This window comes from Ruegeria sp. YTSA226 (genome assembly GCF_059609905.1).
In genome coordinates, this window is sequence record NZ_JBXWMQ010000019.1 from 1 (window position 1) to 53,343 (window position 53,343).

At 56.5% G+C, this 53,343-nt stretch carries 67 protein-coding genes and 1 tRNA gene (1 of these 68 only partly in view); 52 read left to right on the forward strand and 16 right to left on the reverse strand.

From position 1 onward, the window contains the following. Positions 1-123 precede the first annotated feature (123 nt). Positions 124-465 carry a RidA family protein gene (locus AC2FFF_RS17520; protein ID WP_142639802.1) on the reverse strand — a complete coding sequence of 114 codons (342 nt, stop codon included), beginning with the start codon at positions 463-465 and terminating at the stop codon, positions 124-126. 256 nt (positions 466-721) lie between these two features. Between AC2FFF_RS17520 and AC2FFF_RS17525 the strand changes: the two genes are divergently transcribed. The 28 genes from AC2FFF_RS17525 (at position 722) to rpmD (ending at position 15,971) form a co-directional block, all read left to right on the forward strand. After that, positions 722-1,474, forward strand: coding sequence for an FkbM family methyltransferase (locus AC2FFF_RS17525; protein WP_271951961.1), 753 nt, complete (start codon positions 722-724; stop codon positions 1,472-1,474). Positions 1,475-1,754: 280 nt separating this feature from the next. Then, positions 1,755-1,949, forward strand: coding sequence for a hypothetical protein (locus AC2FFF_RS17530; protein WP_281973758.1), 195 nt, complete (start codon positions 1,755-1,757; stop codon positions 1,947-1,949). 276 nt (positions 1,950-2,225) lie between these two features. Beyond that, complete coding sequence (gene rpsJ / locus AC2FFF_RS17535; RefSeq protein ID WP_008756422.1) at positions 2,226-2,540, forward strand: 30S ribosomal protein S10; 315 nt, start codon at positions 2,226-2,228, stop codon at positions 2,538-2,540. A gap of 18 nt (positions 2,541-2,558) precedes the next feature. Then, positions 2,559-3,284 carry a 50S ribosomal protein L3 gene (gene rplC, locus AC2FFF_RS17540; RefSeq protein ID WP_142639796.1) on the forward strand — a complete coding sequence of 242 codons (726 nt, stop codon included), beginning with the start codon at positions 2,559-2,561 and terminating at the stop codon, positions 3,282-3,284. Continuing rightward, the gene (gene rplD / locus AC2FFF_RS17545) at positions 3,281-3,898 is read left to right on the forward strand and encodes a 50S ribosomal protein L4 (RefSeq protein WP_050605826.1); all 618 of its coding nucleotides are present in this window, start codon (positions 3,281-3,283) and stop codon (positions 3,896-3,898) included. Before rplC ends, rplD begins: the two co-directional genes overlap by 4 nt. After that, positions 3,895-4,191, forward strand: a complete 297-nt coding sequence (locus tag AC2FFF_RS17550; protein ID WP_142639794.1) for a 50S ribosomal protein L23 — start codon at positions 3,895-3,897, stop codon at positions 4,189-4,191. The genes rplD and AC2FFF_RS17550 overlap by 4 nt, the downstream gene beginning before the upstream one ends. A 170-nt stretch (positions 4,192-4,361) precedes the next feature. Continuing rightward, positions 4,362-5,396: a fatty acid desaturase gene (locus AC2FFF_RS17555; protein WP_281973757.1), complete on the forward strand. Its 1,035-nt coding sequence runs from the start codon at positions 4,362-4,364 to the stop codon at positions 5,394-5,396. A gap of 80 nt (positions 5,397-5,476) precedes the next feature. Beyond that, the gene (locus AC2FFF_RS17560) at positions 5,477-5,653 is read left to right on the forward strand and encodes a hypothetical protein (RefSeq protein WP_176797675.1); all 177 of its coding nucleotides are present in this window, start codon (positions 5,477-5,479) and stop codon (positions 5,651-5,653) included. Between the two features lie 592 nt (positions 5,654-6,245). Continuing rightward, the gene (locus AC2FFF_RS17565; RefSeq protein WP_281973756.1) at positions 6,246-6,503 is read left to right on the forward strand and encodes a hypothetical protein; all 258 of its coding nucleotides are present in this window, start codon (positions 6,246-6,248) and stop codon (positions 6,501-6,503) included. 334 nt (positions 6,504-6,837) lie between these two features. After that, a complete protein-coding gene (rplB, locus tag AC2FFF_RS17570) occupies positions 6,838-7,680 on the forward strand; it encodes a 50S ribosomal protein L2 (RefSeq protein WP_008757664.1) in 843 nt (280 codons plus the stop codon). A gap of 3 nt (positions 7,681-7,683) precedes the next feature. After that, positions 7,684-7,962, forward strand: coding sequence for a 30S ribosomal protein S19 (gene rpsS / locus AC2FFF_RS17575; protein WP_005980699.1), 279 nt, complete (start codon positions 7,684-7,686; stop codon positions 7,960-7,962). Between the two features lie 3 nt (positions 7,963-7,965). Further along, positions 7,966-8,346: a 50S ribosomal protein L22 gene (gene rplV / locus AC2FFF_RS17580; protein ID WP_039538267.1), complete on the forward strand. Its 381-nt coding sequence runs from the start codon at positions 7,966-7,968 to the stop codon at positions 8,344-8,346. Then, positions 8,346-9,056: a 30S ribosomal protein S3 gene (rpsC, locus tag AC2FFF_RS17585; RefSeq protein ID WP_037311761.1), complete on the forward strand. Its 711-nt coding sequence runs from the start codon at positions 8,346-8,348 to the stop codon at positions 9,054-9,056. The genes rplV and rpsC overlap by 1 nt, the downstream gene beginning before the upstream one ends. Before the next feature lie 12 nt (positions 9,057-9,068). Beyond that, entirely contained in the window at positions 9,069-9,482 is a 414-nt protein-coding gene (rplP, locus tag AC2FFF_RS17590) for a 50S ribosomal protein L16 (protein ID WP_085823145.1), read from the forward strand. Between the two features lie 142 nt (positions 9,483-9,624). Beyond that, the gene (locus AC2FFF_RS17595) at positions 9,625-10,245 is read left to right on the forward strand and encodes a 2OG-Fe(II) oxygenase family protein (protein WP_142639790.1); all 621 of its coding nucleotides are present in this window, start codon (positions 9,625-9,627) and stop codon (positions 10,243-10,245) included. 203 nt (positions 10,246-10,448) lie between these two features. Beyond that, a complete protein-coding gene (locus AC2FFF_RS17600) occupies positions 10,449-10,655 on the forward strand; it encodes a cold-shock protein (protein ID WP_010437077.1) in 207 nt (68 codons plus the stop codon). Between the two features lie 171 nt (positions 10,656-10,826). After that, positions 10,827-11,438, forward strand: a complete 612-nt coding sequence (locus tag AC2FFF_RS17605; protein WP_142639789.1) for a hypothetical protein — start codon at positions 10,827-10,829, stop codon at positions 11,436-11,438. 244 nt (positions 11,439-11,682) lie between these two features. Further along, positions 11,683-11,889: a 50S ribosomal protein L29 gene (gene rpmC, locus AC2FFF_RS17610; RefSeq protein WP_074736205.1), complete on the forward strand. Its 207-nt coding sequence runs from the start codon at positions 11,683-11,685 to the stop codon at positions 11,887-11,889. A gap of 4 nt (positions 11,890-11,893) precedes the next feature. Continuing rightward, entirely contained in the window at positions 11,894-12,124 is a 231-nt protein-coding gene (rpsQ, locus tag AC2FFF_RS17615) for a 30S ribosomal protein S17 (RefSeq protein WP_037311742.1), read from the forward strand. A 76-nt stretch (positions 12,125-12,200) separates the two neighbouring features. Continuing rightward, positions 12,201-12,569: a 50S ribosomal protein L14 gene (gene rplN / locus AC2FFF_RS17620; protein ID WP_005621870.1), complete on the forward strand. Its 369-nt coding sequence runs from the start codon at positions 12,201-12,203 to the stop codon at positions 12,567-12,569. 2 nt (positions 12,570-12,571) lie between these two features. Further along, positions 12,572-12,883, forward strand: coding sequence for a 50S ribosomal protein L24 (gene rplX, locus AC2FFF_RS17625; protein ID WP_142639787.1), 312 nt, complete (start codon positions 12,572-12,574; stop codon positions 12,881-12,883). After that, positions 12,876-13,436: a 50S ribosomal protein L5 gene (gene rplE / locus AC2FFF_RS17630; RefSeq protein ID WP_142639786.1), complete on the forward strand. Its 561-nt coding sequence runs from the start codon at positions 12,876-12,878 to the stop codon at positions 13,434-13,436. The genes rplX and rplE overlap by 8 nt, the downstream gene beginning before the upstream one ends. A 19-nt stretch (positions 13,437-13,455) precedes the next feature. Further along, the gene (gene rpsN / locus AC2FFF_RS17635) at positions 13,456-13,761 is read left to right on the forward strand and encodes a 30S ribosomal protein S14 (RefSeq protein WP_142639784.1); all 306 of its coding nucleotides are present in this window, start codon (positions 13,456-13,458) and stop codon (positions 13,759-13,761) included. A gap of 13 nt (positions 13,762-13,774) precedes the next feature. After that, the gene (rpsH, locus tag AC2FFF_RS17640) at positions 13,775-14,167 is read left to right on the forward strand and encodes a 30S ribosomal protein S8 (protein ID WP_142639782.1); all 393 of its coding nucleotides are present in this window, start codon (positions 13,775-13,777) and stop codon (positions 14,165-14,167) included. Between the two features lie 12 nt (positions 14,168-14,179). After that, positions 14,180-14,713, forward strand: coding sequence for a 50S ribosomal protein L6 (gene rplF, locus AC2FFF_RS17645; RefSeq protein WP_058272374.1), 534 nt, complete (start codon positions 14,180-14,182; stop codon positions 14,711-14,713). A gap of 11 nt (positions 14,714-14,724) precedes the next feature. Beyond that, positions 14,725-15,084, forward strand: a complete 360-nt coding sequence (gene rplR / locus AC2FFF_RS17650; RefSeq protein WP_142639780.1) for a 50S ribosomal protein L18 — start codon at positions 14,725-14,727, stop codon at positions 15,082-15,084. Between the two features lie 116 nt (positions 15,085-15,200). Then, positions 15,201-15,770, forward strand: coding sequence for a 30S ribosomal protein S5 (gene rpsE / locus AC2FFF_RS17655; RefSeq protein ID WP_142639778.1), 570 nt, complete (start codon positions 15,201-15,203; stop codon positions 15,768-15,770). A 12-nt stretch (positions 15,771-15,782) separates the two neighbouring features. Next, positions 15,783-15,971, forward strand: coding sequence for a 50S ribosomal protein L30 (gene rpmD, locus AC2FFF_RS17660; RefSeq protein WP_008757946.1), 189 nt, complete (start codon positions 15,783-15,785; stop codon positions 15,969-15,971). A gap of 121 nt (positions 15,972-16,092) precedes the next feature. Here the strand turns inward: rpmD and AC2FFF_RS17665 are convergent, their stop codons facing one another. Beyond that, entirely contained in the window at positions 16,093-17,106 is a 1,014-nt protein-coding gene (locus AC2FFF_RS17665) for a radical SAM/SPASM domain-containing protein (protein ID WP_281973754.1), read from the reverse strand. Between the two features lie 512 nt (positions 17,107-17,618). Here AC2FFF_RS17665 and AC2FFF_RS17670 point away from each other — a divergent pair. From AC2FFF_RS17670 to rplQ, 9 genes are all read left to right on the forward strand, one after another. Then, complete coding sequence (locus tag AC2FFF_RS17670) at positions 17,619-17,831, forward strand: DUF1127 domain-containing protein (RefSeq protein ID WP_142639774.1); 213 nt, start codon at positions 17,619-17,621, stop codon at positions 17,829-17,831. Between the two features lie 177 nt (positions 17,832-18,008). Then, a complete protein-coding gene (locus AC2FFF_RS17675) occupies positions 18,009-18,836 on the forward strand; it encodes a hypothetical protein (protein WP_496691903.1) in 828 nt (275 codons plus the stop codon). A 153-nt stretch (positions 18,837-18,989) separates the two neighbouring features. Further along, entirely contained in the window at positions 18,990-19,463 is a 474-nt protein-coding gene (gene rplO / locus AC2FFF_RS17680; RefSeq protein ID WP_142639772.1) for a 50S ribosomal protein L15, read from the forward strand. A gap of 109 nt (positions 19,464-19,572) precedes the next feature. After that, positions 19,573-20,937 (forward strand): preprotein translocase subunit SecY, encoded by a 1,365-nt coding sequence (gene secY, locus AC2FFF_RS17685; RefSeq protein ID WP_142639770.1) that lies wholly within the window; start codon positions 19,573-19,575, stop codon positions 20,935-20,937. Next, on the forward strand, positions 20,934-21,578 hold the full coding sequence (locus AC2FFF_RS17690; RefSeq protein WP_142639768.1) for an adenylate kinase: 645 nt from the start codon (positions 20,934-20,936) through the stop codon (positions 21,576-21,578). The genes secY and AC2FFF_RS17690 overlap by 4 nt, the downstream gene beginning before the upstream one ends. 200 nt (positions 21,579-21,778) lie before the next feature. After that, a complete protein-coding gene (gene rpsM / locus AC2FFF_RS17695; protein WP_142639766.1) occupies positions 21,779-22,147 on the forward strand; it encodes a 30S ribosomal protein S13 in 369 nt (122 codons plus the stop codon). Positions 22,148-22,161: 14 nt separating this feature from the next. After that, positions 22,162-22,551 (forward strand): 30S ribosomal protein S11, encoded by a 390-nt coding sequence (gene rpsK, locus AC2FFF_RS17700; protein WP_037311698.1) that lies wholly within the window; start codon positions 22,162-22,164, stop codon positions 22,549-22,551. 115 nt (positions 22,552-22,666) lie between these two features. Then, entirely contained in the window at positions 22,667-23,683 is a 1,017-nt protein-coding gene (locus AC2FFF_RS17705) for a DNA-directed RNA polymerase subunit alpha (RefSeq protein WP_142639763.1), read from the forward strand. 117 nt (positions 23,684-23,800) lie between these two features. Next, the gene (gene rplQ, locus AC2FFF_RS17710; protein WP_142639761.1) at positions 23,801-24,223 is read left to right on the forward strand and encodes a 50S ribosomal protein L17; all 423 of its coding nucleotides are present in this window, start codon (positions 23,801-23,803) and stop codon (positions 24,221-24,223) included. 104 nt (positions 24,224-24,327) lie between these two features. Here rplQ and AC2FFF_RS17715 read toward each other — a convergent pair whose 3' ends face one another. Continuing rightward, positions 24,328-24,927, reverse strand: coding sequence for a TetR/AcrR family transcriptional regulator (locus tag AC2FFF_RS17715; RefSeq protein ID WP_281973752.1), 600 nt, complete (start codon positions 24,925-24,927; stop codon positions 24,328-24,330). A 657-nt stretch (positions 24,928-25,584) separates the two neighbouring features. On the opposite strand from AC2FFF_RS17715, the gene AC2FFF_RS17720 reads away from it, so the two are divergent. From AC2FFF_RS17720 to AC2FFF_RS17760, 9 genes are all read left to right on the forward strand, one after another. Then, complete coding sequence (locus AC2FFF_RS17720) at positions 25,585-26,967, forward strand: trypsin-like peptidase domain-containing protein (RefSeq protein ID WP_281973751.1); 1,383 nt, start codon at positions 25,585-25,587, stop codon at positions 26,965-26,967. 4 nt (positions 26,968-26,971) lie between these two features. Beyond that, complete coding sequence (locus AC2FFF_RS17725; protein WP_281973750.1) at positions 26,972-28,285, forward strand: replication-associated recombination protein A; 1,314 nt, start codon at positions 26,972-26,974, stop codon at positions 28,283-28,285. 109 nt (positions 28,286-28,394) lie between these two features. Continuing rightward, positions 28,395-29,438 (forward strand): RluA family pseudouridine synthase, encoded by a 1,044-nt coding sequence (locus AC2FFF_RS17730; RefSeq protein ID WP_281973760.1) that lies wholly within the window; start codon positions 28,395-28,397, stop codon positions 29,436-29,438. Further along, positions 29,435-30,106: an HAD-IA family hydrolase gene (locus tag AC2FFF_RS17735; protein WP_496883019.1), complete on the forward strand. Its 672-nt coding sequence runs from the start codon at positions 29,435-29,437 to the stop codon at positions 30,104-30,106. The genes AC2FFF_RS17730 and AC2FFF_RS17735 overlap by 4 nt, the downstream gene beginning before the upstream one ends. 4 nt (positions 30,107-30,110) lie before the next feature. Next, positions 30,111-30,818 (forward strand): ATP12 family chaperone protein, encoded by a 708-nt coding sequence (locus tag AC2FFF_RS17740; RefSeq protein WP_281973748.1) that lies wholly within the window; start codon positions 30,111-30,113, stop codon positions 30,816-30,818. Between the two features lie 206 nt (positions 30,819-31,024). Next, the gene (locus AC2FFF_RS17745) at positions 31,025-32,041 is read left to right on the forward strand and encodes an amino acid ABC transporter substrate-binding protein (RefSeq protein WP_142639749.1); all 1,017 of its coding nucleotides are present in this window, start codon (positions 31,025-31,027) and stop codon (positions 32,039-32,041) included. A 127-nt stretch (positions 32,042-32,168) separates the two neighbouring features. Beyond that, a complete protein-coding gene (locus tag AC2FFF_RS17750; protein ID WP_142639747.1) occupies positions 32,169-33,437 on the forward strand; it encodes an amino acid ABC transporter permease in 1,269 nt (422 codons plus the stop codon). Between the two features lies 1 nt (position 33,438). Then, on the forward strand, positions 33,439-34,743 hold the full coding sequence (locus AC2FFF_RS17755; RefSeq protein WP_142639745.1) for an amino acid ABC transporter permease: 1,305 nt from the start codon (positions 33,439-33,441) through the stop codon (positions 34,741-34,743). A gap of 12 nt (positions 34,744-34,755) precedes the next feature. Next, the gene (locus AC2FFF_RS17760; RefSeq protein ID WP_142639743.1) at positions 34,756-35,547 is read left to right on the forward strand and encodes an amino acid ABC transporter ATP-binding protein; all 792 of its coding nucleotides are present in this window, start codon (positions 34,756-34,758) and stop codon (positions 35,545-35,547) included. Positions 35,548-35,594: 47 nt separating this feature from the next. Here AC2FFF_RS17760 and AC2FFF_RS17765 read toward each other — a convergent pair whose 3' ends face one another. The 12 genes from AC2FFF_RS17765 to rpmH all read right to left on the reverse strand — a co-directional run bounded on the left by AC2FFF_RS17765 (position 35,595) and on the right by rpmH (position 46,093). Beyond that, positions 35,595-36,092 (reverse strand): SixA phosphatase family protein, encoded by a 498-nt coding sequence (locus AC2FFF_RS17765; protein ID WP_271951999.1) that lies wholly within the window; start codon positions 36,090-36,092, stop codon positions 35,595-35,597. After that, on the reverse strand, positions 36,089-36,763 hold the full coding sequence (locus AC2FFF_RS17770) for a ferredoxin (RefSeq protein ID WP_271952001.1): 675 nt from the start codon (positions 36,761-36,763) through the stop codon (positions 36,089-36,091). Before AC2FFF_RS17770 ends, AC2FFF_RS17765 begins: the two co-directional genes overlap by 4 nt. A gap of 20 nt (positions 36,764-36,783) precedes the next feature. Beyond that, complete coding sequence (argB, locus tag AC2FFF_RS17775) at positions 36,784-37,647, reverse strand: acetylglutamate kinase (protein ID WP_142639737.1); 864 nt, start codon at positions 37,645-37,647, stop codon at positions 36,784-36,786. A gap of 60 nt (positions 37,648-37,707) precedes the next feature. Then, positions 37,708-38,361, reverse strand: a complete 654-nt coding sequence (gene yihA, locus AC2FFF_RS17780) for a ribosome biogenesis GTP-binding protein YihA/YsxC (protein ID WP_281973747.1) — start codon at positions 38,359-38,361, stop codon at positions 37,708-37,710. Continuing rightward, positions 38,358-39,095: an MOSC domain-containing protein gene (locus tag AC2FFF_RS17785; RefSeq protein WP_281973746.1), complete on the reverse strand. Its 738-nt coding sequence runs from the start codon at positions 39,093-39,095 to the stop codon at positions 38,358-38,360. Before AC2FFF_RS17785 ends, yihA begins: the two co-directional genes overlap by 4 nt. After that, positions 39,092-40,921 carry a membrane protein insertase YidC gene (gene yidC, locus AC2FFF_RS17790; protein WP_281973745.1) on the reverse strand — a complete coding sequence of 610 codons (1,830 nt, stop codon included), beginning with the start codon at positions 40,919-40,921 and terminating at the stop codon, positions 39,092-39,094. The genes AC2FFF_RS17785 and yidC overlap by 4 nt, the downstream gene beginning before the upstream one ends. A gap of 123 nt (positions 40,922-41,044) precedes the next feature. After that, entirely contained in the window at positions 41,045-42,589 is a 1,545-nt protein-coding gene (locus AC2FFF_RS17795) for a putative bifunctional diguanylate cyclase/phosphodiesterase (protein ID WP_281973744.1), read from the reverse strand. Positions 42,590-42,662: 73 nt separating this feature from the next. Continuing rightward, on the reverse strand, positions 42,663-43,556 hold the full coding sequence (ttcA, locus tag AC2FFF_RS17800; protein ID WP_281973743.1) for a tRNA 2-thiocytidine(32) synthetase TtcA: 894 nt from the start codon (positions 43,554-43,556) through the stop codon (positions 42,663-42,665). Positions 43,557-43,600: 44 nt separating this feature from the next. After that, entirely contained in the window at positions 43,601-45,208 is a 1,608-nt protein-coding gene (locus AC2FFF_RS17805; protein WP_281973742.1) for an acyl-CoA dehydrogenase family protein, read from the reverse strand. 66 nt (positions 45,209-45,274) lie between these two features. After that, positions 45,275-45,511, reverse strand: coding sequence for a membrane protein insertion efficiency factor YidD (yidD, locus tag AC2FFF_RS17810; RefSeq protein WP_281973741.1), 237 nt, complete (start codon positions 45,509-45,511; stop codon positions 45,275-45,277). Beyond that, positions 45,508-45,933, reverse strand: coding sequence for a ribonuclease P protein component (gene rnpA / locus AC2FFF_RS17815; protein ID WP_271952015.1), 426 nt, complete (start codon positions 45,931-45,933; stop codon positions 45,508-45,510). The genes yidD and rnpA overlap by 4 nt, the downstream gene beginning before the upstream one ends. Positions 45,934-45,958: 25 nt before the next feature. Further along, complete coding sequence (gene rpmH, locus AC2FFF_RS17820) at positions 45,959-46,093, reverse strand: 50S ribosomal protein L34 (RefSeq protein ID WP_005632162.1); 135 nt, start codon at positions 46,091-46,093, stop codon at positions 45,959-45,961. A gap of 296 nt (positions 46,094-46,389) precedes the next feature. Between rpmH and AC2FFF_RS17825 the strand changes: the two genes are divergently transcribed. The 4 genes from AC2FFF_RS17825 (at position 46,390) to AC2FFF_RS17840 (ending at position 50,084) form a co-directional block, all read left to right on the forward strand. Then, on the forward strand, positions 46,390-47,121 hold the full coding sequence (locus AC2FFF_RS17825; protein ID WP_281973740.1) for a TVP38/TMEM64 family protein: 732 nt from the start codon (positions 46,390-46,392) through the stop codon (positions 47,119-47,121). A 2-nt stretch (positions 47,122-47,123) separates the two neighbouring features. Beyond that, positions 47,124-48,542 (forward strand): dihydrolipoyl dehydrogenase family protein, encoded by a 1,419-nt coding sequence (locus tag AC2FFF_RS17830; protein WP_281973739.1) that lies wholly within the window; start codon positions 47,124-47,126, stop codon positions 48,540-48,542. An 18-nt stretch (positions 48,543-48,560) separates the two neighbouring features. Continuing rightward, complete coding sequence (locus AC2FFF_RS17835) at positions 48,561-49,943, forward strand: ATP-binding protein (RefSeq protein ID WP_281973738.1); 1,383 nt, start codon at positions 48,561-48,563, stop codon at positions 49,941-49,943. A 64-nt stretch (positions 49,944-50,007) separates the two neighbouring features. Further along, positions 50,008-50,084, forward strand: a tRNA-Arg gene (locus AC2FFF_RS17840). A 766-nt stretch (positions 50,085-50,850) separates the two neighbouring features. Here AC2FFF_RS17840 and AC2FFF_RS17845 read toward each other — a convergent pair. Further along, entirely contained in the window at positions 50,851-51,738 is an 888-nt protein-coding gene (locus AC2FFF_RS17845; RefSeq protein WP_281973737.1) for a LysR family transcriptional regulator, read from the reverse strand. Positions 51,739-51,860: 122 nt separating this feature from the next. On the opposite strand from AC2FFF_RS17845, the gene cuyA reads away from it, so the two are divergent. Both cuyA and cuyB read left to right on the forward strand, forming a co-directional pair. Further along, entirely contained in the window at positions 51,861-52,874 is a 1,014-nt protein-coding gene (cuyA, locus tag AC2FFF_RS17850; protein ID WP_281973736.1) for a D-cysteate sulfo-lyase, read from the forward strand. A 3-nt stretch (positions 52,875-52,877) separates the two neighbouring features. After that, positions 52,878-53,343: the 5' portion of a cysteate racemase gene (cuyB, locus tag AC2FFF_RS17855; protein ID WP_496883020.1), read on the forward strand. It continues 236 nt past the right edge of the window; only the first 466 of its 702 coding nucleotides appear in the window; it begins with the start codon at positions 52,878-52,880; the stop codon falls past the right edge of the window.

A 53,343-nucleotide genomic window follows, 5' to 3' on the forward strand; every position in this document is an offset into this window, starting at 1 on the left:
GTTCGTCGAATAGTCTCAGACCTAACCGTCGAAACAAAAAAAGCCCGCCCCAAACGGGGGCGGGCTTTTTCTGTTTGAATTTGGTAGTTCAAGACGGGGGAATTCCTAAAGAAGCAGCATGCTTCAGTCGTATGCGGCGTCCACTATGAATTCCACCTTCAGTTCGGGCCGCGCTAGTTTTGCTTCGCCACACGCCCTCGCAGGTGCGTATCCTGCAGGAACCCAAGCATTCCAGACCTCGTTCAAACCAGCAAAGTCCTTCATATCGGCCAGCCAGATGGTCACACGCAGCATTTTTTCCCGTGATGAACCTGCGCGCTCTAGCAGGTCGTCAATTTTCCCAAGGCAAATACGCACCTGTTCCTGAATGGTATCACCTTCGGCGACTTGCCCGGTCAAATAGGCCACACCATTATGTTTAACGATTTTGGACGATCTCTCGCCGGTTTCGATGCGTTCTATCATTGGAGTGATCTCGCTGTTTCCTGTTTGATGCACGCGTTCATGGTCATAAGATGCCCCGCATGGCAAACGGAAACCGCTTGAGTAACTTTCAGAAAAGTTGAACTGGTCGGGGACGGGGCGGGTCGATAGCATTTTGCCGCGCCTAGGCTAGCTTGCCAGCGACACAGTATACCAGATTGCGCTTTTGCCGTTGAAGTGCTCTCTAGTTGGTTTCAGTGGATTGCATCGGGCGAAACCGCAAGAAGGATACTTCGACATGGACGAAACCGTAGAACGACTGTCCAAACGCCTGAAGCGGCGAGGATATCAGGTTTCGCCAATGAAGGAGACGGGTGCCTATATCGGTAATCTGGGTTTTGAGGTCGAGACAGTATTCGATGTCGGGGTGGCCTCGGGAACCGAGCATTTGTACGAGGCTTTCCCCGCAGCCAAGTTTGTGTTGGTCGAGCCCATTTCGGATTACGAAACCAAAGTACGGAAAAACTGGGGAGACAAGATCGATTTTGATTTCCATGCTTGCGGAGTTGGTGCCGAAAGCGGACAGACGACTCTTCGAATTCCAACAGTTGGCGATCGTTGGCTCGGCACACGGGCAACGATGCAGGAGTTTGACGAAGCGGCAATCCAGCACACCTCGCAAGTTGAAGAGCGACAAGTCCCGGTAAAAACACTGGATGAGATTGCGTCTTCCTACAAGGAACCTTTCGGATTGAAAATCGACACGGAAGGTTTTGAAATCGAGGTTATTAAAGGTGCATCGGAGATGCTGAAAAAATGCACCTTTGTATTGGCTGAAGTCTCTGTACGGCGTCGGTATCACGGCGGTTATAGGTTCAGCGATTTTGTCGCCGCGATGGCAGATCACGGGTTTGAGCTACACGAATTCGTCAGGCCACCGTCTGCAGAAGCGACCGATTGCGATGCCATTTTTGCCCCATTCGAAAGCTCAGTGTTCGACTATCAGGATACCAGACTGTCTCGTATGGCGGCACGGGTAGCCAAGACATAGTCTAAGGGCATCTTTCCGCATGCAACGCGAGTTGTGTTGTCCGCGAAGGCGTTGAGTCTATCGCGCTGGGAGACGCCCCGCTTTTCGCTATCCGTGAAAGTGGCCGCTCCTCAAAGGACGGCCTTTCCAGAGGTTCGGATCGAGATGAGGTTACTCTGCGCCCACAAATCTGAAAGAGGTCGTGCAAGCCTCAACCAATTTGAAGTTAGAAACATGTATCGCCTCAGTTGCACTGATGACATATCGAACGTTACGAACAAGGGCAGAGTGAAGACACACGATGGAAGCAATATTCATCCTCTTGTTTCTGGCCTTTTTGCTCTGGGCGATCTGGCAACTGTTTGCGCTAGTGGGGGATATGGCAGAGCGGCGCGGACAAGATCGATTACTTTGGCAGGTGGCAGCACTGTTTATCAACCCGTTTGGGGCAATTATCTTGCTTTGGCTTTTTGTGTCTGTCCAAGAAAATCCCTAAGCATTCAGTACAGGAATCTGGTGGACCATTTTAGATTGAGTTGATCTTGTCACGACACCCAAATTCAGAAAATCTACGCATAGGGTATGAGCCAGGTGCGCGCATTCGACTTGTTTGAACTTCCCCCCTTGCCAAACCCCTCACACCCCTGTAGATCGCGCGAGTTCTCTATAAGAACATCAAGGCGGGGTGATTCCCGCCTTTTGGGTTCGATGAGGGTTGGCGATGCGCGCTTGTCCTCCTCTCAACCTCAACGCCTGATAAAAGGCTGTTATTATGCAAAGCCAAAATATCCGTATTCGGCTGAAGGCATTTGACTATCGCGTTCTGGATGCCAGCACGCAAGAGATCGTCAACACTGCCAAGCGGACCGGCGCGAACGTGCGCGGCCCGATCCCGCTGCCGAACAAGATCGAGAAGTTCACGGTTCTCCGTGGTCCTCACGTTGACAAGAAATCCCGCGACCAGTTCGAGATCCGTACGCACAAGCGTCTGCTCGACATCGTTGATCCGACCCCCCAGACCGTTGACGCGCTGATGAAGCTCGACCTCGCTGCTGGTGTGGACGTCGAGATCAAGCTGCAGTCGTAAGATCGGAGGGTATAGATTATGCGCTCTGGTATTATCGCAAAAAAAGTCGGCATGACCCGCCTGTTCATGGAAGACGGCAAGCAGATCCCTGTGACCGTTCTTCACCTGGACAACCTGCAGGTTGTTGCACAGCGCACGGACGAGAAGGACGGCTATACTGCTGTTCAGCTGGGTGCCGGTGCTGCCAAGGCAAAACGCACCTCGAAAGCCATGCGCGGTCACTATGCCGCTGCCAAGGTTGAACCCAAGCGTAAGCTGGTCGAGTTCCGTGTCTCTGAAGATGGCCTGATCGAAGTGGGTGCCGAGATTTCGGCAGAACATTTCCTGGAAGGTCAGAAAGTTGACGTTTCGGGTACTTCGATCGGTAAAGGCTTTGCCGGTGCAATGAAGCGCTGGAACTTCGGTGGTCTTCGCGCCTCACACGGTGTTTCGATCAGCCACCGTTCGCACGGTTCAACTGGCCAGTGTCAGGATCCGGGCAAGGTTTTCAAAGGCAAAAAGATGGCCGGTCACATGGGTGCTGCCCGTGTAACCACCCAGAACCTGGAAGTCGTCAAAACCGACGCCGACCGTGGTCTGGTCTTCATCAAAGGCGCCGTTCCCGGACCGAAATCCGGTTGGGTTACCGTCAAGGACGCCGTCAAGAAGAAAGCACCGGAAGGCCTGCCTTTCCCGGCTGCTGTGAAATCGGCTGCAACCGAAGCACCTGCGGAAGAAGCTCCCGCGGAAGGTGGTGAAGCATGAAACTTGATGTAATCAAACTGGACGGCGGCAAAGCCGGCAACATCGAGCTGGATGCGGACCTGTTCGGCCTGGAGCCGCGCGCGGACATCCTGCACCGTGTGGTCCGTTGGCAGCGTAACAACGCGCAGGCTGGCACCCACAAGGTCAAGACCCGCTCGGAAGTGTCCTACTCGACCAAGAAGATCTATCGCCAAAAAGGCACCGGTGGCGCACGCCACGGCGCCCGTTCGGCACCGATCTTCCGGGGTGGTGGCGTTTACAAAGGTCCGGTCGTGCGTTCGCATGGTCATGACCTGCCGAAAAAGTTCCGTAAACTTGGTCTGCGCCACGCGCTGTCTGCCAAAATGGCAGCTGGTGAACTGGTCGTGATCGAGAACGCCGAAGCCGAAGGCAAGACCGCCGCTCTGGCCAAGCAGGTTGCAAACCTGGGTTGGAAACGCGCTCTGGTCATCGACGGGGCGACCGTGAACGAAGGGTTCCTGAAGGCGTCGCGCAACATCGAAGGTCTGGATATCCTGCCGTCGATGGGTGCAAACGTTTATGACATCCTCAAGCGTGACACTCTGGTGCTCACCAAAGCGGCTGTCGAAGCACTGGAGGCTCGACTGAAATGAGCGCGAAGGCAGAACACTACGACGTGATCCGCAAGCCGATCATCACCGAAAAGTCGACCATGGCGTCCGAAAACGGCGCGGTTGTCTTTGAGGTTGCGATTGACAGCAACAAGCCACAGATCAAAGAGGCCGTTGAGGCACTGTTTGGTGTGAAGGTCAAAGCGGTGAACACCTCTGTGACCAAAGGCAAGGTCAAGCGGTTCCGCGGCCAGTTGGGCAAGCGGAAAGACGTCAAAAAAGCATATGTGACCCTTGAAGAGGGTAACACCATCGACATTTCCACCGGTCTTTGATCGGGCCTGTCTTTGGACAAACCATTAAGACCCCCGCGAAAGCGGGGGTTTTTCTTTAGGTAGTGACACCAAAAGTTGAGCGCCATTCCCAGCGTCTCGAACAGAAAATGATTGCTATGCCGGTGGGGTCGTCTATCCGGTATGGAACAAACAAACGATATGGCAGGCGCATGACCCAATCCACTCTCTCGACCCGGGACAACCCGGATATGACTGTCGCGCGGGACTGGGTGTCGACGCTGGCCAAATATCGGGAGCCAAGCCAACCGCGTAGCTGGTTCGAGCTGGGGGTTACCTGTGTTCCCTTCATAGCGCTTTGGGCCTTGGCCTGGATGTCTTTGTCGGTCAGCTATTGGCTAGCGCTTGCGATCTCGGTTCTGAACGCGGCCTTTCTGCTGCGCCTGTTTGCCATTCAGCATGATTGCGGTCACGGGGCATTTTTTACGAACCGGACGGTCAGTGACTGGGTCGGTCGGGGGCTCGGGGTGCTGACGTTGACGCCTTACGATGTTTGGCGGCGCACACATTCCTCGCATCACAACTCATCTGGCAATCTGGATAAGCGCGGGATGGGAGACATCCATACGCTGACGGTGGCCGAATACCGGGCGCTGACGCCTTTGAACCGGTTATTTTACCGGCTCTATCGCCACCCGATCACCCTGTTTGGCTTTGGGCCCGGCTATCTGTTCCTGTTTCAAAACCGCCTCCCGCTTGGCTTGACCGGTATTCCGAAATTCTGGGTCAGCGCGATGGCGACGAACCTGGCCATTCTGGCCGCACTGGGGGCCATCTACTATTTTGGTGGCCTGATGCCGGTTCTGCTGATTTTCCTGCCCTCGACCCTGATCGCTGCAACGGCTGGCGTCTGGCTGTTCTACGTCCAGCACCAATTCGAAGAGACGCAATGGGACCCTGATCAGGACTGGCAACTGCACGAGGCCGCCCTGCACGGCAGCTCGCATTACATCCTGCCATCCGTATTGCAGTGGTTCACGGCCAATATCGGCATCCACCACGTACACCATCTGTACAGTCGCATCCCGTTCTATCGCCTGACCGAAGTGCTGCGGGATCATGACGAATTGGCCAACAGCAACCGGATGACCATACGCGAGAGCCTCGCCAACGCGCGGCTGCACCTGTGGGATGAAAAGAACCGCCGCCTGCTGTCCTTTGCCGAAGCGCGCGCGCTGTATGGGTGACGGGATCGGTCAGATGGTGTGAACGATAGCCGGAAATCCGGTCGTTGCCCCCGGCGTGTGATGCGGATACGGTCGCTCTTATGAAACATGTCCCCAAAGAAACAACAGATGAGGCCCTTATTCAGGAGTTCCTGGATAAAGGAGGCAAAGTCAGCATCGGCAAAACCAAACCTGCGCCAGCAGAGCTGGGTCTGAGCAAGAATGTCTGGAACGCCAAGCTGACCAAGGAAGAGAAGGCCGCGCGCGACAAGAAGTGATCGTGCGGGGCTTTGGGTGAGCGTTGAGGCTTCTGGTGTAACACTGGAAAATGGCATCCATTGACGTGTTCGCCAGCCTCTGGTCGGCCTCGTCTTTGGAGAGAGATATTTGGCCCCCGCGCAAGCGAGTTTTTTTGTTGTATCTATCCGCAAGCCGCGCCGGTGACTGACCGTGGGATGGCGCCGCAGCGACTGATCTGCGCGCTTTATAGTGCCAATTACATCCGAACTTATAGCGAGGCGCAATAGTCCCCAAAGCGCCAGCCCGCCGGGACGGGCAGTCGCTGGCGCGGCGGCCTTCGGCCTTGACTACGCACCTTTTGGGCGAACTGAAAGAAATTGTCAGAACAAGTATGCTTGGGAGGAAAGTGAAGCTACCGAAGTTAACCTAAGCCATCCGTCAAACGTCTAACTCAATAGGTCAGATGCGAGTGTCGAATTCCTTTAATGGCAATTCTGGCTCTCATTCAAAACTCTCTAGTATCTCGGTATACCGGCACCTTTGTCTGCGATGCATGCGTTGGCTTTGTTGGCCAGTTCATAGTGTACTGTGTTCGGTGGATCAATTGAGTACCCGGTGCGACCGCCTACAATGTATTTTGTGACTCGAAAATTTGATCCAATCCCAGCTTCCGCGGCGCATTCCAGCACAATATCCAAATCTGATTTCGCGCTGGTCTTTTGGCCTTCCGAAGCCTCCGGTAAATCTGCTGTGCTGCACGCAGAAACGAATGCTGTTCCGCAAATTGCAAAGATGGGGAATGTGGCCTTAATCATCTTTTACCTCCTAGTTGAAATGTGGGAAAAGTCAGTAGATGAAGAGATTCCGGCATCAACTAGCAGTGCGTAAATAACTATATATGTTGCCAATATTCTATACTGGTCTTGGTTGTGAGCTGCGCACAGCCGTTGCCGTCACCAAGTTTGAACAATATTCTTTCGTGGTTTAAGAAAATGAATTTGGAGGGAACCATAGAGTATCGAAGTTTTCGAAATTCATAGAGCACCCTATAGACACCCACCCCCAACACGGCTATATGCACCCAATCTTGCGGCCTCGGATTCGTTCCGGGGCTTCTGATATTTGAAACCGGGGACCTTCGGGGCCCTATACCCTTGGCACCTACGGGGGCCTATCACATAGCGGGGAAATCCCCGCACTTGCTAAACGGAAGACAGAAAGCATGGCACTCAAGTCGTACAAGCCGACGACGCCGGGCCAGCGCGGGCTGGTGCTGATCGACCGTTCGGAGCTTTGGAAAGGACGTCCGGTCAAGTCTCTCACTGAGGGTTTGACCAAATCGGGCGGCCGGAACAACACCGGACGGATCACTTCACGCCGCCGCGGCGGTGGCGCAAAGCGTCTCTACCGGATCGTTGACTTCAAACGGAATAAATTTGATGTCGCGGCAACCGTCGAGCGGATCGAATATGACCCGAACCGGACCGCGTTTATCGCACTGGTAAAATACGAAGACGGCGAGCAGGCATATATCCTGGCTCCGCAGCGTCTGGCTGTTGGTGACAAGGTTGTGGCTTCGGCCAAGGCCGACATCAAGCCGGGCAACGCAATGCCGTTCTCGGGTATGCCTATTGGTACCATCGTCCACAACATCGAGATGAAGCCTGGTAAAGGCGGTCAGATCGCACGTGCGGCCGGTACTTACGCGCAATTCGTAGGCCGCGATGGCGGTTATGCTCAGATCCGTCTGAGCTCGGGCGAGCTGCGCATGGTCCGTCAGGAATGCATGGCCACCGTTGGTGCCGTGTCCAACCCCGACAACAGCAACCAAAACCTCGGTAAAGCCGGTCGTATGCGCCACAAAGGCGTGCGTCCGTCGGTTCGTGGTGTTGCTATGAACCCGATCGATCACCCGCACGGTGGTGGTGAAGGCCGTACCTCGGGTGGCCGTACACCGGTTACGCCTTGGGGTAAGGACACCAAGGGTAAGCGTACTCGCAACAAAAACAAAGCGTCCCAGAAGCTGATCATCCGCTCGCGGCACGCCAAGAAGAAGGGACGTTAATCCATGTCTCGCTCTGTTTGGAAGGGTCCTTTCGTCGATGCTTACGTGCTGAAAAAAGCCGAAGCAGCGCGCGAGTCGGGCCGCAACGAAGTTATCAAAATCTGGTCGCGTCGTTCCACCATTCTGCCCCAGTTCGTGGGTCTGACCTTTGGTGTGTACAACGGCCAGAAGCATATCCCCGTCAACGTCTCGGAAGACATGATCGGTCAGAAGTTCGGTGAGTATTCGCCGACTCGCACCTATTACGGTCACGCCGCTGACAAAAAAGCGAAGCGGAAGTAAGTCATGGGCAAGGAAAAGAACCCCCGCCGCGTGGCTGAAAACGAAGCAATGGCAAAAACGCGCATGCTCCGTACCAGCCCGCAGAAACTGAACCTGGTTGCGCAGATGATCCGCGGCAAGAAAGTTGAGAAGGCTCTGACCGACCTGACTTTCTCGAACAAGCGTGTCGCGCAGGACGTCAAAAAGTGCCTGCAGTCCGCAATCGCCAACGCTGAGAACAACCACAACCTGGACGTCGACGAGCTGATCGTTGCCGAAGCATGGGTTGGCAAGAACCTGGTCATGAAACGCGGTCGCCCTCGGGCCCGTGGCCGTTTCGGCAAGATCATGAAGCCGTTCTCGGAGATCACCATCAAGGTGCGTCAAGTTGAGGAGCAAGCCTAATGGGTCATAAAGTAAATCCGATCGGCATGCGCCTTCAGGTGAACCGCACCTGGGACAGCCGCTGGTACGCCGATACCAAGGACTACGGTGATCTTCTGCTGGAAGATCTGAAGATCCGTGAGTTCATCAACAAAGAGTGCAAGCAAGCCGGCATCGCCCGTGTGATCATCGAACGTCCGCACAAGAAGTGCCGCGTTACGATCCACACTGCACGTCCGGGTGTCATCATCGGCAAGAAAGGCGCGGACATTGAAGTTCTGCGCAAGAAAATTGCCCTGATGACAGACAGCGAATTGCACCTGAACATCGTCGAAGTGCGCAAGCCCGAGCTTGACGCACAGCTGGTTGCCGAGTCTATCGCTCAGCAGCTGGAGCGCCGGGTTTCGTTCCGTCGCGCGATGAAGCGGTCTGTTCAGAACGCCATGCGTATGGGCTCTCTGGGTATCCGGGTGAACGTCGCTGGCCGTCTGGGTGGCGCCGAAATCGCACGGACCGAGTGGTACCGCGAAGGCCGTGTGCCTCTGCACACGCTGCGCGCCGACATCGATTACGCACAAGCCGAAGCGATGACTCCTTATGGGATCATCGGGATCAAGGTCTGGATCTTCAAAGGTGAGATCATGGAGCACGATCCGCAGGCACGTGACCGTAAAGCACAGGAACTCCAGGACGGCCCTGCACCTCGTGGTGCTGGTGGCGGTCGTCGCTAAGGAGGGAAAGATATGCTTCAACCAAAGCGTACTAAATTCCGCAAGATGCACAAAGGCCGGATCAAGGGTGAAGCCAAGGGCGGCTCTGATCTGAACTTTGGCACCTATGGACTGAAAGCTCTTGAGCCTGAGCGTGTAACTGCACGCCAGATCGAAGCTGCACGTCGTGCCATGACGCGTCACATGAAGCGTCAGGGTCGCGTCTGGATCCGCATCTTCCCCGACACTCCGGTTACGGCTAAGCCGATCGAAGTTCGTATGGGTAAAGGTAAAGGTTCGGTCGACCGCTGGGCATGCAAAGTCAAGCCTGGCCGCGTGATGTTCGAAATCGACGGCGTCAATGACGACATCGCCCGCGAGGCCCTGCGCCTGGCTGCGATGAAGCTGCCGATCAAGACTCGCGTCGTGGTTCGCGAAGACTGGTAAGCGACCCGGGGGCGACCCCGCTCGCGACAAGATTGACCCCCGTCGGGAAACCGGCGGGGTTTTTTGGTTTGATGGCGTTGCTCCGCCACAGCCTCGCAAAACACCCATCGCCTTCATCGAGAGGCTGGTTTAAGACAGACCCATGGCACAGATTGAATCACTTTTTGTCACCCGTCTCTATCGTGCAGCTTTGTCCGAGTTTGATCCCAAGATCGACCCGGAGGAGCTGGAAAGCTCCTGTCTTGTCATCGCCGAGGATGATGAGGCCGGGCAGGACTGGTGTGAAGAGAACGGGTATCCCGGCTACACCAGCTATGCCTCGCTGACCGATCTGCCCTGGCGGTTTCCGATCTTTGCCGATCTGGTTAAGGTGCTGGACCAGCACGTTGCAGCTTTTGCTAAGGATCTGGAGTTTGATCTGGGTGAGGGTGAACTAAAGCTTGAAGACCTTTGGATCAACATTTTGCCCGAGGGCGGAATGCACTCCAGCCACCTGCACCCACACAGCGTGATCTCGGGCACGACTTATGTTTCGATGCCCGAAGGCGCTAGCGCGCTGAAGCTTGAAGACCCGCGCTCGGGCCGCATGATGGCAGCGCCCACGCGTATGAAAGGGGGGCGTCGGGACCTGCAGCCATTCATCTATGTGAAGCCTCAGGTTGGCGATGTCTTGCTATGGGAGAGCTGGTTGCGCCACGAGGTGCCGATGAACATGGCCGAGGATGAGCGGATTTCCGTCAGCTTTAACTATAAATGGGACTAGCACGGTCGTTTAAGGGACTCTGATTCAAAGGAATGTGTGAAAAGTTCTTGCATTGTGTCGTCAGATAAACGATGTGGGGGGCGCTTACGTTTTTCTTTTTCGACCACTGTCTCCCGAATATCGGCGTTCAGTCTTTCGATCCAGACCGACAACGCCGCGCTGTCGCAATTCCGCGGACAGCAATTTACTAGGAGACTACGGATATGGCCAACGGCACCGTAAAATGGTTCAACACAACTAAAGGTTTTGGCTTCATCGCACCGGAGACCGGTGGCAAAGACGTGTTTGTACACATCTCTGCTGTCGAGCGCTCGGGTCTGACCGGCCTGGCCGACGACCAGAAAGTAACGTTCGACATCGAACCCGGCCGTGACGGTCGTGAGTCGGCTGTGAACATCGCTCTGGCGTAAGTCACTCAGACTTAGACAGTTGAAGACGCGGTCTCGTGCAAACGAGGCCGCGTTTTGCGTTTGTGAGTGGGATGTCTACATGCTGTAATGGCTGGTGCATTCAACGCACCTGTCAACGAGGCCTAGGGTGGCGGGATTAATGCCAGCTTTTCTATTTTGTGGGAGTAAACCATGGGCGCGCCAAAACCAGCAAAGGTTGTACTAGCGGTTTCACTTTTTTTGGCGTTGGCCGTCGCACCTGCACTTGCGACGTGCCCAACCCGTGTAGATGTCGGTAAAGGCGTCTGGTTGGACTATGGCGGAACATGGCTTTTACGAGTTCAAACCGTTGTTGAGACGGGGTTTGTCGTTGAGTTGAGAACCGAAGACTCTAGGCGCATAGGTTTCGCTAGCCACTACGCGCATCCTTTGCTGTTCGGCGAGACCTTTATGAAGTTCACCGCCTCAAAGCGTTCATACGAGCAATCAGTTAGTTCCTTAGATGACCTAGAGCAGCAAAAAGAGTGGCAGTCAGGCTTCACGATACAAGATGGCGATAAAGAAGCCTTACTCGGCACTGTAACGGTTGAGTTCCAGAAAAATCGAATTGAACGGGTTGGAACGTGTAAATACAAAGTTTGGGAAGTTCTGGTGCGTGAGCATGTATCAGGGGATGACGAACGAACGGTAAAGGTGCTGTATTCTCCAGAGCTAAAGATAGTTTTGAAGCAGGCGCATATGCTGCCGAACTCTGGATTGGTTTGGGGAAGAGGTTTCGATGGAATTCGCTCCAAGAGCGAATAGGCTTCCAAATTCGGTTCAAACATCTCGTGCCCGTCGCTGGTTGCTCAAGTGAGCAGAGCGCTAAAAACGGCCTCTCGATCAATCCTCCATACTTTCCCTTGCCACCCACCCCAGAACCCCCTATAGAGCGGCATCTTGCGTTCCCCCGGCCGAGTCGGGGGATTCGTATGTCTATCATTCATCCACCAGGTCAAAGGTGACCCTGCATAGGGGCCTTCTGGTGTTTTGAGCAAAGGAAAAGGCGATGAACGCCCAAGAACTGCGTGACAAGACCCCTGACCAGCTCCGCGAGGAACTGGCCAACCTGAAGAAAGAAAGCTTTAACCTGCGCTTTCAACAGGCAACCGGTCAGATGGAAAGCACCGCTGGCATCAAAGCGGCCCGCCGCAACGCCGCCCGCGTTAAAACCATCCTGAACGAAAAGGCCGCTGCTGCGGCATCGGAGGAGTAATCCTATGCCTAAGCGTATCCTTTCCGGCACCGTAACGAGCGATGCCAACGCACAGACTGTAACCGTATCCGTCGAGCGCCGCTTTACGCATCCGGTTCTGAAGAAAACCATCCGTAAGTCCAAGAAATACCGGGCTCACGATGAAAAGAACGCCTTCAAGGTCGGCGATACAGTTCGCATCATCGAATGCGCGCCGAAATCGAAGACGAAACGTTGGGAAGTTCTGGAAGCGTAAGCCTCCGGGATTTTCCCATTTGTCGAAACCCTGGGGGATCTAACAAGACCAGCCCCCACAGGTCGGGAGAAACCACATGATCCAGATGCAGACCAATCTGGATGTCGCTGACAACTCCGGCGCACGCCGAGTTCAGTGCATCAAGGTCCTGGGTGGTTCCAAGCGTAAATACGCCTCTGTAGGCGACATCATTGTCGTCTCGGTGAAGGAAGCCATCCCACGCGGCCGCGTAAAGAAAGGTGACGTCCGTAAGGCCGTCGTCGTACGCACCGCCAAAGAAGTCCGTCGCGAAGACGGCACCGCGATCCGTTTCGATCGCAACGCCGCCGTCATTCTGAACAACAACAACGAGCCCGTAGGTACCCGTATCTTTGGCCCTGTTGTTCGTGAACTGCGCGCGAAAAACTTCATGAAAATCATCTCGCTTGCTCCGGAGGTGCTGTAATCATGGCTGCTAAACTCCGCAAAGGCGACAAGGTCGTCGTGCTGGCTGGCAAGGACAAGGGCAAAGAGGGAACTATCACCTCGGTCGACCCGAAAGCCGGTAAAGCCGTTGTTGATGGCGTGAACATCGCCATTCGCCACACCCGCCAGTCACAGACCTCGCAAGGTGGTCGCCTGCCTCAGGCAAACCCGATTGAGCTGTCGAACCTGGCTCTGCTGGACAAAAACGGTAAAGCAACCCGCGTTGGCTTCCGCATGGAAGGTGACAAGAAAGTTCGTTTTGCCAAGACCACGGGGGACGTGATCGATGCTTGATACCGCAACCTACACCCCGCGTCTGAAAGCTCAGTACGCTGAAACCATCCGTGCCGCTCTGAAAGAAGAGTTCGGTTACAAGAGCGATATGCAGCTGCCCAAGCTGGAAAAGATCGTTCTGAACATCGGTTGTGGTGCAGAGGCCGTCAGAGACTCGAAGAAGGCGAAAGCCGCTGTTGAAGATCTGACCGCGATTGCAGGCCAAAAGGCTGTTGCAACACTGGCGAAGAAGTCGATCGCGGGTTTCCGCGTCCGTGAAGACATGCCGCTGGGTGCGAAAGTTACCCTGCGCGGTGACCGGATGTATGAATTCCTGGATCGTCTGATCACCATCGCGCTGCCGCGCGTTCGTGACTTCCGCGGTGTTAAGCCTTCTTTCGATGGTCGTGGCAACTTTGCCATGGGCATGAAAGAGCACATCGTGTTCCCGGAAATCGACTTCGACAAGGTCGACGAGGTCTGGGGCCTGGATATCGTAATTGCCACCACAGCGAAAACCGACGCTGAAGCGAAAAGCCTGTTGAAAGCGTTCAACATGCCGTTCAACGCTTAAGCGCCGGGAGGATTGAGACATGGCTAAAAAAGCAATGATCGAACGCGAGAAGAAGCGCGAACGCCTGGTGGCCAAATATGCCGCAAAGCGTGCCGAGCTGAAAGAAATCGCGAATGACGAGAGCAAGCCGATGGAAGAGCGTTTCAAAGCGCGTCTGAAACTGGCGAAACTGCCGCGCAACAGCTCGGCAACTCGTCTTCACAACCGCTGTCAGCTGACAGGTCGTCCTCATGCTTACTATCGTAAGTTGAAGGTCAGCCGTATCATGCTGCGCGAGCTGGGTTCTGCAGGTCAGATCCCCGGCATGGTGAAATCGAGCTGGTAAGGGAGACATAGATATGAACGATCCTATCGGCGATATGCTCACCCGTATCCGCAACGCGCAAATGCGCGGCAAGTCCACTGTAAACACTCCGGCGTCGAAACTGCGCGCCTGGGTTCTGGACGTGCTGGCGGACGAAGGTTACATCCGTGGCTACGAAAAGATGACCGGTGAAAACGGTCATCCGGCCATCGAAATCAGCCTGAAATACTACGAAGGCACCCCTGTCATTCGCGAGTTGAAGCGGGTCTCCAAGCCCGGTCGTCGCGTATACATGGGCGTCAATGACATCCCGCAGGTCCGTCAGGGTCTGGGTGTGTCGATTGTCAGCACTCCGAAAGGTGTGATGTCGGACCAGAATGCACGCTCCAACAATGTTGGCGGCGAAGTGCTCTGCACCGTCTTCTAAGGAGGTCTGTCAATGTCTCGTATTGGTAAACGTCCGGTCGAACTGCCCAGCGGTGTAACCGCCTCGGTTTCCGGCCAGACCATCGAAGTCAAAGGCCCGAAAGGTGCCCGTAGCTTCACTGCGACTGATGACGTTACGCTGTCGGTCGAAGACAATGTGGTTCAAATCAACCCGCGTGGCATGTCCAAACGTGCCCGCCAGCAATGGGGCATGAGCCGCACCATGGTTGCCAATCTGGTAACCGGTGTGACCGAAGGCTTCAAAAAAGAGCTGGAGATCCAGGGTGTTGGTTACCGGGCTCAGATGCAGGGGAACACCCTGAAGCTGAACCTTGGCTACAGCCACGACGTTGATTTCGTTGCTCCGGAAGGTGTCACCATCACCGCACCGAAGCAGACCGTGATCATTGTGGAAGGTAACGACCAGCAGCAGGTGGGCGAAGTCGCGGCGAAAATCCGCGAATGGCGCCGTCCCGAGCCGTATAAAGGCAAGGGTATCCGCTATAAGGGCGAATTCATCTTCCGCAAAGAAGGCAAGAAGAAGTAAGGACGCAAACAATGGCAAACAGCAAAAGAACCCTGTTTCTGAAGCGCCGCCTGCGCGTTCGGAACAAACTTCGCAAGGTCAATGCAGGTCGTGTACGCCTGTCGGTTCACCGTTCGAACAAGAACATCAGCGCTCAGCTGATCGACGACGTTCGTGGTGTGACCCTGGCCTCGGCCTCGACCCTGGAAAAAGATCTGGGTGTAGTTGGCACAAACAACGTCGAAGCGGCTACGAAAGTGGGCGCAGCCATCGCCGAGCGTGCCAAGAAGGCAGGCGTCGAAGAGGCTTATTTCGATCGTGGCGGCTTCCTGTTCCACGGCAAAGTGAAGGCTGTCGCCGACGCTGCGCGTGAAGGTGGTCTGAAGATCTAAGACTTGCGGGCAGCGCCTCAGCTGCCCCGATGATCCGGGGGCCTCGGCAATAGTCGAGGCTCACTTGGATTGAAACAACGGCGCCGTAATGCGCCACATGAGAAAAGGGATGCCAAATGGCAGAACGTGAAAACCGTCGGGGCCGTGGCCGCGACCGCGACGAAACTCCGGAATTCGCAGACCGTCTGGTCGCGATCAACCGCGTGTCGAAAACCGTAAAAGGTGGTAAGCGCTTTGGCTTCGCCGCTCTGGTGGTTGTCGGCGATCAGAAGGGCCGCGTCGGCTTTGGCAAGGGTAAAGCAAAAGAAGTACCCGAGGCCATCCGTAAGGCGACTGAACAAGCCAAGCGTCAGATGATCCGCGTGCAGCTGCGCGAAGGTCGGACCCTGCACCACGATATCGAAGGCCGTCACGGCGCCGGTAAAGTGGTTATGCGCTCGGCACCTGAAGGTACTGGTATCATCGCCGGTGGTCCGATGCGTGCTGTGTTCGAAATGCTGGGCGTCAAGGACGTCGTGTCCAAGTCGTTGGGCTCGCAGAACCCGTACAACATGATCCGCGCCACCATCAACGGCCTGCAAAAAGAGCAGAGCCCGCGTTCGGTTGCACAGCGTCGCGGCAAGAAAGTTGCTGACATCCTGCCCAAGCGGGACGAAGCGCCTGTTGCTGCTGAAGCAGAAGCATAAGGAGAGCGACCCATGGCAAAAACCATCGTCGTCAAGCAGATCGGTTCCCCGATCCGCCGCCCCGCCGAACAGCGCGCGACCCTGATCGGTCTGGGCTTGAACAAGATGCACAAAACCCGTGAGCTGGAGGATACTCCTTCGGTCCGCGGCATGGTCAACAAGATCCCGCATCTGGTAGAGATCATCGAAGAACGCGGCTAATCGCGAGTTCTTTGAAGACTTAAGAACGCCTCCGATCTGATCGGGGGCGTTTTCTTGTTTAGCCGGTCGTTTTTTTCCGGCTCGTCTTATGGTGCTGTTCAGTGCCTCGGCGCAAACTCGGCTATGACCCGAGCGCCTTTTTTTCTGCAAACTCAATGTCGACTTCATGGCGCAACGAAGGTTCTCTGCCTGGTTTTTCGTACAGCCTGGGGCATCCATCGCAAAAACTGGCTGCTGCTTCGCGTTTGGAATGAGCACGCGGGTTCCAGACCTGCCAGCGCAGAGCTTTGTATTTTTCGTTGTTCCAGATGGTTTCAAGTGGTTCGTCGAAAACATTTCCCAACACATGCGGATCACGGTTCTTGTCGGAAACATATTGGCGGCCGGATCGCCAGAGACAGCAGGGAATCACATCGCCATCAAAGCGAATGACCGTGCTGCTGTGGGGCCAATGGCACCTTGGGGTGAGGGATGATGACAGGGGCGGGCCATTTTCAATCCGATCGGGATCGTCGTCTACGACGTTGTACAGATCTCCATTTGCATCGAACCGTAGCCCTTCAAACGTGGTAAAGGCGTCGATACCAATCTCGTCTACGATGGCCTTCACCTGAACCAGTTCATCCTCGGCGTGATGGGGGAAAGAGATATGCTGTATTTCTATGAACGGAGATTTCAGACCCTTCCTCTTTTTATAGCCAGCCAGTAGTCGCAGGTTGTTCAGAACGAAATCCAGGCGTCCGCGAACACGGGTAACCTGAAAGCTTTCCTGCGTCGCGCCATCAACTGAGATTGTGATATGGCTAAGCCCGGCATCGACCAGGTCATGAATCCTCTCGGCTTTTAGCCGATAGCTGAAATGGGTGGTGATATGGCTTTCCAAACCGGCTGCGGTCGTGGCCCGGATCATGTCAGTGAGGTCCGGGTGTGCCAGGGGATCGCCATAGTAGAACAGGCTGACGCCAAGCGCGCGATCTTTGATCTGGTCGATGATATGCTGGTATTGCTGAAGGCTAAGCTTGTCCTGTTTCCCGAACTTCTGATCGCTGAGCAAGGGTCGGTCACGACCTGCCGGATTCCCATGGACGCAATGTGGACAGGCTAGTGAGCACAGCGGCGAAATATCAATTTTCACCAAAGACGGCAGCGGGGCGGCTTGTTGAGAGTGAAGAAGATAGCCCCGAATGTTGCGCAACAGGTTTGCTGATTGCTTCAAGGAAGGACGGCGCTGAATCCAGCGCAACCTTCTAATAACGCTTGAAACCAAAGGCATGGAGTATCCTCATTCATGAAGTCGAGGACGCCCTAAACGTGCGAGGCGAAAATGGTAAAACAGGCCGAAATAGCCCGATAGTTCACGGATACGTGATAGAATAGTGAAAATATGGGTCCGTAAAAGAAAAAAGATATCAAAATATATAAATTTGATAAATCTTATCTTTAGACGAGAAATCCAAAGGTCTATTTCAACGAAAGCCTGTAGTGGGATGTCTAAACAGTGTTTTCACTGCCATTCCCTCAATGCATACCGGCCAGACCGAATCTTCTGTTGTTAGCGTTATCTGGCGTTCTTATTTGAGCTTTGTCCCAAATAGGAACGCAAACGAAATCTGGAGAATACGCTCCGGTTTAGAAAGGAATATAGAAATGGCAAACACAGCAACTTTTTCCCGCGAAGGCTTTGGTCTGACCGCCCGCATCACAACTCTGATCGCACGCGTGAAAGAGGCCTATGCCCTGCGCGCCGAATTCGGCCGCACCTATTCAGAGCTTCAGAACCTGACTGATCGTGAACTGAACGACATTGGTATCCGCCGGTGCGATATAAGTGATATTGCGCATAAGCACGTCTACTGCTGAAAACCTGGCAGGATGAACAACACCGAGGCGCCATTTGGCGCCTCTTTTGATTCTGCGTGCTTGAAAGGCACAGGCACGGTGAAATTGGTCGCTCTGCATTGTGGATCGTTTGGAAATTTTCCATGAGAATTATTAGAGGGGGCTATGTCCCAATAACGCGATGACGAGGCTGACACAGTGCGAGACTACCAGATCGGCATGTTGTGGGTGGATGGCCCGCTGAGCTTTCTCGAGCAGCTCTGCATCAAATCCTATCTGGATACCGGTCAATCCGTTCGCCTCTACACCTATGGGAATGTCTCCGGGATACCTGAAGGTGTGGATACCCGCGATGCGCGCGATGTGATGCCTGGCACAGAATTCATTGCGCATAGCCGTACTGGTAGCCCGGCGCCGCATTCGGACAAGTTCCGATACCGCATGTTGGCGCAGGAGCCCGATTTGATATGGGCGGATACGGACGCCTATTGCATGCGTCCTTTCACAACGGAGACCGGGCATTTTTACGGAATGCTCGAAGGAGAGATTGCGATCGGCGTATTGGGCATTCCGTCAGACAGCCCGGCGCTGGATCTGCTCATCGAATATACAACGGACCCGTATCGGATTCCGCCATGGCTGCCCAAACGATATCAGGAACCCCTTCGTGCGGCACAGGATGCAGGTGATCCGATCAATGTGCCCGCGCAATATTGGGGCGCATGGGGTCCGTCAGCCTTTGCCTGGGCTTTACGGCAAACCGGCGAACACCAATTTGTTCTGCCTGAGCATGTGTTCTATCCGGTGAACTTTACCAGACGGCGCGCTTTGGCACGCCCAAACGCCGATTTATCCAGGTTCTTCCACGAGGACACAGTTTCCATTCACTTTTATGGTCGCCGGATGCGTTCGATCCTTAGGAACAGGTATAATGGCCTGCCAGATCCAGATAGCCTGGTGGGTAAGCTTCTGGCCAAACACCGGATTAATCCACTGGACGCGCCAATCCAAAATGCTGAAGGCTAGACAGTTTGGGTGTTGTTCACTTCAAAACTTGCATCCTCAGCCACAAAGCTGTATCGGGCTCCGGTGGCGTACTGCGCCGCAAGAATCAAAACCAAGAAATGCCGTGTTTGACCCATCACGCTTCGGGGTCATTTCCGGCGAAGGAGAAGCGAAATGAAACTGAATGAATTGCGCGACAACCCAGGCGCCACACCGAAACGGACCCGCGTCGGCCGTGGTCCCGGTTCCGGTAAAGGTAAAATGGGTGGCCGTGGTATCAAAGGTCAGAAATCCCGTTCGGGTGTGGCCATCAATGGCTACGAAGGTGGCCAGATGCCGCTGTACCAACGCCTGCCCAAGCGTGGCTTTAACAAGCCGAACCGCAAGGCATTTGCCGTTATCAACTTGGGCCTGATCCAGAAATTCGTCGACGCCGGTAAGCTGGACGCCAAAGCCGCGATCACCGAGGACGCACTGGTTGCATCCGGTCTGGTTCGCCGTAAACTGGACGGTATCCGCGTTCTGGCCAAAGGCGAAATCAGCGCCAAGGTGACCCTGGAAGTAACTGGTGCTTCGAAAGCTGCCGTTGAGGCAGTCGAAAAAGCGGGCGGTTCACTGACGGTCACAAAAGCCGCTGCGGCAGAGTAAGCGCTTGTGAGCGGGCCAAGACCCGCTTACATAGACCTCAGAGTTTTCCAAGACGCCGCCCGAGCCGGAAAACGGTTCCGGGCGGTGTTTTCATAAGAGAGACCGATTTATGGTATCAGCAGCAGAACAAATGGCAGCCAACACTAGCTGGGCTGCTTTGGGCAAAGCCACCGATCTGCGCAACCGCATCCTGTTCACACTGGGTTTGTTGATCGTCTATCGCCTGGGCACTTTTATACCGGTGCCGGGGATCGACGGACAGGCCCTGCGTGAGTTCATGGAGCAAGCGGGGCAGGGCATCGGCGGTATGGTTTCGATGTTCACCGGCGGGGCGCTTGGACGGATGGGTATCTTTGCCCTCGGCATCATGCCTTACATCTCGGCCTCGATCATCATTCAGCTGCTGACCTCGATGGTTCCCGCGCTCGAACAGCTCAAGAAAGAGGGCGAGCAGGGTCGTAAGAAGATCAACCAATATACCCGTTTCGGCACCGTGGCGCTGGCCACCGTTCAGGCCTATGGCTTGGCCGTTTCGCTGGAGTCGGGCGATCTGGCGACTGATCCGGGTCTCTATTTCCGTCTGTCGACTATGATTACACTGGTTGGCGGCACCATGTTCCTGATGTGGCTGGGTGAGCAGATCACCGCGCGCGGCATCGGCAACGGTATCTCTCTGATTATTTTCGTTGGCATCATCGCCGAGGTTCCGGCAGCGTTGGCTCAGTTCTTCGCAAGTGGCCGCAGCGGCGCAATCAGCCCCGCAGTGATCATCGGAGTGATTGTCATGGTCATCGCCGTGATCACCTTTGTGGTGTTCATGGAGCGCGCTTTGCGTAAGATCCACATTCAATACCCGCGCCGTCAGGCCGGTATGAAGATCTATGAGGGCGGCTCGAGCCACCTGCCGGTCAAAGTGAACCCGGCCGGCGTTATCCCGGCGATCTTCGCCAGCTCGCTGCTGCTGCTGCCGGTCACGATCTCGACCTTCTCGTCGGGCGCCACCAACGGTCCGGTCATGTCCTGGCTGCTGGCCAACTTTGGTCCGGGTCAGCCGCTGTACCTGCTGTTCTTTGCGTCGATGATCGTGTTCTTTGCCTATTTCTACACGTTCAACGTGTCGTTCAAACCGGATGACGTGGCGGATAACCTGAAAAAGCAGAACGGTTTTGTGCCGGGTATCCGTCCGGGTAAGAAAACCGCCGAGTATCTGGAATACGTGGTCAACCGCGTTCTGGTTCTGGGTTCGGCTTATCTGGCGGCGGTTTGTCTGTTGCCTGAAATCCTGCGGGGCCAGTTTGCCATTCCGTTCTATTTCGGTGGTACTTCGGTTCTGATTATCGTCTCTGTGACCATGGATACGATCCAACAGGTTCAGAGCCACCTGCTGGCGCATCAATACGAAGGGCTTATCGAAAAGTCCCAACTGCGCGGGAAGGGTAAGAAACGCGGCAGGAAGGGACCCGCTCGTCGATGAACATCATTCTTCTGGGCCCCCCGGGGGCGGGTAAAGGAACGCAAGCGCGTCATCTTGTTGAAACACGCGGCATGGTGCAGCTGAGCACCGGAGACATGCTGCGCGAAGCCAAAACCTCGGGCACCGAGATGGGCCTGAAGGTCGCAGCCATCATGGATGCCGGCAAGCTGGTCACCGATGAGATTGTCATCGGCCTGATCGAAGAGAAGCTGACCACCGAAACCGGTGCCGGTTTCATCTTTGACGGTTTTCCCCGCACATTGGCACAAGCCGACGCATTGGCGGCTTTGCTGACCAAGCTGGGCCAGTCACTGCACACTGTGATCGAGATGCGGGTGGATGACGATGCCCTGGTGGATCGGATCACCGCACGTTCGACCTGTTCGGGCTGTGGCGAAGTTTATAATGACAAGACCAAGCCGATCCCGGCAGATGGTCGCTGCACCAACTGTGGTGAGCAAAAAGAGTTCACGCGTCGCGCCGACGACAACGAAGACAGCCTGCGCACGCGGTTGATGGAGTACTACAAAAAGACGTCGCCGCTGATTGGTTATTACTACGCCAAAGGCGATCTTCGCCCGGTCAATGGGTTGGCCGATATCAAGGAAGTGACTGCGTCGATCGAGGCCGTACTCGGCTAGCTCCAATATGGCCTTGACGCCAAGCGCAAAAGCCCATATCGACCCCCATCCCTAAAGGGAATCAAGATCGCAGGCAGGATTCGTCCTAACTGCCCCGACCACCTCGAATAATACTGGGCCCTCTGGCGTCACTGCCACGGTCAAGTGTTGTGAAAAAAGGTTCCGGAGCTACGGAACCGCAACAAAAAGGAAAGTGACACGTGGCACGTATTGCCGGCGTAAACATCCCGACTGCAAAGCGGGTACCTATCGCCCTCACATATATCACCGGTATCGGCAACACCTCGGCGCAGGCCATCTGCGAAGCCGTAGGCATTGAAGCGCACCGTCGCGTCAATGAGCTGTCGGATTCCGAAGTTCTGGCCATCCGTGAACATATCGACGCTAACTTCACCGTTGAAGGTGACCTGCGTCGTGAAGTTCAGATGAACGTCAAGCGCCTGATGGATCTGGGCTGCTATCGCGGTCTGCGCCATCGTCGTAACCTGCCCGTTCGCGGTCAGCGTACTCACACCAACGCTCGTACCCGCAAAGGCCCCGCAAAGGCCATTGCCGGTAAGAAGAAATAAGGGGGGTCTGACTGATGGCACGCGAAAAGACTCGTACCAAGAAAAAAGAGCGCAAGAATATCGCATCGGGCGTCGCCCATGTGAATTCGACCTTCAACAACACCAAGATCCTGATCTCGGACGTGCAAGGCAACGCCATTGCATGGTCGTCGGCCGGGACCATGGGTTTCAAAGGGTCGCGTAAATCTACTCCGTATGCTGCTCAGATGGCTGCGGAAGACGCAGGCAAGAAAGCACAGGATCACGGCGTCAAGACGCTGGAAGTCGAAGTTCAGGGCCCCGGTTCGGGTCGTGAATCGGCTCTGCGTGCATTGGCTGCAGTGGGCTTCAACATCACGTCGATCCGTGACGTGACCCCGATCGCTCACAATGGTTGCCGTCCGCCGAAGCGCCGCCGCGTCTAAGCGAATTAGAATTGAGCTGGGGCCCGCATTTTCGCACGGCCCCAGCACGTCATTTTGAACCTCGGGCGTCTGCACCTTGTTGGTCATGGGGCGCGGACAGGAATGGAGGGATTACATGATCCACAAGAATTGGGCAGAATTGATCAAGCCAACCCAGCTGGAAAGCAAGCCGGGCAACGACCCTGCGCGCCAGGCAACGCTGGTTGCAGAACCGCTGGAGCGTGGCTTTGGTCTGACTCTGGGCAACGCACTGCGCCGCGTTCTGATGAGCTCGCTGCAAGGTGCGGCCATCACCAGCGTTCAGATCGACAACGTCCTGCACGAGTTCAGCTCGGTCGCGGGCGTGCGTGAAGACGTCACCGACATCATTTTGAATCTTAAGCAAGTCGCCCTGCGCATGGAGGTCGAAGGCCCCAAGCGTCTGTCGATCAATGCTAAAGGCCCGGCAATCGTCACCGCAGGCGACATCAGCGAAAGCGCTGGCATCGAAGTTCTGAACCGCGATCACGTCATCTGTCACCTGGATGATGGTGCCGACCTGTTCATGGAACTGACCGTCAACACCGGTAAGGGCTATGTCTCGGCTGAAAAGAACAAGCCAGAAGATGCGCCTATCGGCCTGATCCCGATCGACGCGATCTATTCGCCGGTTAAAAAGGTCGCCTATGATGTTCAGCCGACGCGTGAAGGTCAGGTTCTTGACTATGACAAGCTGACCCTGAAGATTGAGACTGACGGTTCGATCACCCCCGAGGACGCGTTGGCCTATGCCGCACGCATCCTGCAGGATCAGCTGTCGATCTTCGTCAACTTCGATGAGCCGGAATCGGCTGGTCGTCAGGACGAGGATGATGGTCTGGAGTTCAACCCGCTGCTGCTGAAGAAAGTAGATGAGTTGGAACTGTCTGTCCGTTCGGCAAACTGTCTGAAGAACGACAATATCGTCTACATTGGCGACCTGATCCAGAAGACCGAAGCTGAGATGCTGCGCACCCCGAACTTCGGCCGCAAGTCGCTGAACGAGATCAAAGAAGTGCTGTCCGGCATGGGTCTGCACCTTGGCATGGATGTCGAGGATTGGCCGCCCGACAACATCGAAGATCTGGCGAAGAAATTCGAAGACGCGTTTTAAGCGCGTCTTCCCAATGCCCGCGCTTGCGGGGAATGCACGGGCAATCATGCCCCAAGGAGAGCCGGTGACACGCATCGCCGGCCAGACAAAGCAAAACGCTGAAGAAGGAACTAGAAAATGCGTCACGCACGTGGTTACCGCCGCCTGAACCGTACTCATGAGCACCGCAAGGCTCTGTTTGCGAACATGGCTGGCTCGCTCATCGAACATGAGCAGATCAAAACAACTCTGCCCAAGGCAAAAGAACTGCGCCCGATCGTTGAAAAACTGATCACTCTAGGCAAGCGTGGGGACCTGCACGCCCGACGTCAGGCCGCATCGCAGCTGAAAGAAGACAAAGACGTCGCAAAGCTGTTCGAAATCCTGGGCCCCCGTTACGCCGAGCGTCAGGGCGGTTATGTCCGGATCCTGAAAGCAGGCTTCCGCTATGGCGACATGGCCCCGATGGCGATCATCGAATTCGTTGACCGCGATCTGGACGCCAAAGGCGCCGCAGACAAAGCGCGTACCGCCGCCGAAGAGGCCGCAGACGAAGAATAAGAAAGCCTGGCTTTCATGTGAAAACCCCCGTGTCTCGGACGTGGGGGTTTTTCTTATGGAGCCAGTCGCAAGTCCGCTCTGCTCTTGGTATGTGTCAGCTTTAGTCAGGGCCCGAGAAGCGTTTGCAAATGTCTGGTTGCTGCTTCGGCGCGCCTTGCCAAGGTTCCCGGATCGGGCTTTTTTGTGCGCCCGATCGCGCGCTGGATCTGAAGATCACCAATCAACAATCCCAAATACAAATCAACCACGTCCGAAATATCGTTGCTGACTAGCTCTCCATTGGTTCTGGCAGCTTCAAACAGCTGTGCCAGGAGAGGGGAAATTGTTTCCCGGCCTGCTTCTGACAAGGCTTTACCTAGTTGGCCGGTTGCGTCAGCTGCGGCCGCGCGATTCAGAGAAACCGCCTTCTCGCCCAATATGATATCCAGCAATACCGGTCCAAAGGCGTCGAGTGTTTCGATCGAGGCTTCACGCTGTGCAAGCGCGTTTTCAAGCAACGTTTTTGCTTCCGCAGCGTTTCGTGACACCATGGTGCGGAACAAGCCAAGCTTATCGCCATACCAGTTGTAGAGCGTTTCGTTTGAGCAGCGGGCACGTTTGGCGATGCTCAGCATCGAAGTTCCCGCGAAACCTTTTTCTGCGAGCAGTTCATAAGCCGCTGTTTCGATCTGTTCCTGCCGGGCAGTGCGTAGGTGATCTTTCAATCTGGCCTCCTGAATGGTGTTGACACTCAGCCGTACATTGGGTTACGGCTTAACGCAACCGTACACTTTGTTACGGAAAGAGGAGGCGAATTTGATTTATGAGAAAGATCGGGCGGCCAATGCTGCTTTGTTGACACTTATCGTTTTGCAGATCGTTATGCTGAGCGCTCTCTATGCCGGAGTACCGCCACATCCGCCCACAGCTACACCACTGTTTGGGATCGCGCCTTTTATTGGGGCCGCACTCAGCGCAGCCTGCGCTGCGATCCTCCTTGGCGCCACGGAAACAAAGGCCGGTATATGCCTGACACTTTTAGCAGCACTTCTTGCTTCGGTTTCCTTCGGACCGCAAAAGTACGCAGACGCGCAGTTTCCCCTGATCTGGCCCGCAGTACTCGTAGGGCAGGGTGCCATACTTACGCTTGTCGTTTTGGCATACAGATCGGTTCGCTTGAAACCGAGACAGCTCTGCTAATACCTAACCGTCTGACTATGAACGCCGTAGTCAGGCGGTCGGACATGTCAAATGTGGCTGGACTGGCTTAATCTTGTCAGGGTGGTGATGACTGAAGTCTAGCAGAAACTCCAATACCGCGCTTGCAAACCCAGACATCGCGCCGCATATCCAAAACAGTCCAAAAATTTTCGGGAACTATGATGCTTCGCGCCACGGCCTTCGCTTTATCGCTTTTGTCTGCCTCTGCCGCAGCGGAAACCAGGGTGCCACGTTCTCAGGCCGAAATCAGCCTAGGGTTTGCGCCGGTGGTGAAACAGGCCGCGCCAGCTGTGGTGAATATCTACGCCAAGATCGTGCGCGAAGGGCGCTCGAATTCACTGTTCTCTGACCCGTTCTTTCAGGATTTCTTTGGCGGCGGCTTTGGCGAACCGCGACCACGCGTTCAGAATTCACTGGGGTCCGGCGTGATCCTGACGGATGACGGCTATGTGGTCTCAAACTACCATGTCGTGGGTTCGGCGACCGAAATACGGGTCGTCACGACGGACCGGCGCGAGTTTTCGGCCGAGGTGGTTCTGGGCGATCAGGAAAGCGACATCGCCATTCTACGTCTGAAAGATGCCGAGGCGTTGCCTTCGATCGACATGCGGGATTCCGATTTGGTTGAGGTGGGTGAACTGGCTCTGGCCATCGGCAACCCGTTCGGCGTCGGGCAGACGGTATCATCGGGCATTATCTCGGGGTTGGCGCGGACCGGTACGGCCACGGGCAATGCGCGGGGCTATTTCATTCAGACGGACGCGGCGATCAATCCCGGCAATTCGGGCGGGGCGCTGATCGATGTAAACGGTGATCTGATTGGCATCAACACCTCGATCCTGACACGTTCTGGCGGATCGAACGGGATCGGTTTTGCCATCCCTGCCAATCTGGTTGCCGAATTCCTGCGGCAAGCGCAGGCCGGCAATGACAGTTTTGTCAGCCCCTGGGCCGGAATGGCCGGGCAGCACATGAGTGCGGATATCGCTGAGTCTCTGGGCTTGGTCATCCCGCAGGGTGTGGTGATTTCGGATCTCCATGCGCTCAGCCCGTTGGCCGAGGCAGGGTTGCAGGTTGGGGACGTCGTGACCCATGTCGACGGGGATGAGGTGAACTCGCCGGCAGAGATGAAATTCCGCATGTCAGTGGCCGGTGTGGGCGGCACGTCGGTGGTGACGCGACTGCGCGGCGAGGACCGAGCTGAACTTGAGGTCGCTTTGGTCAAAGCGCCCGAGGTTCCGGCAGCGGAAGTGACGACGCTGAACGATGAAACCGTGATGCCAGGCCTGACCGTGTCGCGGATCAACCCTGCTGTTATCGCGCGGCTGGGGCTTTTGCTGTCGCAGACGGGGGTGGTTGTGGTCGACGCGGGCCGCTATGGCGGTCGGTCCGGGCTGCGTCCGGGCGATGTGGTCGATGGGATAAACGGCGCGCGGGTCGAGCGACCTGCTGATGTCGTGAAGGCGCTGACCGATCCGGGGCGTCGGATCAATCTGGATATCCTCAGGGGCGGCCGGCCGGTTTCCTTGCGGTTCAGGCTGTGACCGGATGAGTGACCTTTTCGATACCGGGTCATCTGACCCTGCGCCGCCTGTACATCGCCCGCTGGCCGACAGATTGCGCCCGCAAACGCTGGCCGAGGTGATCGGGCAGGAACAGGTGTTGGGCCCGGATGCGCCTTTGGGCGTGATGCTGGCCTCGGGCAGTCTGTCGAGCCTGATATTCTGGGGGCCGCCCGGCGTCGGCAAGACCACGATCGCGCGGCTTCTAGCGCAAGAGACGGACCTGCATTTTGTGCAGATCAGTGCCATCTTTACTGGTGTTCCCGACCTGAAGAAAGTGTTCGAAGCTGCGAAGATCCGGCGTCAGAACGGGCAGGGGACGTTGCTGTTTGTTGACGAAATCCATCGCTTCAACAAGGCGCAGCAGGACGGGTTTCTGCCGCATATGGAGGATGGTACGATCCTCCTGGTCGGGGCGACCACGGAAAATCCATCGTTCGAGTTGAACGCCGCTGTGCTCAGTCGGGCACAAGTGCTGGTGCTGGAACGGCTCAGCCTGGCTGATCTTGAGCGTCTGACGCAGCGCGCTGAACAGGAATTGGACCGCGGGTTGCCGTTGGACCCTGCGGCCCGTGATGCGCTGCAGGAAATGGCCGATGGTGACGGGCGCGCGCTGTTGAACCTGATCGAGCAGGTTGCCGCGTGGAAAGTTGAGGGCCCGCTGGACCTTGAAGCCCTGTCGACCCGGCTCATGCGCCGTGCCGCGAAATACGACAAATCTGGAGATGAGCATTACAACCTGATCTCGGCCCTGCACAAATCGGTGCGAGGATCCGACCCCGATGCCGCCCTGTACTGGTTCGCGCGAATGCTGACAGGAGGCGAGGACCCAAGGTATTTGGCGCGCCGGATCACGCGAATGGCGGTCGAGGACATTGGTCTGGCTGATCCGCAGGCTCAGGCGATCTGTCTGCAGTCCTGGGAAACCTATGAGCGGCTGGGCAGTCCCGAAGGCGAGTTGGCTTTGGCGCAGGCGCTGGTCTATCTGGCTCTGGCTCCGAAATCGAACGGGGCCTATGTGGGCTACAAGGCAGCGATGCGCCTGGCCAAGCAATCAGGAAGTGAGCCGCCGCCCAAACATATTCTGAATGCACCAACCTCTTTGATGAAAGATCAGGGTTATGGTGCGGGCTATGCTTATGATCACGATGCCGAGGATGGGTTTTCTGGGCAGAACTACTTTCCCGAGTCCATATCGCGCCCTGTTCTCTATCAACCTGTCGAGCGTGGGTTTGAACGTGAGCTGAAGAAACGGTTGGACTACTTTGCCAAGCTGCGTTCGCAACGGAAACCAGACTAGCACCGGCTTGACTCTTTGGCCGATGCGCGCGACAGACGCGCATGTTTTCTGGGACAATGTTTACAGCGTGGTCCGGGCGGGTCTGCCGCGCGGCGCAAGGGGCAATGGCATGAGTGGCGTGCAGATGATTACGGTTGCGGATGGGGATGGCGATCAGCGGGTGGACCGCTGGCTGCGGCGTCTGTTTCCGCATGTCAGCCAGGGGCGCATCGAGAAAATGTGCCGCAAGGGCGAACTGCGTGTGGATGGCGGACGGGCCAAGGCCTCGACCCGGCTTGAGGTCGGCCAGGTTGTACGCGTGCCACCTCTGCCGGATGCGGACCACAAACCGGTCGAGGTGAAACCGCGGATCACAGATGCGGATGCCGAGATGATGCAGGCTTGCGTGATTTATCGCGATGATCACGTGATCGCGCTGAACAAACCGCAAGGCTTGCCGGTGCAAGGCGGCAGCGGCCAGACCCGGCATGTGGACGGCCTGTCCGAGGCGCTGCGCTTTGGATATGACGAAAACCCCCGATTGGTGCACCGACTGGACAAGGATACCTCGGGCGTGCTGTTGCTGGCCCGCACACGCGAGGCCGCCAAAGCACTGACCGCCGCTTTCCGTCACCGGGACACGCGCAAGATATATTGGGCCCTGGTCGCTGGGGTGCCGACCCCTTATCTGGGCGAGATCAAGACCGGTTTGGTCAAGGCCCCGGGCCATGGCAGCCAGGGCGAGGGCGAAAAGATGATCCCCGTTCATCTGAACGAAATCAACGACACGCCAGGCGCGAAGCGGGCCCATACACTTTACGCTACGCTATACCGCGTGGCTGGACGCGCCGCCTGGGTCGCGATGGAGCCGATCACCGGCCGCACCCATCAGTTGCGTGCGCATATGGCAGCGATTGGGCACCCAATCATCGGGGATGGAAAATACGGCGGTTCGGGTCAAGAGAACCTTGGCGATGGCTGGGGTGCGCAGTTGGGCGGTGTGATCAGCAAAAAGCTGCACCTGCATGCACGGCAGGCTTCGTTTCAGCACCCGGTGACGCGTAAGAAGATCACTGTTACCGCACCCTTGCCTGATCATATGAAACACAGCTGGGACACATTCGGATGGGCCGAAGACCTGGCTGCGGATGATCCGTTCGAGTCTTTGCAATGAGCAGACCCTTGCGTCTGGTACTATTTGATGTGGACGGTACCCTGGTCGATAGCCAGGGCAGCATTATCGCGGCCATGACCGCCAGCTTTGATGCCTTGTCTCTTCCGGTACCGGATAGGGCGGGGATCTTGTCCATAGTCGGATTATCTCTGCCACAAGCCATGGCACAGTTGGTGCCCGAGTGTTCTGCTGTGGATCAGGCGCGGTTGGTAAAGGGCTATAAACAGGCCTATCACGCACATCGGCTGGAACAGGGAATGGCCAGTTCGCCGCTCTACCCCGGAGCCCGTGAGGTTATCGAGGCACTGCATGCAATCCCCGAGATGTTGCTGGGCGTGGCGACAGGCAAATCGCAACGTGGTCTGGATGCTTTGATCGAAGGTCACGGTCTGCAAGGCTATTTCGTGACCCGGCAGGTCGCAGATCACCACCCGTCAAAACCGCATCCTTCGATGATCGACACGGCTAGGGCCGAAACCTGCGTCGATGCGGTTGATACTGTCATGATCGGGGATACCCGATTCGACATGGATATGGCCGCCGCCGCCGGTGTCACGGGAATTGGCGTCACCTGGGGGTATCACGAACGGCCTGCCCTGGCCGCTGCCTCTCGTATTATCGAAACGTTTGACCAGTTGCCGGGCGCACTGGACGATATCTGGACCTGAAGACATGAGTGACTGGAAACCGAAACGATTTTGGACTGCATGTCAGGTGGTTGAGGCCGATGGCGGATTTACGGTCGAACTGGACGGTCGTCGGGTCAAAACACCTGCGCGGGCCGGACTGATCCTGCCGACCTTGCCGATGGCTCAGGCCGTTGCGGCCGAATGGGACGCGCAGGAAGAACAGGTTGACCCAGGGACGATGCCCTACACGCGTTCGGCCAATGCAGCCATCGACAAGGTACTGATTCAGCACGCCGAAGTTGCAGACATGCTGGCCGATTATGGCGATTCGGATTTGCTGTGCTATCGCGCCGCTCACCCGCAAGAGTTGCAGCAGCGGCAAGCTGAGCAGTGGGACCCGGTGTTGGACTGGGCCGCGGAAGCCATGTCGGTTCGCCTGCAGCCCGTCACAGGTATCCTGCATCAGCCGCAAGACGTGGCGGCGCTGGATCAGTTGCGCCGGCGAGTGCATGATTTCAACAACTTCCAACTGGCTGCCTTCCACGATCTGGTCAGCCTTTCGGGCTCGTTGATCCTTGGGTTTGCGGCCACTTCCGATTGGTGTGATGCGCAAGAGATCTGGCGGATTTCGCGGTTGGACGAGCAGTGGCAAATCGAACAATGGGGCCATGACGACGAGGCGCATGAAGCAGCCGAAGTCAAACGTTCTGCCTTTTTACACGCTAAACGCTTCTACGACGTCTCTGATTGATCTTAGATTTCTGAATTTTTACCGCTCTGATGGACATCTGTGAGTTGATCCATCGTTTTCCCTGATCCGACCCTTGACGTTTGTTTATGAATGCGACCAAACTCGTGCGCACTAAAGGGGAGACACCTTTGGGGAAACCTTTCTGGTACCTGAGGTGCCGGATAGAACCGTCCCTGAACGGGATGGACAATCAGGAAGAGGTAAAAATGAAAAAATCCGTAATCTTGGGCGCGGCCACAGTTGCCGGTCTGGCCGCAGGCGCAGCCATGGCGGGAACCGTGGACGACGTCAAGGCGCGCGGTAAGCTGAACTGCGGTGTGACCACCGGTCTGGTCGGCTTTGCCGCGCCCGACGCAAATGGTGAATGGCAGGGCTTTGACGTTTCGTTGTGCCGCGCCGTTGCCGCTGCGGTTCTGGGTGACGCAAGCGCCGTTGAATTCGTTCCGACCACAGGTAAGACACGCTTTACCGCGCTGGCTTCGGGCGAAATCGACATGCTGGCCCGGAACACCACCTGGACCTTCAGCCGCGACGTAGACCTGAAGTTCGAATTCGTCGGTGTAAACTATTACGACGGTCAGGGCTTTATGGTTCCCAAAGCGCTGGGCGTAAGCTCGGCCAAGGAACTGGACGGCGCGACTGTCTGCATCCAGACCGGCACCACCACCGAGCTGAACCTGGCGGATTTCTTCCGCTCGAACAACATCAGCTACGAGCCGGTTCCGATCGAAACCAACGCAGAAGCGCAGCAGCAGTATCTGGCTGGCGCATGTGACGTCTACACCACCGACGCATCGGGCCTGGCCGCAACTCGCGCCACGTTCGAAAACCCCGGTGATCACATCCTGCTGCCCGAAATCATCTCGAAAGAGCCGCTGGGCCCGCTGGTCCGTCATGGCGACCACGAGTGGGGCGACGTTGTTCGCTGGACACTGAACGCACTGGTTTCGGCTGAAGAGCTGGGTGTGACCTCGGCGAACATCGACGAGATGTCTGCTGGCACCGACAACCCCGAAGTGAACCGTCTGCTGGGCAGCGAAGGCACTCTGGGTGAGATGCTGGGTCTGGACGCACAGTGGGCAATGCGCGCTATCAAGGCGGGTGGTAACTATGGTGAGGTCTTTGCCAAGAACATCGGTGAAGAAACGCCAATCGGTCTGGCACGCGGCCTGAACGGTCAGTGGACCGATGGCGGCCTGCTGTACTCGCCGCCGTTCCGCTAATATCCATTGAAGAGGGCGCAGTTCATCCTGCGCCCTTTTTCAATCCATAAGAAACAGTCCCGGTTAGATTGAACAGAGATCAACTCTGTCTGCGAATAACGGGATGACACGGGGATATACATAGGTCATGTCGACTCTCACTGACCCGCCAAAGGAGCAGTTCCGGCTGTCCATGCTCCTTTACGATACGCGGTACCGATCTGCGACCATCCAGGTCATTGCAATGATCGGTTTCATGCTTTTGGCAGCCTGGATCATTTCCAACACCATTCAGAACCTCGAAGCACTTGGTAAACCCGTAGAATTCGGGTTCTTCGGCGAACCTGCAAGTTACGATATCAACCAACGCCTGCTGGAATACGATTCTCGAGACAGCCACTTGCGTGCTGGGTTTATCGGATTGCTTAACACACTTGTTGTTGCAGTTCTCGGCTGTATCACGGCGACAATTATCGGTGTTTTCGTTGGTGTATTACGACTTTCCAACAACTGGTTGATCGCGCGGATCATGACTGTTTATGTCGAGATGTTCCGTAACGTGCCTGTGCTGCTTTGGATCGTTCTGGCTATGGCCATTCTGATCGAAGGTTTACCGGCACCCAATGCATTCCGAGGCGAAACCCCGACGGCCACGATGGATTTTTTCAACTCTGTCGCCGTCACCAATCGCGGTGTCTATATCCCAGAGCTCCTGTTTTCACGCAGTCTTGGCGATATCCACTTGTTTGGTGCGTCCAGCTTACGCTTCGACATTTCATTGGATCTGGTCGCCTTTCTGGTCGTTTTGGCGGGCAGCATTTTTGTGATGCGCAAAGTATCCGCTAATGCCGCTGCAAAACAGGAAGCAACTGGTGATCGCCCAACCATCTGGCACATTCAGTTGGGTATACTGTTTGTGCCGATGTTGATCCTGCTGACTGCGTTGGGATTCCATTTGGGATACCCGGAACTGAAAGGGTTCAACTTCAAAGGCGGCACCCATTTGCGGAACTCGCTTATCGCATTGTGGTTGGCCCTGTCCCTTTACACTGCAGCTTTCATCGCTGAGATCGTGCGGGCCGGAATTCTCGCCATTTCCAAGGGGCAGACCGAGGCCGCCGCCGCGCTGGGTATACGCCCGAGCCGGATTATGCGTCTGGTGATCCTGCCGCAAGCGTTGCGCGTGATCATCCCGCCAATGATCTCGAACTACCTGAACCTGACCAAGAACTCGTCTCTGGCGATTGCGGTGGGATATATGGATATCACAGGTACCCTGGGTGGCATCACCATGAACCAAACCGGCCGCGAGCTGGAATGCGTTCTACTGCTGATGCTGGTCTATCTGTGCATCTCGCTGAGCATCTCGGCAGTGATGAACTGGTACAACAATAGTGTCAAATTGGTGGAGCGGTAATATGAGTGATGTTTCATTTGTCCGCGCGGAAATGTTGCCGGAGAAAGCGCCACCAGCGTCCGAAGTGGGAATAGTAGGTTGGGTTAAGCACAATCTGTTTTCTGGTTGGTTCAATTCGATCCTGACTTTGGTTTCGCTCTATGCGATCTACTATGTGTTGTCGGGCGTTCTGCCATGGACGTTCCAATCCGTCTGGAATGCCAATTCACTGACTGAGTGCCGTGAGATCATGATGGCAACCTGGGGAGACACCCATGGTCATGCTTGCTGGGCTGTCATCAATGATCGCTGGCTGCAGCTGTTGTTCGGATTCTACCCGAGCCATCTGTACTGGCGGCCGATTCTGGCGCTTGTTCTGTTGCTGGTTGCGCTGGCACCAGTGCTGTATTCGGACCGTGTTCCGAGCAAGTTGCTGATCTTTAGCGCGATCTACCCCTTCCTGATGCCTTGGTTGATGTGGGGTGGTACCATCTGGGGGCCATTGTCGGCGGCACTTGGATTTGTTGCCGGCTGGGCCGTCTACACCGTCGTCAGCAAGCAACAAAGCGAATTGCTCGGGATGATCGGTGGTGCAGTGGCTGCATTGATCTGGTGGCTGTTTCTATCGAGCTACTTCGTTGGTGCCATGGATTCGATCCTGCCGATCGGTATCGAAGCCGTGCAAAGTCGTCAGTTCGGTGGTTTCATGCTGGCGATCCTGCTGGGTGTTGTGGCCATCGGTGTCTCGCTGCCGATTGGTATCGTGTTGGCGCTGGGCCGTCAGTCGGACCTTCTTATCGTCAAATACATGTGTGTGGGCTTTATCGAGTTCATTCGCGGCGTACCGCTGATCACGCTACTGTTCGTGGCCTCGCTGCTGTTGAACCTGTTCCTGCCACCAGGCACCAATTTTGACATCATCCTGCGGGTGATGATCATGATGACCCTGTTCTCAGCCGCCTATATGGCCGAAGTGATCCGGGGTGGCCTGGCTGCATTGCCACGCGGTCAGTACGAGGGCGCCGACAGTTTGGGCCTGAACTACTGGCAGGCACAGCGTTTGATCATCATGCCGCAAGCCCTGAAAATCTCAATTCCGGGCATCGTGAGCACATTCATCGGGATCTTCAAGGATACGGTTCTGGTGTCGATCATCGGACTGTTCGACGTGCTTGGCCTTGCCAACGCGATCCGCGCTGATACCGCTTGGAACGGCATCTACTGGGAACTGTTCGCTTTTATCGGCGCGCTGTTCTTCGTCGTCTGCTTCTCCATGTCCCGTTATTCCATGTATCTGGAGCGCAAGCTTCAGACTGGCCATCGTTAAGGAGTTCAACACATGTCTGAACTTGCAATAGACCGCGAAATCGACCGATCCAAGATGCAGGTGAGCGACGAGGTCGCCATCGAAATCAACAACATGAACAAGTGGTATGGGTCTTTCCATGTGCTGCGCGACATCAATTTGACCGTCAATCAGGGCGAGAGGATTGTTATCGCGGGGCCGTCAGGGTCGGGTAAGTCCACCCTGATCCGCTGTCTGAACGCGCTGGAGGAACACCAGCAAGGCACGATCATGGTGGATGGGACGGAACTGTCGAATGACCTGAAAAACATCGACAAGATCCGGTCCGAGGTCGGGATGGTGTTCCAGCACTTCAACCTCTTCCCGCATCTGACCATTCTGGAAAACTGTACGCTGGCCCCGATCTGGGTGCGCAAGACGCCCAGGAAAGAGGCTGAAGAGCGTGCGATGCACTTCCTAGAGAAGGTGAAAATCCCAGAACAGGCCGACAAGTATCCTGGTCAGCTTTCGGGTGGTCAGCAGCAGCGTGTGGCGATTGCCCGTTCGCTCTGCATGATGCCGCGGATCATGTTGTTCGATGAACCTACATCGGCGCTGGACCCTGAGATGATCAAAGAGGTGCTCGACACTATGATCGAGCTGGCCGAAGAAGGCATGACCATGCTTTGTGTGACCCACGAGATGGGTTTTGCCCGTCAGGTCGCCAACCGCGTGATCTTTATGGATGCCGGTCAGATTGTGGAACAGAACGAACCAGAAGAGTTCTTCAACAACCCACAAAGCGAGCGGACCAAGCTGTTCCTGAGCCAGATTTTGGGTCACTGATCCCGATCGGAAGAACCATGAAAGGCGGGGTTTTTGCCCCGCCTTTTTTACTCCGGCAACTCGCGTGGAATGACGAACCCCAAGACATCCCCACTGTGCCACCGAAGCGCGGCCCAGGAGTTGATCTCGAACTGTATGACTGTTGTTGCGCAGGTCGGGTAGTCATCGAAACGGCCGTGATCTGGCGCCTGCCGCACAAGCTGTCTGGCGAATTCAGCGATCCCGGGGTTGTGGCCCAGCATCAGCACGGTTTGGCCAGAAGCCTGCGACAGGGCCCGCATCATGAGATCGGGACCGGCCAGATACAGCGAGCGTTCGAACTGGATCAGATCGGCCTGCAGCCCCATTCGATCCCACGTCTCGCGGGTTCTGAGGGCGGTAGAGCTGAGCACCTCATTCGGTAGCCAGCCATTCCTGAGTAGCCAGCCGGACACAGCAGGTGCCGAGCAGCGTCCACGTTTGTTCAGTGGCCGATCATGATCGCTGAGCGTCGGCTCATCCCAACTGGATTTGGCATGGCGGGTCAGGATCAGAGTGCGAGTCATGACGGGTGAAAAGACCTCATGTGGTGGGCGGACTGTTCTGGGTCCCGCCCGGCCCCGGGGCTGAGAGGGCAGGCCAGGCGCGCAAGGCAGCCACCGGTCATGCAGGTTTGGCCCTGCTCTGTGTTCAGATGCCCGTGGCAGGCCTCAACGTCATAGAAGCTGTGGGTGTTCAGGGCCCCGACTGGGCAGGTCTGAGCGCAAGGGGCATCGCATGTAACACAGGGCGATGAATTATGGGCACCGGGAATCTCGAATTCCTGATCAAAATGCAGCGCGCCGCGATACGAGATCATCATACCGACCGTGTCATGCACCAAGGCGCCAACCGGGCTGCTGAATGTACGCCCCGATTTCAGCGCCCAGTCGATAAACGGCACATAGGGTGGGCCACCGAATGGGAAATAGGCTTGACCCCCCAAATCCTGCGCCATCTGATTGACGACGCGGTACGACCACCGGTCAACAGGGTCGGGACCTTGCCATTCAGGGGCTGATTTCAAAACAGGCCAGAACGTGGGCCCTGCACCTAGCAGGATCAGGGTGCCGCTGTCCAATTGCTTGGCATTAGCGCGCCCAGGATGTAACGCACCCATCACGATAAGCCCAACCTCAGCAGCCGCGCTGTCGACACGTTGATAAATGTTCGGGGAAGGTGCGGTTTGAACTGTCATGTCACCTCCGTCGCAGTCGATCAATCGGGTCGGATCAGCGACCCAGCTCCGTGTTCGGTGAACAGTTCCAGTAGCACCGCATTGGGCGCGCGCCCATCCAGAATGACTACGGCCCGCACCCCACTATGCAGTGCGTCCAGCGCCGTTTCGGTCTTGGGGATCATTCCGCCTGCGATGGTCCCGTCCAGGGTCATCTCGCGGATCTGACCGGCTTTTAGCTCGGTCACGACCTCTCCGGCAGCGTTCTTGACGCCTGATACGTCGGTCAGCAACAGAAGACGGTCTGCCTTCAAGGCCGAGGCGATGGCACCGGCGGCGGTGTCACCGTTGACGTTGAACGTCTCACCTTCGCGCCCGGCGCCCAGAGGCGCAATTACCGGGATCACGTCATGCGTAAACAGATCGTGCAGGATTTCGGGTTTCATCTCGGAAGGAGAGCCAACAAACCCCAGCGAGGCATCGGTTTGATCACAGATCATCAAGTTGGCGTCCTTGCCCGACAGGCCAACCGCAGTCCCTCCCTGTCCGTTGATGGCCTGAACAATGCGTTTGTTCACGAGGCCCGAGAGCACCATCTCGACCACTTCGACAGTCGCCTTGTCCGTCACACGCTTACCGTTCACGAAATCGGATTGGATATCGAGCTTGTCCAGCATCGCGTTGATCATGGGACCGCCGCCATGTACCACAACCGGGTTGATGCCCACCTGGCGCATCAGAACCACGTCACGGGCAAAGCTTTCCATCGCTTCATCGCTGCCCATGGCGTGCCCGCCCAGCTTGATGACGACAATGGCCCCGTCATAGCGCTGCAGATAGGGCAGTGCGCTGTTCAATGTGGCGGCGGTGGCGATCCAATCCCGGTTCATATCTCTTGTCTTCATGGCTAAGGTCCCTCTGGCCCACCGTGTTAGGGCCTTTGAAAGGTGCTGCCAAGGGCCAAGCTATTCCAGATGCGTGATGATCGAGCGCAACGTTGGGATACCATCCCCTTTTTCGGACGACGTCAGCACGATTTCGGGGAAAGCGGCGGGGTGTTTTGACAGGGCCGAGCGGACCTGGTTCAGAACCTTTTCGCGTTCATTGGCCTTGACCTTGTCTGCCTTGGTCAGCACGCATTGAAAGGTTACGGCACTGGCGTCCAGCAGCTTCATAATCTCGGCATCAACAGGCTTTACCCCATGGCGCGCGTCAACCAGGACAAAGGCCCGGCGCAGGGTCTGTCGGCCACTGAGATATTGTTTCAGCAACCGCTGCCACTTTTCCACTACCTTAACCGGCGCATTGGCATAGCCATAGCCGGGAAGGTCGACCAGATATAGCTCTGGGCCCTGAGTGAAAAAGTTGATTTCCTGCGTCCGACCCGGCGTGTTCGACGCGCGCGCCAGCCCCTTGGTGCCGGTCAGCGCGTTGATCAGGCTGGACTTGCCAACATTGGAGCGGCCCGCAAAGCAGACCTCAAGGCGGTCAGGGTCGGGCAGCCCACTCATGGCGACGACACCTTTGACAAACTCGGACGGGCCCGCAAACAGCTTGCGCCCGCGCTCCAACGAGAATTCATCGGGATCTTGGGCCAGAGGGAAGGGTAGGGTGCTCATAACGGTATCACCTTGTCACCGACCGAGATTACCCCGCCGCGAACCACTTCGGTATAGATGCCGAAATCCTGATGGCCCCAGCTGTTCAGCGCGCCCAAAGTGTCGGCATCGCGGTCGCCGGTATCCGGGTTCGCAGTGGTCGCCAAACAGCGCACAATCCGCTCGCGGACGCGGAACACGGCCTCACCGATTTGCAACTCGCGGTCGAGCCAGTCGAATTCTTCCCATAGGGGCAAGCCATCGAACCAGATGTTACCGCGCCAGCGTTTGATTGACAGGTCTTGCCCCAGTTTTTGTTCAACCGCCCGGTGAGAGGCCATGTTGCACAGGCTGATTGACGGGAAATCGCTGTCTGTCATCCCACGCCCTGGTATCCGAACGATCCGGGCAGATGCCGCCCTGTCCGCGGGCATCAGCGGGCGCACCCAATCCAGAAACACGTCCTGTTCCCGATCTGGGTCAAAGGTTAGATCGGGGCGATTGGGATGGGTCAGGGTCAGCAGATCCGCGTTCAGCTTGGCGGAAATGGCCATCAGGTCTGGGGCTTTTGACCCACGGCTGAAATTGACGCAGGGTACCCATTTCGTGCCATCGGCCTTTGACGCTTCGTGCGCAACTGCCCAAACGCGATCCCCGGGCATTGTCTGCCCGGGGGTCACTGTCACGGTCTGCACGGCTTCGTGGCCGTGGCTTTTCATAGGATGCCGCCAAATATGGGTGACTTTAGCCGTCATTTGTCATCCGTCTTAGCGGCGCGCTTGAAGCCGGATTTGATGTTGCCAAATACATCCGGTTTATAACCCTGGCTGCGCATGATCAGATACTGCTGGGTAAAGGTGATCGTGTTGTTCGCGATCCAGTACACCACAAGGCCGCTGGCAAACCCACCGAGCATGAACATGAAGACCCAGGGCATCCAGGCAAAGATCATTGCCTGTGTCGCGTCTGTTGGTGCCGGATTCAGCTTTTGCTGCAGCCACATCGAAATCCCCAGCAACAGTGGCAGGATGCCGATGAAGATTAGCGCCATAAGGGTGTCAGGTTGCGGCCCGGCCCAAGGCAGCCAGCCGAAGAAGTTCATGATTGACGTTGGATCCGGTGCGCTGAGATCCTGAAACGGGCCAAACCACGGTGCTTGACGCAGTTCGATGGTGACAAAGATCACCTTATACAGCGAGAAGAAGATCGGGATCTGCATCAGGATCGGCAAACAGCCCGCGGCGGGGTTAACCTTTTCCTTCTTGTACAGTTCCATCATACCTTGCTGCATTTTCTGACGATCGTCACCAGCGGCCTCTTTCAGGGCCTCCATCTGCGGCTGCAGTTCCTTCATCTTCGCCATCGAGACATAGGACTTGAACGCCAGCGGGAACAAGATCGCCTTGATGATCAGGGTCAGGCCGATGATCGACCAGCCCATGTTGCCGATCTGGGCGTTAATGTTGTGCAGCAGCCAGAAGATCGGCTTGGTCAGGAAATAGAACCAGCCCCAGTCGATGCTGTCGATGAACTTTTGAACGCCTTCAGCCTGATATTCACGAATGGTTTCCCATTCCTTGGCACCGGCAAACAGCTGGGTTGTGACCTCTTCAGTAGCCCCAGGTGCGATAAGCAATGTCGGCAGTACAGTTTCCGTCTGATAGATCTTGCGACGGGCATCGTATTTGGCTGCTGCCTTGAAGGTCGTGCCCTCAGCCGGGATCAGGGTGGTCATCCAATAGTGATCAGTAAAGCCGACCCAGCCACCGTCTTTGACCTGAAAGACCTCGGCTTGCGCCCGTTCGTTCGGATCAATGTCAAAGTCGCGCACATCGCCGTAGTCGATTTCATCCAGAACACCGTCGGCCATGACCATCACGCCTTCATGCAGGATGAAGAAATTCTTAAGTCCGGGCAGGTCGCCATCTTCGCCGATGCCATGGCGGGCGAGGATGCCATATGGCGCCATGCCGACCTCGGCTTGTGTGTTGTTTTCCACCGCTTGTGTGACTTCGAACATATAGTTCTCGTCTACCGAGATGGTACGGCGGAAGGTCAGGCCATTGCCATTCTCCCACTTCAACGTAACTGGAGCGTTCACCCCAAGTGTTTCACCATTTTCGACCATCCAGACCGTGTTCGGCCCGGGTACGTCCGTGCCGGTGACACCAGCGCCAGGTGCCCATCCGTAGAGCGCATAATATGCAGATTCAGATCCGACCGGAGAGAACAGTTCGACAATCGGTGCGTTGTCCTGAATCGAGACTTTATAATCCTTCAGGTACAATTCATCGATGCGGCCACCGGACAACGACAGGCTGCCCTCAAGGCGGGGCGTGTCGATCTTGATCCGCGCGGCCTCGGACCCGGGCAGCGTTTCTTCTGCGCTCGCCGTGGCTTCGCCTACGGTACCCGCGCTAGAGGCGCTGGGGGTCTGAACCTCATCGCTTTCGATGGCGCTGATTTCAGCCTGATCTGTAATGGTGGTTTGCTCGGGCGGTGGAAACAGCACGAACCAAACCAGGATCACGACAAAGCTGAGCGCGGTTGCGAGGATGAGATTCTTGTTCTGATCGTCCATCTGGGACAGCCACCTTAAGCAGTGAAACACACCCGGTGGGTTCAACAGAGTGCAGCCCCAAAGGTCAAGCGGATTCGCCCGCCTTATGGTTCCAGATTGGGCTTTTGTGGTGAAAACCTGCGATCAAGAACCCGCTTGCCGTCCAATCTTGGGAATGCCTTTGACTTTGTTCTGATGGGCCGAGATCCAATCCATGGTCTTTTCGAACGGCATGGGCTTGCCAATGCCAAAGCCTTGAACGTGGTCACAACCTAGCTGTGCCATCAACGCGTGCTCACCGGTGGTTTCAACACCCTCGGCGAGTGTTTCCACATTCAACCTTTCGGCCATAGTGAGAATTGCACTGACCAATTGTTGTTGCGATGCATCACTGTCCGCCTTGGCCACAAAAGTTCGGTCTATCTTGATCCGCGTCACATCAAACCGTTTGATCGAGGCGATCGAGGCATGTCCAGTGCCGAAATCATCCAGATCAATACAACAGCCAAGTGCTGCAAGGCTGGTCACGTTGCGGGTAATCACATCGTCCGGACGTCGCGAAAACACGGTTTCCAGAATTTCGACAGCCAGTCGGTCGGGCGTCAGGTCGTTTTGGTCCAGTTCCCATTTCAATCGGTCCAGCAGAGCGGGGTCTCGTAGCTCGTCCGAAGAAAAGTTGATTCCGATTCGTGGGACGTGAATCCCGTTCCGGTCCCAGCAGCACATCGCGGAAAATGCATGATGCCGCATCGTTTGGCCAAGCCTCTCCATAAGCTCGGCCTGTTCGGCAAAAGGCAGAAATATCTGTGGGTTCAATATGCCTTTTTCCGGGTGCTCCCAGCGGGCCAGGGCTTCAAACCCCGTAACCCGCCCTGTATCTGTGGAAACCTGAGGCTGAAACCAGGGGCGGATTTGTCCGTTGTCCAGCGCAGCCTCAAACTCTTTGCGAAGGTTGGCCCTGATATTGGATCTACGGCGGGTTTCGTTTGAAAAGGCGCGGATCGTTGAGGGCCCATTACGCTGAGCTTCGCATAGCGCAGCAGATGCGGCATCAATCCAATTTTCAAACCTGGATCCGCGAACTGCGGATTGCAGGCAAAAACCGATTGAACACGAGACATAGGCAGTGGTGCCGTTTAGGGTGATCGGCTCTTCAACGGCGGATTGGATGCGGCCCGACATCTGAATGCAGGCTTCGAGATCGAGATGCTGTGACGGGCGCAGGCCGATGGCTATTCTGCACTCGTCTAATCGTGTCGCAATATCGCCGGTTCGAATGACCGAGAAGATGCGGTCACAAAATTGGCTGGACAGATGAGTCGCAGCCGCATTTCCGTGCAGGTCAACAAATTCTGTGAACCCGTCTAAGGCTATGATCATACAAGCCGATCCCATGTTATTGTGATCGGTACGGTCAAAGAAATTTTCAAGTTCGGCGGCAAACTTATCCGTTGGCGCGAGTCTTCCGTGATGGTGCAGTGGAGAGATGCGTGCAGTTAGTGTGCGTCTGACTGAGGCGAAGGCGACGATCAGCAACGGAAGGCTTAGTGCCACAACGACAAGCGCACGTTCTCCACCGATCCAGAAAGCCGCAAGCGAAATGGCGGGAGCAAAGGCCAGCACCGGCGGGCCACTCAGATACGTGGTGAGAGTATCGAGAAATTGATCAACGGAAACAGATTTCCTCATCGGTTCGTCTTCGCCTTTACCCTGAGCATCTTGCGCTCAGGTCAAACCGTAGAAAATCAGTCTGAGTCACTCGTTAACGCAGCTGTGGAATATCATCCGTTTTTTCAGTTTTTTCGCTCGAACTGATGGAAAGATTAACAAAATCAAACAATTTCGGGTCCAAAAGGTGCGAAGGGCGCGCATTGGTTAAGGCGCGGAACATCACTTGCCGCCGTCCGGGGCTGTTTTTTTCCCACTGATCGAGAATCTGTTTGACCTGCTGGCGTTGTAACCCGTCCTGGCTGCCGCACAGGTCACAAGGAATGATCGGGTAGTTCATCGCATTGGCGAATTTCTCGCAATCCGCCTCGGCGACATGGGCAAGGGGGCGAAAGACGAACAGGTCGCCTTCTTCGTTCACCAGCTTTGGCGGCATCGTTGCTAGACGGCCGCCGTGGAACAGGTTCATGAAAAACGTCTCAAGGATGTCGTCACGGTGATGACCCAGCACCACGGCCGTGCAGCCCTCTTCCCGCGCGATGCGGTACAGGTTGCCACGGCGCAGGCGCGAACATAGCGCGCAAAAGGTGCGGCCTTGGGGAACCTTGTCCATGACGACTGAGTAAGTGTCCTGATATTCGATGCGGTGCGGTACACCCATGCGTTCCAGAAACTCGGGTAGGACGGTAGCGGGAAAACCCGGCTGGCCCTGATCCAGATTGCAAGCCAGCAGATCGACCGGTAGTAGGCCGCGCCATTTCAGCTCGTACAGAACCGCTAGCAAGGTATAGCTGTCCTTACCGCCTGACAGGCAGACCAACCAACGGGGTGGCTTGCCGTCTTTCTCATGCGCGGACGGGTCCACCATGCCATATTGTTCGATGGCTTCGCGGGTGTGGCGCACGATGCGTTTGCGCAGCTTCTTGAACTCGGTGGTCGAAGGCGCGCCGGCAAACAGCGGATGGATATCGTCAGCTTCGTCAAACATGCGCTGCCCCTACAGCAGATGGCGTATCCGGGCAAGTGTGCGGGTCAGCCCAACCGCGCAAGCAGGGCACCAGTATCCAGCCCGGACACCGAACCGGGGATGCGGCCATTGTTACCTGTCAGCCGAGACGCCACAAATCCATCAGCGACCGGTCCGGGCGCTTGGCGTATCAGTTGAGAGGCCGTCAGCAGTTGTGCGGTGCGCTCCGCAAACCAGCGCGCCTCGGCTTCGGGTGGGATATTGGTCCAGCGGGCGCGGTGGTCCCTCAGCGCCGCATCATAGTGGCGGTTCACTCCGGTTGCCGCCTCAAGCTCAGCCTGCAGGACCTGGGCGGCCAAGGGGTCGCGGGTCAGGGTGCGCAGGATATCCAGACAGATCACATTGCCCGAACCTTCCCAGATGCCGTTCAAAGGGGCTTCACGGTAGAGCAGGGGCAGGGGGGTGTCCTCGACATAGCCAATGCCGCCCAACACCTCCATGGCTTCGACCACGACGACTGGACAGCGTTTGTTGTTGAGGAACTTGGCGAGTGCAACAGCGATGCGGGCAAAGGCTTTATCCTCGGGTGTATGACCGTCATAAGCCTGCGCCACACGCATTCCCAGTGTCAGCGCCCCCTCCCAGTCCAGCACGAGATCGGCCAGAACGATGCGCATCAGGGGTTGGTCAATCAACCGGCGCTGAAAGGCGCTGCGATGGCTGACCCAGTGATGCGCTTCGCTGAGGGCCGCCCGCATCAAACCTGCCGGGGCCATCGCAGTGTCGAGCCGTGTGTGATGCACCATCTCCAGGATTGTGCGCACACCCGCGCCCTCATCTCCAAGCTGATAGGCCAGCGCATCATGGTATTCAATCTCGGCCGAGGCGTTGGACCGATTGCCCAGCTTGTTCTTCAGCCGCATCAGGTGGATTGCGTTGCGTTCGTCGTCCAGCCAGCGGGGCACAAGGAAACAGGTCAGACCGCCGGGGGTCTGGGCAAGTGTCAGGAAACCGTCGGACATCGGGGCCGAGCAGAACCATTTATGCCCGCGCAACCGCCAGTGATCTCCGTCGCGTGTGGCCGTCGTGGTATTGGCGCGAATGTCCGAGCCGCCCTGTTTCTCAGTCATCGCCATGCCTAGCGTGGCGCTTTTTTTGGAGGCGATAGGAGCGATAGAGGAATCGTGGTTCCATTCCGTCAATCGGGGAACCCAGATCGAGGCAATCTCTTCATTCGCCGCAAGTGCTGGAACGGCTGCGTAAGTCATGGTCAGCGGGCAGCAATGTCCGGGTTCGACCTGACTGGCAAGGTAGACCATGGCGGCGTGGGTGGCGTGACCATTCGGTAGGTCAGACCAGGCAACGGCTGCGTATCCGGATGATTGACTGAGTTGCATCAGGTGATGGTATGAATGAGTGAAACGCACTTCATCCAGGCGGCGTCCACCTTGGTCAAACAGAACAAGTTCTGGGGAGTGGAAATTGGCCTCGCGCGCCATGTCTCTCACTGCAGCACGCCCAAGGTCTGCACCATAGTTGCGAAGAATAGAGCTTCGCGCGCCTGCCACATTTTGCAGTACTGGGTCAGAGGCCCAAAGGTCTAAATCTCCGCGCACAGGCGGCTGGTTCAGAACGTCATGCGTGGGTAGGGAATGGCGCGCGTCAGATGTCATCTGGCCCTCGAATTGAACAGCACAACTGTTCAGCGAAGGTGCGCTCCGGTCAAGTCCGACGACGGGTCAGGAGGGATCTTCACGGTCCGGAACCGGATCATACCCGTCACCACCCAAAGGGTGGCAGCGCCCAATCCGTCGTGCGGCCAGCCATGTGCCTTTGATGGCACCGTGTTTTTCCAGTGCCTCCAACGCATAGGCCGAGCATGTAGGCTGATAGCGGCAGTTGAACCCGACCCAAGGGCTGAACAGCAACCGGTACGCCCGAATGGGTAAGGCAAGGATATGCGAGAGCAATGTCATTTCCGCGCAGCATGGACTTTACGCAGAGCATAGCGCAAATCATCCAGCAGCGCTGCATAGGGGCGTCCGGCTGTGACATCGGCGCGACCGATTAGCACGTAATCCCAGCCGTCCTGCCCCTTCTCAGGCAGTACCGCGCGCGCAGCTTCGCGCAGGCGTCGCTTGGCCCGGTTGCGAGCCACGGCATTGCCGACCTTTTTGGAACAGGTGAAACCGACGCGAATCCCGTCCGCCTCGCCCTCGGCGCGTTTGCGCGCCTGCACCATCATTGATGATGTGCCCTGCCGACGCGCACGCGCGGCGTTCAGGAAATCGGATCGTTTCCTGAGGATGATCAATGTTTTGGATGCGCAAACGGACGCCGCCGGGGGCGTATCCCCAGGTTGGTTCTTACCATCCTCAGGGGCCTCCGGCGGCGTCACGTTCATAACCTGATCGGTGAGCGGTTTATGCGCTCAGCGACTTGCGGCCACGTGCGCGGCGCGAGTTCAGGATCTTGCGGCCGGCCTTGGTGGCCATGCGCGCGCGGAAACCGTGGCGGCGTTTGCGAACCAGGTTCGAAGGCTGATAGGTGCGTTTCATCGCTCCGTCTCCAATCTATTCGGTCGGGTGCAGCGCGGATTCGCCTGCCCGTGGTGTTCGAAGCCCGTCCTCTACTGCCAAGCGGGGGGTAAGTCAAACCCCTTGGTGGGGGTTTTGCAGCCTTTTGCAACAATTCTATAATCCCGCGCGGTAAAAGATTTCAAAAATACGGATTTTAGGCACAAAACACTCACATTCACTGTCGAAAAGATCAAGGCAGCGTGAGGCCCCTGTTGCCCGGGCGCGTGACGTCGCATGTTGAGGCCAGAATGAGACGCACAAAACCGGACACCATTATGAGCGATACAACTCAGGCCCCGCGTAGCGGGCTTGCGCGACATATTCCTTTGCTGGTGATTCTTACCGTAGCCGCTGTGGGTTACTTTACACTGGGTGAATACCTGACTTTTGAAACCCTGCGCGACAACCGAGAGGCCCTTTTGGGTTGGCGTGATGCCAATTACTGGGCAATGGCAGGTGCGTTCATCGCGATCTACATTGCCATCGTTGCGTTCTCGCTGCCTGGCGCAGCGGTGGCCTCGATGACCGGAGGGTTCCTGTTTGGCCTTTTCGCAGGCACGGTCTTCAACATTTTTGCAGCAACCATCGGCGCCTCGGTGATCTTTCTGGCGGCGCGCTGGGGGTTGGGGGCGTCCTTGACGGCGCGTCTTGAGGCCTCGGAAGGCACGATCAAAAAGCTGAAGGATGGCCTGCGCGAGAATGAGATCTCGGTCCTGTTCCTGCTGCGCATTGTCCCGGTGGTTCCGTTTTTTGTGGCCAATCTGGTGCCGGCGCTGGTGGGGGTGAAGTTCCGCAACTTTTTGTTCACCACGGCGCTGGGCATCATTCCCGGCGGTATCGTCTATACTTGGATTGGCGTCGGGCTGGGCGGAGTGTTCGACCGGGGTGAGACGCCGGACGTCTCACTGCTGTGGGAGCCCTTCGTTATCGGCCCGATTGTTGGCTTGTGCGTGCTGGCGGCTCTGCCCATTCTGATCAAAACGCTGCGCGGCCAAAAGGACAGCTGATCATGCAAGAACTGAAATCCGATATCCTGGTGATCGGGGCCGGGTCAGGTGGGCTGTCGGTCGCCGCGGGGGCGAGCCAGATGGGTGCGGATGTGATCCTGCTGGAAGGTCACAAGATGGGCGGGGATTGTCTGAATTTCGGCTGCGTCCCGTCCAAGGCCCTGATTGCCAGCGGCAAGGCCGCCTATGGGCAGGCGCATGCCTCGGCGCTGGGTGTGGCGGATGTGGTGCCACAGGTGGATTACGCCGCCGCCAAAGATCACGTGCATGATGTGATTGCGCAGATCGAGCCGATGGACAGCCAAGAGCGGTTCGAAAGCTTTGGTGTCAAGGTGATCCGGGAATATGGCAGCTTTGTCTCTCCGACACAGGTTCAGGCGGGGGATCATCTGATCACCGCGAGGCGGGTTGTGATTGCAACAGGCTCTTCACCACTGATTCCGTCGATCCCCGGTTTGGACAAGGTGCCGTATTATACCAACGAGACTATCTTTGATCTGCGCGACAAGCCCGATCATCTGCTGATCATCGGCGGTGGCCCCATCGGGATGGAGATGGCGCAGGCGCATATTCGGCTCGGTTGCAAGGTCACAGTCATCGAAGGGCAAAAGGCGCTGGGAAAGGATGACCCCGAGGCGGCAGAGGTCGTGCTGGACAGTTTGCGCGCCGAGGGCGTTGCGATCCATGAACAGGCGATGGTGGCACAGATTCGCGGCTCCGATGGCGCGGTTGAAGTGGTGACCGAGAACGGCGAGATCTTCTCGGGCACGCATCTGCTGCTGGCTGCGGGGCGAAAGGCCAATACCGACCGCCTCAACCTTGCCGCTGCCGGGATCGAGCCCATCCGAACCGGCATCAAGGTCGACGACACCCTGCGCACCACGAACCGCAGGGTCTATGCGATCGGAGATGTCGCGGGTGGGCTGCAATTCACTCATGTGGCGGGCTATCACGCGGGGATTATCATTCGTTCGGCGCTGTTTGGGCTTCCCTCCAAGGCGAAAACCGCACATATCCCCTGGGCGACCTACACCGACCCCGAGCTGGCGCAGGTTGGCCTGACCGAGGTGCAGGCGCGCGCCGAGCATGGCGATAAGATGGAAATTGCGCGGTTTGACTATCACCACAACGACCGCTCCATTTCCGAGCGTAAAACGAATGGTTTCATCAAGGTCATGGTCGTCAAAGGCCGTCCGGTGGGGGCCACAATCGTTGGTCATCAGGCGGGCGAACTGATCAACTTGTGGTCGCTGGCCTTGGCCAATAATCTGAAGATGGGGCAGGTCGCCGCGATGGTTTCGCCCTATCCGACGATTGGAGAGCTTAACAAACGGGTGGCGGGCGCTTATTTCTCTCCAAGGCTGTTTGAGAATCAAACGGTTAAACGCGTAGTCAGGTTCGTCCAGCGCTGGATGCCCTGACCTGGAAGGGAGAGCAATGTGAACTCGCTGTCAGGCCGATTTCTGATCCTGACGACGGTCTTCGTGATGTTGGCCGAGGTTCTGATTTTTGTCCCTTCGATTGCGCGATTCCGCGAAGATTTCCTGCTGAACCGGCTGGAGCGCGCTCAGATCGCATCGCTCGCTTTGTTGGCCGATGATATGCTGGCCGAGGACCTTGAGGCTGAACTGCTGGCCAATGCGGGCGTCTATAACGTGGTTCTACGGCGAGACGAGATGCGCCAGTTGATGCTGTCCTCTCCTATTCCAGGGCAGATCAGCAAGACCTATGACCTGCGTGACGCGCGACCATGGGTTTTGATCCGGGATGCTGTCGTGCGGTTGTTCACGCCGGAAAATGAAGTCATCCGTGTAATTGGCGAGCCTGTGAAAGGCGCAGGTCTGCTGATTGAGGTGACGACTGACAGCATGCCTTTGCGTATGGCGATGACGGATTATGGGTTACGCATTCTGGGCCTGTCATTTGTGATTTCGATCATCACGGCTTTTTTCCTGTTTCTTGCGGTTCGGGTGGTTCTGGTAAAGCCCATCAAAAGCGTTGTCGGATATATGCAGCGCTATGCCAGCGCCCCCGAAGATGCCCGTGGAATCATCTCACCGGATTCCAAAGTGACCGAGCTGCGCGAGGCCCAAGAGGCGCTGAAACAGTTGCAAACCGAACTGACCCAGGCCCTGAAACAGCGCGAGCGTCTGGCGCAGCTGGGCGGGGCTGTGGCTAAGGTGAGCCACGATCTGCGCAACATCCTGACCTCGGCCCAGCTGTTTACCGACCGGATCGAATCCAGCGAAGACCCGTTGGTGCGTCGCATGGCCCCTAAGCTGGTGAACTCGATCACCCGAGCGGTAACCCTGTGCGAAAGCACATTGGCATTTGGCCGCGCTGAAGAACCTGCACCGTCGCTTACACTGGTTCCGCTCCGCATTGTGGCCGAGGATGTGGTTGCGAGCGAGAAACTTGCCGTTGCCGATGCCTGTGTCGAGATCATCAATGATGTGCCGGAAGAGTTGGTCGTAAGAGCTGATCCTGAACAGATTTTCCGTGTCATGATGAACCTCGTTCGAAATGCCCGTCAGGCGCTGGTTGCATCAGGAAAGCCCGGTCGGATCACCTTGTCCGGGCAAGAGCAGGACGCCAACTGGTGTATTCAGATCAGCGACACAGGGCCGGGCCTGCCGGCCAAAGCGCGTGAAAATCTGTTCACACCCTTTCAGGGTGGCGTCCGCAAAGGCGGGTCGGGTCTGGGCTTGGCGATCTCACAGGAACTGTTGCGGGGCCATGGGGGTGACCTTGTTCTGACCGAGACAGGGTCAACAGGTACCACCTTTGAAATTCGCCTCCCGCGGGGCGATGGGGCTTTTTGAATTATTTTTACAGAATCGACTTGCACGTCCCGAATGCCGGGTCTACATAGCGCCTCACCAACGCGGACCGATAGCTCAGCTGGATAGAGTACTTGACTACGAATCAAGGGGTCGGGGGTTCGAATCCTCCTCGGTCCGCCACTGGTTTCCTGTTGAACGTCACACGAACCTGACCCAACCGTCATAGTTGGACCAGAAAAGCAGTGAACGTTCGACATCAGAAGGCGCCCCCAACGTTGGACATCGGTTGAATTTGACCTTTGCGTCATCAAATAGCACGCCGCCCCCATTTCATACTCCCGCAGACAGTTTGGTTTGATCTGATCCCCCCTCTTGGAAAATCAGAGCTGATTTGTAGGTCTGACAGCGAAGCTGCCTGTTCCTGCTAATCTGCCACGTGGCGAACGCGGGAGGGTGCGAGGCAATGCTATTCGACGGGGGTGGCGCGGCCCGCAGGCACAGCCGAGGACACGGTTTTGTCTAATAGGGTTGCCCGAGGGGGGAAGGCAGCGTCTTTCCCCTGATGGCCAGGGGCGTTTGGCTAGTCCAAATCCCGCTGGCCCCAAAACAAGTGCGACGGTGTGGGCTGCGCCGTAACTCTTTGCGCCAGAACACGTTGTTTTTCGAAAAAATGGGCGGAATGCGGAAGTTCGCCGCGTATTCGAATTTCAAAAACCACAACGGTCAAAGTGGCCACTCGCTTGTATCGCTTCTTTGGCAGCTGGGCATGTTCGAGAGACGACTGCTGCCAAGATCAGGTGCTTAGGATGTAGCAGTTTTTGCGATAACGAAGCGTTTTGCGTGTGGGCTTCGTTTTTTTCGGTCTGGCGAAGGGTGTGTAAGGGAAAATCCAGCCCTTCTGATTAGGGGCGGCTTGCCATTTGGGATAGAGAGTGCAGCGGGAAAACTAGAAACTTAAAATGTCTTCAAGTTGTTTCCATATTTGCTCTGCGTGATCTGGCTGAGATTCTGCCAGGCGGACTACCCTGATTGCCAGAAGCTGTGTGGGCAGCACGTCGTCAATACACACAAGCGCGCCCTCAGAAAGGTGGGTCGCCACTAGAGAGCGGGGCAACCACGCGATGCCGATTTCATTCAAGGCGTATTGTAGTATGGCCAACGTAAGTGCGGTTTCAGCTCTGGGTACTGCGGTTTTACCTTCAGGTAATCGCGGCGCAATCATTCTGGAATAGACCTGCCCGAGAAAGACTTCGGGCGGGTAGCTGATTGTAGGAATTACGTCTTCCGTCACTTGCGTGCGCACAGTAGGCGCACAGACTGGAATCAAAGTATCCATCCCGAGTGTTTTGGTTTCAAACGCGTTAGCGGGTTCTTGAATACTGTCATCAGGCACCGCGTACATGATGGCAAAATCGACCTCCTTCGAAATCAGATGCAGTAGGCACTCGTCTTGATTTCCTGACCGCACGCGAACCGAGGTTTCGCCATCTTCAGTCAAAACACGCACAATTTCGGGGGAAACCGTCGTTGTGAGGGCGTGTTGGCAAACAAAAGACAGCGACTTGCCGGCCTGATCACTCGCGGTTTTTAGGCTGTGCCGAAGCCCATGCAGCCGGGTGCTGAGTTCACGTAATTCAAATTCCAGTTCCCGCACGCCTGGCATCAAAGAGACTGGCTTGCGGCGGCGATCAAACAGCGTTGCGCCGATGTTGTCTTCGATAAGCCGCACCCGCCGAGTAAACGCAGATTGCGTCAGCAATCGCTTTTCAGCGGCGCGGGCGAGAGAGCCGCTATCAAGCACCGCCAATATATCATCGATCCACTCAAGACGCATGGCGGATCGATAGTGCAGTTCGTGACAACATGCAATTCCTGCAATTTATGTACCGAAGTTCGAATTAGGAATGCGCCTCAGCGCGTAGTAAGTTGACAAAAGCAAATATTAGGAACCATGACATGCACCTTGCCCGTTTTCCCCGCCTGCATCTTGCCCATCTTCCAACACCGCTTGAACCCATGACTCGATTGTCAAAAGAGCTGGGGGTCGAAATATGGATCAAACGCGATGATTGCACCGGTATGTCGACCGGCGGCAACAAGACCCGCAAGCTTGAATTTCTAATGGCTGAGGCCGAGGCGCAGGGTGCCGACATGGTGATGACCCAAGGGGCCACGCAAACCAACCACGGTCGGCAGACGGCTGCATTTGCCGCCAAGCTGGGGCTTGCCTGTCACATCCTTTTGGAGGATCGCACCGGTTACCAAAATGGAAACTACAATAAGAACGGTAACGTCCTGCTAGACCATTTGCATGGCGCAACCACCGAGAAGTTTCCCGGCGGCCATGACATGCCGGGTGAGATGGAAAAAGCAGCCGAAAAGAAGCGCGCGGAAGGGCACAATGTCTATGTCATCCCTGGCGGCGGATCGAACCCGACCGGCGCACTTGGCTATGTTAACGCGGCCTTTGAACTGTTGGCACAAGCAAATAACAGTGGTTTGCAAATTGACAGATTGGTGCATGCAACCGGTTCTTCAGGAACGCAGGCCGGGTTGGTGACTGGCATGTGTGCCATGAATGCGCAGGTGCCCGTGCTGGGCATCGGCACAAGGGCGCCTCAGCCCAAGCAAGAACAGATGGTATATGACCTGGCCTGTAAAACAGCCGAGAAACTGGGCTGTGCTGGTGTAGTCAAGCGCGAAGACGTGAAGGCCAATACTGACTATGTCGGCGAGGGCTATGGCCTGCCGACCAAAAGCGGCATTGAGGCGATCCGGATGTTTGCAGAGCTCGAAGGTATCCTTCTCGACCCGTGCTATTCGGCCAAGGGCGCAGCCGGTCTGATTGATCTTGCGCGCAAGGGTGAGTTCAACGGCGAACGGATTGTTTTCCTGCACACCGGGGGGGCGGCAGCTCTTGGCGGATATGATTTTGCCTTTGATCATCAAAACCGCTGGGTGACTGTCTAGGCTATGACACTGCGCCCGGTTGGAATTCTTGGCGGTATGGGCCCCGAAGCGACGATCCTCCTCCAGCGCAAGCTGGTGGCGGCAGTACCCGCAACTGATGACCAAGACCACATACCTTTGTTGATCGACATGAACCCGCAGGTGCCGTCGCGGGTTCGTCATCTGCTCGACGGCGTCGGCGAGGATCCGGGGTCGACGCTTGCCGCTATGGCGCGTCGGCTAGAAGATGCTGGAGCCTTAGCGCTGGCGATGCCGTGCAACACCGCCCATCACTATGCCAAGGCGATTACGGACTCCGTGGAAATACCCTTGCTGAACGTGGTCGAACTGACGGCTGATCATGCGGCTGGGAGGCTCGGATCAGGGGGATGTGTCGGGATGCTTGCCTCGCCTGCCGTACGACATACGCAGCTATTCGAGACAGCGTTGCACAGGCGCGGGCTGTCGGTGGTTTGGTCCGCAGGTGATG

What these genes read in the sequence shown, in the direction of transcription:
- AC2FFF_RS17520 (WP_142639802.1), bottom strand. Translation starts at nt 465, where the DNA reads ATGATAGAACGCATCGAAACCGGCGAGAGATCGTCCAAAATCGTTAAA.
- AC2FFF_RS17525 (WP_271951961.1), top strand. Translation starts at nt 722, where the DNA reads ATGGACGAAACCGTAGAACGACTGTCCAAACGCCTGAAGCGGCGAGGA.
- AC2FFF_RS17530 (WP_281973758.1), top strand. Translation starts at nt 1,755, where the DNA reads ATGGAAGCAATATTCATCCTCTTGTTTCTGGCCTTTTTGCTCTGGGCG.
- rpsJ (WP_008756422.1), top strand. Translation starts at nt 2,226, where the DNA reads ATGCAAAGCCAAAATATCCGTATTCGGCTGAAGGCATTTGACTATCGC.
- rplC (WP_142639796.1), top strand. Translation starts at nt 2,559, where the DNA reads ATGCGCTCTGGTATTATCGCAAAAAAAGTCGGCATGACCCGCCTGTTC.
- rplD (WP_050605826.1), top strand. Translation starts at nt 3,281, where the DNA reads ATGAAACTTGATGTAATCAAACTGGACGGCGGCAAAGCCGGCAACATC.
- AC2FFF_RS17550 (WP_142639794.1), top strand. Translation starts at nt 3,895, where the DNA reads ATGAGCGCGAAGGCAGAACACTACGACGTGATCCGCAAGCCGATCATC.
- AC2FFF_RS17555 (WP_281973757.1), top strand. Translation starts at nt 4,362, where the DNA reads ATGACCCAATCCACTCTCTCGACCCGGGACAACCCGGATATGACTGTC.
- AC2FFF_RS17560 (WP_176797675.1), top strand. Translation starts at nt 5,477, where the DNA reads ATGAAACATGTCCCCAAAGAAACAACAGATGAGGCCCTTATTCAGGAG.
- AC2FFF_RS17565 (WP_281973756.1), top strand. Translation starts at nt 6,246, where the DNA reads ATGTATTTTGTGACTCGAAAATTTGATCCAATCCCAGCTTCCGCGGCG.
- rplB (WP_008757664.1), top strand. Translation starts at nt 6,838, where the DNA reads ATGGCACTCAAGTCGTACAAGCCGACGACGCCGGGCCAGCGCGGGCTG.
- rpsS (WP_005980699.1), top strand. Translation starts at nt 7,684, where the DNA reads ATGTCTCGCTCTGTTTGGAAGGGTCCTTTCGTCGATGCTTACGTGCTG.
- rplV (WP_039538267.1), top strand. Translation starts at nt 7,966, where the DNA reads ATGGGCAAGGAAAAGAACCCCCGCCGCGTGGCTGAAAACGAAGCAATG.
- rpsC (WP_037311761.1), top strand. Translation starts at nt 8,346, where the DNA reads ATGGGTCATAAAGTAAATCCGATCGGCATGCGCCTTCAGGTGAACCGC.
- rplP (WP_085823145.1), top strand. Translation starts at nt 9,069, where the DNA reads ATGCTTCAACCAAAGCGTACTAAATTCCGCAAGATGCACAAAGGCCGG.
- AC2FFF_RS17595 (WP_142639790.1), top strand. Translation starts at nt 9,625, where the DNA reads ATGGCACAGATTGAATCACTTTTTGTCACCCGTCTCTATCGTGCAGCT.
- AC2FFF_RS17600 (WP_010437077.1), top strand. Translation starts at nt 10,449, where the DNA reads ATGGCCAACGGCACCGTAAAATGGTTCAACACAACTAAAGGTTTTGGC.
- AC2FFF_RS17605 (WP_142639789.1), top strand. Translation starts at nt 10,827, where the DNA reads ATGGGCGCGCCAAAACCAGCAAAGGTTGTACTAGCGGTTTCACTTTTT.
- rpmC (WP_074736205.1), top strand. Translation starts at nt 11,683, where the DNA reads ATGAACGCCCAAGAACTGCGTGACAAGACCCCTGACCAGCTCCGCGAG.
- rpsQ (WP_037311742.1), top strand. Translation starts at nt 11,894, where the DNA reads ATGCCTAAGCGTATCCTTTCCGGCACCGTAACGAGCGATGCCAACGCA.
- rplN (WP_005621870.1), top strand. Translation starts at nt 12,201, where the DNA reads ATGATCCAGATGCAGACCAATCTGGATGTCGCTGACAACTCCGGCGCA.
- rplX (WP_142639787.1), top strand. Translation starts at nt 12,572, where the DNA reads ATGGCTGCTAAACTCCGCAAAGGCGACAAGGTCGTCGTGCTGGCTGGC.
- rplE (WP_142639786.1), top strand. Translation starts at nt 12,876, where the DNA reads ATGCTTGATACCGCAACCTACACCCCGCGTCTGAAAGCTCAGTACGCT.
- rpsN (WP_142639784.1), top strand. Translation starts at nt 13,456, where the DNA reads ATGGCTAAAAAAGCAATGATCGAACGCGAGAAGAAGCGCGAACGCCTG.
- rpsH (WP_142639782.1), top strand. Translation starts at nt 13,775, where the DNA reads ATGAACGATCCTATCGGCGATATGCTCACCCGTATCCGCAACGCGCAA.
- rplF (WP_058272374.1), top strand. Translation starts at nt 14,180, where the DNA reads ATGTCTCGTATTGGTAAACGTCCGGTCGAACTGCCCAGCGGTGTAACC.
- rplR (WP_142639780.1), top strand. Translation starts at nt 14,725, where the DNA reads ATGGCAAACAGCAAAAGAACCCTGTTTCTGAAGCGCCGCCTGCGCGTT.
- rpsE (WP_142639778.1), top strand. Translation starts at nt 15,201, where the DNA reads ATGGCAGAACGTGAAAACCGTCGGGGCCGTGGCCGCGACCGCGACGAA.
- rpmD (WP_008757946.1), top strand. Translation starts at nt 15,783, where the DNA reads ATGGCAAAAACCATCGTCGTCAAGCAGATCGGTTCCCCGATCCGCCGC.
- AC2FFF_RS17670 (WP_142639774.1), top strand. Translation starts at nt 17,619, where the DNA reads ATGGCAAACACAGCAACTTTTTCCCGCGAAGGCTTTGGTCTGACCGCC.
- rplO (WP_142639772.1), top strand. Translation starts at nt 18,990, where the DNA reads ATGAAACTGAATGAATTGCGCGACAACCCAGGCGCCACACCGAAACGG.
- secY (WP_142639770.1), top strand. Translation starts at nt 19,573, where the DNA reads ATGGTATCAGCAGCAGAACAAATGGCAGCCAACACTAGCTGGGCTGCT.
- AC2FFF_RS17690 (WP_142639768.1), top strand. Translation starts at nt 20,934, where the DNA reads ATGAACATCATTCTTCTGGGCCCCCCGGGGGCGGGTAAAGGAACGCAA.
- rpsK (WP_037311698.1), top strand. Translation starts at nt 22,162, where the DNA reads ATGGCACGCGAAAAGACTCGTACCAAGAAAAAAGAGCGCAAGAATATC.
- AC2FFF_RS17705 (WP_142639763.1), top strand. Translation starts at nt 22,667, where the DNA reads ATGATCCACAAGAATTGGGCAGAATTGATCAAGCCAACCCAGCTGGAA.
- rplQ (WP_142639761.1), top strand. Translation starts at nt 23,801, where the DNA reads ATGCGTCACGCACGTGGTTACCGCCGCCTGAACCGTACTCATGAGCAC.
- AC2FFF_RS17720 (WP_281973751.1), top strand. Translation starts at nt 25,585, where the DNA reads ATGCTTCGCGCCACGGCCTTCGCTTTATCGCTTTTGTCTGCCTCTGCC.
- AC2FFF_RS17725 (WP_281973750.1), top strand. Translation starts at nt 26,972, where the DNA reads ATGAGTGACCTTTTCGATACCGGGTCATCTGACCCTGCGCCGCCTGTA.
- AC2FFF_RS17730 (WP_281973760.1), top strand. Translation starts at nt 28,395, where the DNA reads ATGAGTGGCGTGCAGATGATTACGGTTGCGGATGGGGATGGCGATCAG.
- AC2FFF_RS17735 (WP_496883019.1), top strand. Translation starts at nt 29,435, where the DNA reads ATGAGCAGACCCTTGCGTCTGGTACTATTTGATGTGGACGGTACCCTG.
- AC2FFF_RS17740 (WP_281973748.1), top strand. Translation starts at nt 30,111, where the DNA reads ATGAGTGACTGGAAACCGAAACGATTTTGGACTGCATGTCAGGTGGTT.
- AC2FFF_RS17745 (WP_142639749.1), top strand. Translation starts at nt 31,025, where the DNA reads ATGAAAAAATCCGTAATCTTGGGCGCGGCCACAGTTGCCGGTCTGGCC.
- AC2FFF_RS17750 (WP_142639747.1), top strand. Translation starts at nt 32,169, where the DNA reads ATGTCGACTCTCACTGACCCGCCAAAGGAGCAGTTCCGGCTGTCCATG.
- AC2FFF_RS17755 (WP_142639745.1), top strand. Translation starts at nt 33,439, where the DNA reads ATGAGTGATGTTTCATTTGTCCGCGCGGAAATGTTGCCGGAGAAAGCG.
- AC2FFF_RS17760 (WP_142639743.1), top strand. Translation starts at nt 34,756, where the DNA reads ATGTCTGAACTTGCAATAGACCGCGAAATCGACCGATCCAAGATGCAG.
- AC2FFF_RS17765 (WP_271951999.1), bottom strand. Translation starts at nt 36,092, where the DNA reads ATGACTCGCACTCTGATCCTGACCCGCCATGCCAAATCCAGTTGGGAT.
- AC2FFF_RS17770 (WP_271952001.1), bottom strand. Translation starts at nt 36,763, where the DNA reads ATGACAGTTCAAACCGCACCTTCCCCGAACATTTATCAACGTGTCGAC.
- argB (WP_142639737.1), bottom strand. Translation starts at nt 37,647, where the DNA reads ATGAAGACAAGAGATATGAACCGGGATTGGATCGCCACCGCCGCCACA.
- yihA (WP_281973747.1), bottom strand. Translation starts at nt 38,361, where the DNA reads ATGAGCACCCTACCCTTCCCTCTGGCCCAAGATCCCGATGAATTCTCG.
- AC2FFF_RS17785 (WP_281973746.1), bottom strand. Translation starts at nt 39,095, where the DNA reads ATGACGGCTAAAGTCACCCATATTTGGCGGCATCCTATGAAAAGCCAC.
- yidC (WP_281973745.1), bottom strand. Translation starts at nt 40,921, where the DNA reads ATGGACGATCAGAACAAGAATCTCATCCTCGCAACCGCGCTCAGCTTT.
- AC2FFF_RS17795 (WP_281973744.1), bottom strand. Translation starts at nt 42,589, where the DNA reads ATGAGGAAATCTGTTTCCGTTGATCAATTTCTCGATACTCTCACCACG.
- ttcA (WP_281973743.1), bottom strand. Translation starts at nt 43,556, where the DNA reads ATGTTTGACGAAGCTGACGATATCCATCCGCTGTTTGCCGGCGCGCCT.
- AC2FFF_RS17805 (WP_281973742.1), bottom strand. Translation starts at nt 45,208, where the DNA reads ATGACATCTGACGCGCGCCATTCCCTACCCACGCATGACGTTCTGAAC.
- yidD (WP_281973741.1), bottom strand. Translation starts at nt 45,511, where the DNA reads ATGACATTGCTCTCGCATATCCTTGCCTTACCCATTCGGGCGTACCGG.
- rpmH (WP_005632162.1), bottom strand. Translation starts at nt 46,093, where the DNA reads ATGAAACGCACCTATCAGCCTTCGAACCTGGTTCGCAAACGCCGCCAC.
- AC2FFF_RS17825 (WP_281973740.1), top strand. Translation starts at nt 46,390, where the DNA reads ATGAGCGATACAACTCAGGCCCCGCGTAGCGGGCTTGCGCGACATATT.
- AC2FFF_RS17830 (WP_281973739.1), top strand. Translation starts at nt 47,124, where the DNA reads ATGCAAGAACTGAAATCCGATATCCTGGTGATCGGGGCCGGGTCAGGT.
- AC2FFF_RS17845 (WP_281973737.1), bottom strand. Translation starts at nt 51,738, where the DNA reads ATGCGTCTTGAGTGGATCGATGATATATTGGCGGTGCTTGATAGCGGC.
- cuyA (WP_281973736.1), top strand. Translation starts at nt 51,861, where the DNA reads ATGCACCTTGCCCGTTTTCCCCGCCTGCATCTTGCCCATCTTCCAACA.